This window comes from Candidatus Nanopelagicales bacterium, assembly GCA_037045355.1.
Lineage (GTDB): Bacteria > Actinomycetota > Actinomycetes > S36-B12.
On record JBAOHO010000026.1, the window covers coordinates 1 to 57,671 of the forward strand.

Annotated in this window: 45 protein-coding genes, 3 tRNA genes and 1 other RNA gene (1 of these 49 running past the window's edge); 22 read left to right on the forward strand and 27 right to left on the reverse strand. The window is 66.0% G+C overall.

What is annotated here, in order from left to right; genetic code table 11:
* The coding region (locus V9E98_12735; protein ID MEI2717831.1) for a hypothetical protein at positions 1-431 on the reverse strand (431 nt) is incomplete at its 3' end.
* A 137-nt stretch (positions 432-568) separates the two neighbouring features.
* Between V9E98_12735 and V9E98_12740 the strand changes: the two genes are divergently transcribed.
* The gene (locus V9E98_12740; protein MEI2717832.1) at positions 569-2,542 is read left to right on the forward strand and encodes an AarF/UbiB family protein; all 1,974 of its coding nucleotides are present in this window, start codon (positions 569-571) and stop codon (positions 2,540-2,542) included.
* A gap of 34 nt (positions 2,543-2,576) precedes the next feature.
* Here the strand turns inward: V9E98_12740 and V9E98_12745 are convergent, their stop codons facing one another.
* The 8 genes from V9E98_12745 to V9E98_12780 all read right to left on the reverse strand — a co-directional run bounded on the left by V9E98_12745 (position 2,577) and on the right by V9E98_12780 (position 14,886).
* Positions 2,577-3,344, reverse strand: coding sequence for a hypothetical protein (locus V9E98_12745; protein MEI2717833.1), 768 nt, complete (start codon positions 3,342-3,344; stop codon positions 2,577-2,579).
* Positions 3,344-4,144, reverse strand: coding sequence for an ABC transporter permease (locus V9E98_12750; GenBank protein ID MEI2717834.1), 801 nt, complete (start codon positions 4,142-4,144; stop codon positions 3,344-3,346). The genes V9E98_12745 and V9E98_12750 overlap by 1 nt, the downstream gene beginning before the upstream one ends.
* Positions 4,145-4,243: 99 nt before the next feature.
* Complete coding sequence (locus V9E98_12755) at positions 4,244-5,653, reverse strand: sulfatase-like hydrolase/transferase (protein MEI2717835.1); 1,410 nt, start codon at positions 5,651-5,653, stop codon at positions 4,244-4,246.
* 190 nt (positions 5,654-5,843) lie between these two features.
* Complete coding sequence (locus V9E98_12760) at positions 5,844-7,136, reverse strand: nucleotide sugar dehydrogenase (protein ID MEI2717836.1); 1,293 nt, start codon at positions 7,134-7,136, stop codon at positions 5,844-5,846.
* Positions 7,137-7,405: 269 nt separating this feature from the next.
* Complete coding sequence (gene wecB / locus V9E98_12765; protein ID MEI2717837.1) at positions 7,406-8,362, reverse strand: UDP-N-acetylglucosamine 2-epimerase (non-hydrolyzing); 957 nt, start codon at positions 8,360-8,362, stop codon at positions 7,406-7,408.
* Between the two features lie 3 nt (positions 8,363-8,365).
* Complete coding sequence (locus V9E98_12770) at positions 8,366-11,218, reverse strand: glycosyltransferase (GenBank protein ID MEI2717838.1); 2,853 nt, start codon at positions 11,216-11,218, stop codon at positions 8,366-8,368.
* Entirely contained in the window at positions 11,215-12,510 is a 1,296-nt protein-coding gene (locus V9E98_12775) for a hypothetical protein (GenBank protein ID MEI2717839.1), read from the reverse strand. Before V9E98_12775 ends, V9E98_12770 begins: the two co-directional genes overlap by 4 nt.
* A 60-nt stretch (positions 12,511-12,570) precedes the next feature.
* The gene (locus V9E98_12780; GenBank protein MEI2717840.1) at positions 12,571-14,886 is read right to left on the reverse strand and encodes a heparinase II/III family protein; all 2,316 of its coding nucleotides are present in this window, start codon (positions 14,884-14,886) and stop codon (positions 12,571-12,573) included.
* Positions 14,887-15,136: 250 nt separating this feature from the next.
* On the opposite strand from V9E98_12780, the gene V9E98_12785 reads away from it, so the two are divergent.
* Positions 15,137-16,459 carry a hypothetical protein gene (locus V9E98_12785; GenBank protein ID MEI2717841.1) on the forward strand — a complete coding sequence of 441 codons (1,323 nt, stop codon included), beginning with the start codon at positions 15,137-15,139 and terminating at the stop codon, positions 16,457-16,459.
* On the opposite strand, the gene V9E98_12790 is transcribed toward V9E98_12785, so the two are convergent.
* The 6 genes from V9E98_12790 to V9E98_12815 all read right to left on the reverse strand — a co-directional run bounded on the left by V9E98_12790 (position 16,446) and on the right by V9E98_12815 (position 21,805).
* Entirely contained in the window at positions 16,446-17,459 is a 1,014-nt protein-coding gene (locus V9E98_12790; GenBank protein ID MEI2717842.1) for a Gfo/Idh/MocA family oxidoreductase, read from the reverse strand. The two genes, V9E98_12785 and V9E98_12790, sit on opposite strands and share 14 nt — an antisense overlap.
* Positions 17,459-18,532, reverse strand: coding sequence for a DegT/DnrJ/EryC1/StrS family aminotransferase (locus V9E98_12795; GenBank protein ID MEI2717843.1), 1,074 nt, complete (start codon positions 18,530-18,532; stop codon positions 17,459-17,461). Before V9E98_12795 ends, V9E98_12790 begins: the two co-directional genes overlap by 1 nt.
* 36 nt (positions 18,533-18,568) lie before the next feature.
* On the reverse strand, positions 18,569-19,162 hold the full coding sequence (locus V9E98_12800) for an acyltransferase (protein ID MEI2717844.1): 594 nt from the start codon (positions 19,160-19,162) through the stop codon (positions 18,569-18,571).
* 45 nt (positions 19,163-19,207) lie between these two features.
* Positions 19,208-20,086, reverse strand: a complete 879-nt coding sequence (locus tag V9E98_12805) for a hypothetical protein (protein MEI2717845.1) — start codon at positions 20,084-20,086, stop codon at positions 19,208-19,210.
* Positions 20,087-20,226: 140 nt separating this feature from the next.
* The gene (locus tag V9E98_12810) at positions 20,227-20,664 is read right to left on the reverse strand and encodes a type II toxin-antitoxin system PemK/MazF family toxin (protein ID MEI2717846.1); all 438 of its coding nucleotides are present in this window, start codon (positions 20,662-20,664) and stop codon (positions 20,227-20,229) included.
* A 13-nt stretch (positions 20,665-20,677) separates the two neighbouring features.
* The gene (locus tag V9E98_12815) at positions 20,678-21,805 is read right to left on the reverse strand and encodes an ROK family protein (protein ID MEI2717847.1); all 1,128 of its coding nucleotides are present in this window, start codon (positions 21,803-21,805) and stop codon (positions 20,678-20,680) included.
* A gap of 134 nt (positions 21,806-21,939) precedes the next feature.
* Between V9E98_12815 and V9E98_12820 the strand changes: the two genes are divergently transcribed.
* The 7 genes from V9E98_12820 to V9E98_12850 all read left to right on the forward strand — a co-directional run bounded on the left by V9E98_12820 (position 21,940) and on the right by V9E98_12850 (position 30,525).
* The gene (locus V9E98_12820; GenBank protein MEI2717848.1) at positions 21,940-23,484 is read left to right on the forward strand and encodes a Re/Si-specific NAD(P)(+) transhydrogenase subunit alpha; all 1,545 of its coding nucleotides are present in this window, start codon (positions 21,940-21,942) and stop codon (positions 23,482-23,484) included.
* Entirely contained in the window at positions 23,481-24,914 is a 1,434-nt protein-coding gene (gene pntB / locus V9E98_12825; protein ID MEI2717849.1) for a Re/Si-specific NAD(P)(+) transhydrogenase subunit beta, read from the forward strand. The genes V9E98_12820 and pntB overlap by 4 nt, the downstream gene beginning before the upstream one ends.
* Before the next feature lie 116 nt (positions 24,915-25,030).
* A complete protein-coding gene (locus V9E98_12830; protein MEI2717850.1) occupies positions 25,031-25,516 on the forward strand; it encodes a tRNA adenosine deaminase-associated protein in 486 nt (161 codons plus the stop codon).
* Between the two features lie 15 nt (positions 25,517-25,531).
* On the forward strand, positions 25,532-25,987 hold the full coding sequence (locus tag V9E98_12835) for a nucleoside deaminase (protein ID MEI2717851.1): 456 nt from the start codon (positions 25,532-25,534) through the stop codon (positions 25,985-25,987).
* Between the two features lie 50 nt (positions 25,988-26,037).
* Positions 26,038-26,127, forward strand: a tRNA-Ser gene (locus tag V9E98_12840).
* A gap of 230 nt (positions 26,128-26,357) precedes the next feature.
* On the forward strand, positions 26,358-29,117 hold the full coding sequence (locus V9E98_12845; GenBank protein ID MEI2717852.1) for an HAD-IC family P-type ATPase: 2,760 nt from the start codon (positions 26,358-26,360) through the stop codon (positions 29,115-29,117).
* A gap of 115 nt (positions 29,118-29,232) precedes the next feature.
* Positions 29,233-30,525 (forward strand): serine hydrolase domain-containing protein, encoded by a 1,293-nt coding sequence (locus tag V9E98_12850; GenBank protein MEI2717853.1) that lies wholly within the window; start codon positions 29,233-29,235, stop codon positions 30,523-30,525.
* Positions 30,526-30,590: 65 nt separating this feature from the next.
* On the opposite strand, the gene V9E98_12855 is transcribed toward V9E98_12850, so the two are convergent.
* Complete coding sequence (locus V9E98_12855; protein ID MEI2717854.1) at positions 30,591-31,406, reverse strand: hypothetical protein; 816 nt, start codon at positions 31,404-31,406, stop codon at positions 30,591-30,593.
* Between the two features lie 104 nt (positions 31,407-31,510).
* Here V9E98_12855 and V9E98_12860 point away from each other — a divergent pair, with 104 nt between their 5' ends.
* Together V9E98_12860 and V9E98_12865 are read left to right on the forward strand one after the other, a co-directional pair.
* Positions 31,511-33,298, forward strand: coding sequence for a glycoside hydrolase family 15 protein (locus V9E98_12860; protein ID MEI2717855.1), 1,788 nt, complete (start codon positions 31,511-31,513; stop codon positions 33,296-33,298).
* A 119-nt stretch (positions 33,299-33,417) separates the two neighbouring features.
* Positions 33,418-34,533, forward strand: a complete 1,116-nt coding sequence (locus tag V9E98_12865; GenBank protein ID MEI2717856.1) for a hypothetical protein — start codon at positions 33,418-33,420, stop codon at positions 34,531-34,533.
* Between the two features lie 52 nt (positions 34,534-34,585).
* On the opposite strand, the gene V9E98_12870 is transcribed toward V9E98_12865, so the two are convergent.
* Positions 34,586-35,089 (reverse strand): hypothetical protein, encoded by a 504-nt coding sequence (locus V9E98_12870; GenBank protein MEI2717857.1) that lies wholly within the window; start codon positions 35,087-35,089, stop codon positions 34,586-34,588.
* 166 nt (positions 35,090-35,255) lie between these two features.
* Positions 35,256-35,341: transfer RNA gene (locus V9E98_12875), tRNA-Ser, on the reverse strand.
* A 23-nt stretch (positions 35,342-35,364) separates the two neighbouring features.
* Here V9E98_12875 and V9E98_12880 point away from each other — a divergent pair.
* Positions 35,365-36,708: a hypothetical protein gene (locus tag V9E98_12880; protein ID MEI2717858.1), complete on the forward strand. Its 1,344-nt coding sequence runs from the start codon at positions 35,365-35,367 to the stop codon at positions 36,706-36,708.
* Between the two features lie 81 nt (positions 36,709-36,789).
* Here V9E98_12880 and V9E98_12885 read toward each other — a convergent pair whose 3' ends face one another.
* From V9E98_12885 to V9E98_12895, 3 genes are read right to left on the reverse strand one after another with little or no spacing between them, the layout of a single operon-like run.
* A complete protein-coding gene (locus V9E98_12885; GenBank protein ID MEI2717859.1) occupies positions 36,790-37,347 on the reverse strand; it encodes a 2'-5' RNA ligase family protein in 558 nt (185 codons plus the stop codon).
* A 31-nt stretch (positions 37,348-37,378) separates the two neighbouring features.
* Positions 37,379-38,560: a phosphotransferase gene (locus V9E98_12890; protein ID MEI2717860.1), complete on the reverse strand. Its 1,182-nt coding sequence runs from the start codon at positions 38,558-38,560 to the stop codon at positions 37,379-37,381.
* Positions 38,561-38,617: 57 nt separating this feature from the next.
* The gene (locus tag V9E98_12895; GenBank protein MEI2717861.1) at positions 38,618-40,117 is read right to left on the reverse strand and encodes a PQQ-binding-like beta-propeller repeat protein; all 1,500 of its coding nucleotides are present in this window, start codon (positions 40,115-40,117) and stop codon (positions 38,618-38,620) included.
* A gap of 241 nt (positions 40,118-40,358) precedes the next feature.
* Between V9E98_12895 and V9E98_12900 the strand changes: the two genes are divergently transcribed.
* The 3 genes from V9E98_12900 (at position 40,359) to V9E98_12910 (ending at position 44,610) form a co-directional block, all read left to right on the forward strand.
* Entirely contained in the window at positions 40,359-41,573 is a 1,215-nt protein-coding gene (locus tag V9E98_12900; protein ID MEI2717862.1) for an acetyl-CoA C-acetyltransferase, read from the forward strand.
* Positions 41,574-41,578: 5 nt separating this feature from the next.
* The gene (locus tag V9E98_12905) at positions 41,579-43,747 is read left to right on the forward strand and encodes a 3-hydroxyacyl-CoA dehydrogenase NAD-binding domain-containing protein (GenBank protein ID MEI2717863.1); all 2,169 of its coding nucleotides are present in this window, start codon (positions 41,579-41,581) and stop codon (positions 43,745-43,747) included.
* Positions 43,748-43,923: 176 nt separating this feature from the next.
* A complete protein-coding gene (locus V9E98_12910; protein MEI2717864.1) occupies positions 43,924-44,610 on the forward strand; it encodes a TMEM175 family protein in 687 nt (228 codons plus the stop codon).
* A 33-nt stretch (positions 44,611-44,643) separates the two neighbouring features.
* Here the strand turns inward: V9E98_12910 and V9E98_12915 are convergent, their stop codons facing one another.
* Entirely contained in the window at positions 44,644-46,056 is a 1,413-nt protein-coding gene (locus V9E98_12915; protein ID MEI2717865.1) for an amino acid permease, read from the reverse strand.
* Positions 46,057-46,259: 203 nt separating this feature from the next.
* Positions 46,260-46,356, reverse strand: an RNA gene (gene ffs, locus V9E98_12920) — signal recognition particle sRNA small type.
* Between the two features lie 66 nt (positions 46,357-46,422).
* Between ffs and V9E98_12925 the strand changes: the two genes are divergently transcribed.
* The 5 genes from V9E98_12925 (at position 46,423) to V9E98_12945 (ending at position 50,457) form a co-directional block, all read left to right on the forward strand.
* Complete coding sequence (locus V9E98_12925) at positions 46,423-48,147, forward strand: DNA polymerase III subunit gamma and tau (protein ID MEI2717866.1); 1,725 nt, start codon at positions 46,423-46,425, stop codon at positions 48,145-48,147.
* A 4-nt stretch (positions 48,148-48,151) separates the two neighbouring features.
* A complete protein-coding gene (locus tag V9E98_12930; protein MEI2717867.1) occupies positions 48,152-48,346 on the forward strand; it encodes a hypothetical protein in 195 nt (64 codons plus the stop codon).
* A 1-nt stretch (position 48,347) separates the two neighbouring features.
* Positions 48,348-48,944, forward strand: a complete 597-nt coding sequence (gene recR / locus V9E98_12935) for a recombination mediator RecR (GenBank protein MEI2717868.1) — start codon at positions 48,348-48,350, stop codon at positions 48,942-48,944.
* A gap of 57 nt (positions 48,945-49,001) precedes the next feature.
* Positions 49,002-50,270 carry an aspartate kinase gene (locus V9E98_12940; GenBank protein MEI2717869.1) on the forward strand — a complete coding sequence of 423 codons (1,269 nt, stop codon included), beginning with the start codon at positions 49,002-49,004 and terminating at the stop codon, positions 50,268-50,270.
* Positions 50,271-50,380: 110 nt separating this feature from the next.
* Positions 50,381-50,457: transfer RNA gene (locus tag V9E98_12945), tRNA-Pro, on the forward strand.
* A gap of 144 nt (positions 50,458-50,601) precedes the next feature.
* Here V9E98_12945 and V9E98_12950 read toward each other — a convergent pair.
* The gene (locus V9E98_12950; protein MEI2717870.1) at positions 50,602-51,465 is read right to left on the reverse strand and encodes a glycosyl hydrolase; all 864 of its coding nucleotides are present in this window, start codon (positions 51,463-51,465) and stop codon (positions 50,602-50,604) included.
* Positions 51,466-51,721: 256 nt separating this feature from the next.
* Here V9E98_12950 and V9E98_12955 point away from each other — a divergent pair, with 256 nt between their 5' ends.
* On the forward strand, positions 51,722-53,197 hold the full coding sequence (locus V9E98_12955; protein ID MEI2717871.1) for a glycosyltransferase: 1,476 nt from the start codon (positions 51,722-51,724) through the stop codon (positions 53,195-53,197).
* Positions 53,194-54,462 carry a GGDEF domain-containing protein gene (locus tag V9E98_12960; protein ID MEI2717872.1) on the forward strand — a complete coding sequence of 423 codons (1,269 nt, stop codon included), beginning with the start codon at positions 53,194-53,196 and terminating at the stop codon, positions 54,460-54,462. Before V9E98_12955 ends, V9E98_12960 begins: the two co-directional genes overlap by 4 nt.
* Positions 54,463-54,471: 9 nt before the next feature.
* On the opposite strand, the gene V9E98_12965 is transcribed toward V9E98_12960, so the two are convergent.
* The 3 genes from V9E98_12965 to V9E98_12975 form a co-directional block, all read right to left on the reverse strand.
* The gene (locus V9E98_12965; GenBank protein ID MEI2717873.1) at positions 54,472-55,437 is read right to left on the reverse strand and encodes a metallophosphoesterase; all 966 of its coding nucleotides are present in this window, start codon (positions 55,435-55,437) and stop codon (positions 54,472-54,474) included.
* A gap of 89 nt (positions 55,438-55,526) precedes the next feature.
* Complete coding sequence (locus tag V9E98_12970) at positions 55,527-55,985, reverse strand: GatB/YqeY domain-containing protein (protein MEI2717874.1); 459 nt, start codon at positions 55,983-55,985, stop codon at positions 55,527-55,529.
* Positions 55,986-56,199: 214 nt separating this feature from the next.
* On the reverse strand, positions 56,200-57,671 hold the 3' portion of the coding sequence (locus V9E98_12975) for a transglycosylase domain-containing protein (GenBank protein MEI2717875.1). 775 nt of this gene lie beyond the right edge of the window; the window shows 1,472 of its 2,247 coding nt (coding positions 776-2,247); its start codon lies beyond the right edge, outside the window — the gene reads right to left on this strand; its stop codon occupies positions 56,200-56,202.

Sequence of the window (57,671 nt, forward strand, 5' to 3'; positions counted from 1 at the left end):
TCATGCCACCCCGGCGACAGCTTGGGTACGGGGAGATGGATCGCCGCGTAGCCGTGTCGGTCGGTCACTCCCTCGGCGGTGGCCTTGCCCAACTGGGCGCGCAACTTGACGTCGGGGAAGGCCAACGCGCCGTGCCGTCGCACGTTGGCCGTGAGCACATCCCAGTAGGGGATCCGGCTGCCTTCAGGGAGTCGGGGTGTCTCGATGACGCGGACATGGACGCTGGCGGACCCCTGCGCGACCCATCCCCGGTGCACGATCACGCGGATACCGCGCAGCGTCCCCTCCTCGAGTTTCTGGCTGCGCCGATGCGCCGCATACCGCTCCTCGAGATCGGAGACACGTTTCGCGGCCTCGGGGCTGCGCACCGCCTCGTCGAGTTTGTTCGATGCCGATCCGATGATCTTCTTGGGCAACTCCAGCGGGTCCACGCTCCCAGCATGGCGCCTGTCCTGCCCGAACGCAGGGTGGGGCCAGAAGGGTTCCTCCCGAACGGAGCAGCACTCGTGCGTGAAACCCTCGACGACGGGTGACCCGTTCCTGGAAGGATCGCCTCCGGAGGTGGGTGATGGACAACGAGCCCTTGCAGGTGACCTTCGACATGGACTTCGTCTCCACCGCGTTGTTCCTGCTGGTGATCGGCTGGGTGTCAGGACGCCTACTGGGCGTGAAACGCGGCTTCTGGCGGGCGCTCTTCGCGGGACTGATCGGGTTGCTCGCCGGATACGCCTTGGTCTACGCGCAGTTCGGCGACCTGGACAATCTCAGCGATCCGGATGACCTGGTGCGGTTGGGGGTCGGATTCGTCGGCTACGTGCTGCTGGTCACGATGCTGGCCAGCATCGTGATCGAGGCGATCCTGCGGCCCAAGCACGGCAAGAAGCGCAGTCTGCTGCGCAGTCCGCCCCGACCGTTCCGGTGGATCGGTGCGAAGTTCGCTCTCGTGCAGCGGCTGTGGCAAATCGCCATGGCCGCGCGTCGCAACGGCCTGGTGGGCCGCGAGTACGCATCCCGGGCGGCGCTCGCGACCCCGGAAGGGGCCCGAGCTCTGCGGCTGACGCTCGAAGAGTGCGGGGGGATGTTCATCAAGTTCGGCCAGATCGCCGCAGGTCGCGATGACCTGCTGCCCTCCACCGTGACGTCCGAACTCGCCGAACTGCGCACCGCCGTGAAGCCGCTGCCCCCCGACGTGGTCCACGAGGTGCTGGCCGCCGAACTCGCCGACGCCTACGAGACCGCCTTTGAGTGGTTCGACGACGAACCGTTGGCCGCTGCCTCCATCGGCGTCACCCACCGAGCCCGACTGCGTGACGGACAGGACGTCATCGTCAAGATCCAGCGCCCCCGCATCGACGAGATCGTCGACCGCGACGGACGAGTATTGCTGTGGGGCGCCCGCCAGTTGGAGCGCGGTTCGGACTCGGCTCGGGCGCTGGGAATCGTGGATTTGGCTCAGGAGCTCATCAACAGCGTCAGCCAGGAACTCAACTTCAACCGGGAAGCCGCCAACAACGCCGCGATGCGCCGGCACAGCAACGAGGAGGACGGGGTCGCCTTCCCCGAGGTCTTCCAGTTGTTGACCACGAGGCGAGTCCTGGTCATGGAGGAGGTGCGCGGTGCTCCGGTGTCGGATCAAGCCGCCGTCGACGCTGTCCCCGTTGAGCGAAGGGTCTTGGCGGATCGACTTCTCCGCTCGTTCCTGGATCAAGTTCTGCACGACGGCGTCTATCACGCCGATCCGCACCCGGGGAACATCCTCATCGACTCCAGCGGTGAGTTGTGGTTCATCGACTACGGAGCCGTCGGTCACCTGGATCCGATCACCATCGAGGCGCTGCAGCAGATGGCGATCGGTTTCACCCTGCGCGACCCCGGTGTGCTGGCGCGGGCAGTTCGTCGGATCGCCGGCGGGGCCGGGGAGTCCCTGGACATCCCGAGTCTGGAGTTCGACATGGGCCAGGTTCTGACCCAGGTCGAGGGGGAGGGCTTCGGTCCGACCGCCATCGCAGAAGTCGTCCATGTGCTGCGCCGCCACGACGTCAAGGTGCCCACGGCACTCACCGTCCTGGGTCGCTCCGCCGTCACTCTCGAGGGAACCTTGCGGGAGATCTCGTCGGGATATCGCATGGCCACCGAGGCTCAACGCCTCATCGGGGCCGAGCCGGCCCCCGGGACCGTGCAGGAGATCGCGCAGCAAGAGCTGCTGCGGGCCTTGCCGTCTCTGCGCCCTTTGCCGCAACTGACCGAGGACGTGGGACTGCAACTGCGTAGTGGTCGTCTCGGGTTGCAGATCGAGCGCTACGCGGGCAAGGACCGGATCCATATCGACCAATGGCTGGATCGGGTGATCTGGGCGACTCTGGGAATGGCGGGGCTGATCGGTTCCGCGCTGATACTGATCGCCAGCGAACTCGCTGCGGAGGAAGGGGGCGGGCTCTACCTTCGAGTCATCGGATTCGTGGGCTTGGTAGCCTCCTCAGCGATGCAGATGCGCACTATCGCTCGAGTGCTGAAGCGGCGTTCCCCGGAGGATGTGGGGTAGGTCCCCATGGTTGCAGAGCCAAGGTCGGACGCCGTCAGCGCTCCTTGCGGTCGCCGCGCCGACGCCGCTTTCGCTTCTGCTGCCACCGGCCCTGCTTGTCGTCGATGACCATGCGAGCGAACATGTCGGGATCGAACTCCGAGGACTTGTCGCCGTCCAGGACCAGTCCGCGATCGGCGACCGCCCGGACTTGGCGGACATCCTGGGAGTAGATGACCAGCCCCTTGCCGGCCGCCTTCAGCTCATTCAGGCGCTGGATACATCTGGCGCGGAACTCCTTGTCCCCGACGATCGCCGTGCGGTCGAAGGCAAGCAGATCCACCGGCGCGGTCGTGGCGACCGCGAAACCGATCTGGGCCAGGACGTGCCGTGGCTGGGACTGGCTCTGACGGTGCAGAAGCCGTGAGACTCCGGCGAACTCAACCATGTCGTCGAACTTGCGGTCTATGGCGCGGTCGGACAGTCCGCAGCAGCCGGCGATGAATCTCAGCGACTGCTCGACCGACAGGTACTTCAGCTGCTTGCGACTCGGGGCGACGGACAACAGCGAGCGACGTGGCAAGGTGACCGTTCCCTCGTCGGGGGCGAGCAGGCCCGTGACCAGTCGCAGGAACAGCGCGGGTCGGTGGTTGGCGATGTCGAGGACGAACACGGCCTCACCCGCCTCGAGGTGAAAGTTGAGGTGGCGCACCGGCCAGGTCCGTTCCTTCACTTGTTGGCCCAGGACCGTGGGTACGTTCTCACGCCTCTTGCGCTGCTTCATCTCGACCACGCGCACGCCGACATCGGTCAGGGTGAGCATCAGAAGAGCCGCCGCATCTCGGCGGTGCGCGAGCGCATCAGGATCAGACCGATGACGAAGATGATGACGGTGACCACGGCGGAGATCACGTAGTTCGTCCAACTGGTGAGGATCTCCGGCCAGAACGCGGCCCGGTAGCAGTCGAGGATTCCGTGGAAGGGATTGAGGTAGAGCCACGGGGTGAGCCACTCCGGGAAGTTGCGCTGCGACCAGATCACCGGACTCATCCAGAAGAAGAACCGATTGACCAGGCTCGTCATACGTTCGACGTCGGGGAAGTGGACTGCCAGCGCGGCTCCGATCATCGCGAATCCGAGGCACAAGACGAACTGGAAGACGAGGCCGACAGGGATCAGTAATACTCCCCAGCCGACGTTGGGCTCCCCGGTGAACAGTCGGAACACGATCACGATGATCACGACCACGGGCGAGGCCAAGATCATGTCGACCATCGAAAACAGGACCAGTCGCATGGGCCAGACAACGGCGGGGAGCTTGCTGGTCACCAGTTGGCGGCCGTAGCGACGCAAGATCTTGGGGCCGCCCCCCACCGACTTGTTCAACCACCCCAACGGGAGCAGCCCGGTGATCAGGTACAAGATGAAGGGGGTCTGGGTGATGCCCTTGGTCGACCCGAACAGGAACGCGAAGACGATCCACATGAACGTCGCCTGCAGCAGCGGCTCGCCCATGGTCCACAGCAGGCCGAGCCGGTAGCGGCCGTAGTAGCGCTTGAGGTCCTGCCGGACCATCAAGCCGACGGTCTCGCGGTGGTTGACCAGCTGTTGGACGGTACTCATCGGTTGCCGGTCCCACGGCGAACGCCTGGCCCACGGCATATGGCGGGACCCGGCATCATGGTCCGATCGTAGGTGCCCGGTAGGTGTCCGCGGTTACTTTCAGCGTCGCTTGAATTTGAACTTCCGAATCGCGGGGTAGGTGCCTTCGCACGCGGCGATGGCTGCGGCTCGCAGTCTCATCTTGGTGTCCGTGTAGGCGGGTCGGTCGGCCAGGTTCTCGACCTGCCAAGGGTCCCGCAGGTTGTCATAGAGTTCCTCGGTCCGGTCGCCGTAGTACACGTACTGCATCCGCGTCGTGCGGACGCCGCAGTAGCCAGGGTGAGGGGCACCTTGACCGCCGTCATACGGGGTGGCCTCGAGCAGCAGCTCGAGTCGTTTCTGGTCCCCGAGCGCGTTGACGCCGCTGGTCTGGACGTTGGCTCCGGTGATGGCGGCGATCGTCTCGGCGACATCGACGTTGTTGATCAATCGGTTGTCGGTTCCCACCCGATACATGTGGTCGGGGTACTTGATCATCAGCGGAACCGCGTTGATCGAACGGTGGGGGTACCGCTTGCCCAGTAGTCGTTGATCCCCCCACGCATAGCCGTTGTCGGACATGTACACGATCACTGTGTTGGACAGGTCTCGGTACGTCTGTTGAGTCTCGACGATCTGCCGAACCGCCTCGTCGATCCCCATCAAGGTGTCTGCCTGCTGGCGGACCTGCCGGTCGATGGTCGCCAAGCGGCGTTGACCGAGCCGGTGGGTCGACTGCAGCCAGCGGGGTTTTCCCGACATGTCGCGCTGGTTGAAGGACGGGTTACGGTAGCCACCGGCCTGGAGCATGCGGTCTCGAGTCGCTGTCGTCGCCCGATAGGGGCCGGCATCGAAGGGTTCGTGGGGACCGTACGGAGAGAACCAGATGAACTGGGGTGTGTCCGGGTCGGCGTTGGCCAGTTGCTGGGTGACGCCATTACGGAGTGTGTCGGTGGTGTATCCCGTTCCGGGCAGCCCGTTGACCGATCCCCAGTAGTCGGCTTTGACGAACTGGTGCAGGTTGTCCCACCCTGTGGCATCGGTCTTGTAGCCGGAGAACCCGTTCAGCAACTTGCCGTACATCGAGGTCTCGTATCCCTGCTCCTGCAGAGCCTTGGGCAGGGCGTTGTTCTCGTGGGGTCGGTAAGCCTCGTATCCGCCGCGGTCGTTGTTGAAGTTCGTCCAGACGTTGGTTTCATGCGCGTAGCGGCCTGTGAGCAGGGCCGCTCGAGAGGGACAACACAGATTGGTCGGTACCTGTGCGTTGGGGTAGTAGGTCCCGAGGGTGGAGAAGTAGTCCCACGTGAAGGGCATTCCCTGCTCGGTGCCGGCCCGCTGATCGTCGGTCAGGATGATGATGACGTCGGGCTTGGTCGCAGCGGTTGCCGTGGTCTGGGCCCGCGGCAAACCCGCCAGAGCGGCCACAGCGAGTGCCAGGGTGAGCGCGAGCAGCAGTGCCCGGGAGCGCGCGAAGGTGTTCCTACGCGGCATGACGTGATCCTTTCCAATCCAACTGTGGACAACTCACGGAGAGTAGCAGGCGGCCCAGATACCAGGGCCAGTGTGTGACGTTCCGTAGTTGTTGAACTGCGGAACGTCACGAGACTCACGGGGGTCGGCGGCAGCGGTCCGTTCCGCCAGTCCGAAGTGCGGACACAGCCGGCGATCCTCGGTCGTGAATTCAGGAGCCTCCGCCGCCGATCACCGTCATCGGCACACCGGGGAACGACATCGGATTCAGCACGCGTCGCCCGTCGACGATGGTCCGAACCGGCAACTGCTCGACCCCAAGGTCCCGGTACTCCGGGTGGTCGGCCTGAACGATCGCAGCGTCGGCCGGGTCGCCCAGGTGGTAGGGCTCGAACCCCAATGTCCGCAGCTCATCGTCGGAGAACATCGGGTCCTGCACCTTGGGGACCGCACCGGCGTCGGCCAGGGCTGCGACGGTCGCGAAGACCCCGGAGAAAGCAGTCTCCTTGACCTTGCCCCGGTAACTCGCACCCAGCACCACCACGGTTTGGTCAGTCAGATCACCATGCAGTTGGGCCAGCATCCCGACTGCGTACTGCGGCATCTCGGCATTGGCGGCGCGCGCGGCCCGGACCACGGTGGCCTCGGGATCGTTCCACAAGTACAGCCGTGGATACACCGGGATGCAGTGGCCACCCACGGCGATGCCCGGTCGGTGGATGTGGCTGAACGGCTGCGAGTTGCAGGCGTCGATCACGCGGTCGATGTCGATGGCGTGCTTGTCGGCGAAGCGGGCGAACTGGTTCGCCAAGGCGATGTTGACATCGCGGTAGGTGGTCTCGGCGAGCTTGGCGAGTTCTGCGGCTTCGGCCGATCCCAGGTCCCACACACCATTGGGGTACGGCAGGTCGTTCCTGTCGTCGAACTGCAGGACCTGGGAGTAGAAGCTGAGGCCCTCCTGGGTGCTCGTCGCGTTGATGCCCCCGACGAGCTTGGGGTACCTGCGCAGATCCGCGAACACGCGACCTGTGAACACTCTTTCCGGCGAGAAGACCAGATCGAAGTCGGCACCCGGCGTCAGGCCCGACTCCTCGGCCAGCATGGGACCGAACCGGTTGCGGGTGGTGCCCACCGGCAAGGTCGTCTCGTACGAGACCAGGGTGCCTGGCTGCAGCCCCCGGCCCACCGCTTGGGTGGCGTTGTCCATCCAGGCGAAATCGGGGACCCCGTTGTCATCCACGAACAGGGGCACCACCAGGACAACCGCATTGCTGCCACGCACCGCCTCGGTCGTGTCGGTAGTGGCGGACAGCAACCCGCTCGACACCACCTGGGCGAGGTACTCGGCGAGATGAGCCTCGCCGGGGAAGGGCACCTGACCCGCGTTGACCATTGCCACGGTGTCAGCGTCGACGTCAGCCCCGATCACGGTGTGGCCGCTCCGCGCGAACTGCACCGCCAGCGGAAGACCGATCTTGCCCAGGGCGACGACTGCGATACGCATCCGTCCAGACTAGGCGACGGGCCGAACCCGGATGAACTCGTCTTCGCCGTGGCGAGGGCGCAGCGGCCGGCGCATGCGTGCAGCGAATCGGTCCGGGCAGTTGCCGGTGACGCTGGGCAACGGTCGACCGTGCTCGCCTTGCTCAGATGTCAGGATGCAAGAGGGCTCAGATGTGAGGGTTCAAGAGGGATTGCGCGACGGCCTCGGCCGCGTGTCCCAAGCCATACAGATCCCGGACCCCGGATGCGGGCACCAGGGGTGTGGCCCAGTCAGCGAGCGTCTGACAGGTCCGGGTCGAGCCGGTTCCAGCCCGCCGACACGGTCTCCTCCCATTCGGTCTCCGCCCGCAGAGTGGTGCACGGAGTCCCCAACAGGTAGGCCTCCTTCTGCAGGCCACCGCTGTCGGTGACCACGCTGGTAGCTCCTCGCACTGCGGCCACCATGTCCGGGTAGCCGAAGGGCGCGACCGGGTGCAGCGCGCCACCGGTCAGGGCGATCCCGGAGGCCGCGCATTTGGCGACGAGTCGCGGGTGAGCAGTCAGGACGACTGGTACGGGCTGGGCCCGTAGTGCCGCGATGATGCGGGTCAGGCGCGTGGGGTCGTCGGTGTTGTCGGGTCGGTGCACTGTGGCAACCAGGTACGGACGGTCGGGGTCGATGCCGTCGGGCAAAGCCGGCGGACCTACTTGCTGGGCGACCCGCAGGCACACGTCGGCCATGACGTCGCCCACCAGTCGGCTGCGTTGTGCGAGGCCCTCGCCCGCGAGGTGATCCATGGCCAGGCGGGTCGGCGCCAGGAGCAGATCGGCGGCGTGGTCGGTCAGCACCCTGTTGTGTTCCTCGGGCATGCGGCGGTTGAACGAGCGCAACCCGGCCTCGAGGTGCGCCAGCGGCAGATGCAGTTTCACCGCGACGACGGCGGCGGCAAGGGTGGAGTTGGTGTCGCCGTACGCGAGGACCCAGTCGGGTCGTTCGGCCATCAGGAGCGGCTCGAGGCCGATCATCATCTGACCGGTCTGGACGCCGTGCTCCGCTGATCCGACCTCGAGGTTGTGATCTGGGGGCGGGATGACGAGATCGGTGAAGAACGCCTGCGACATCCGCTCGTCGTAGTGCTGTCCCGTGTGGATGATCCGATGATCGATTCCCGCGGCGGCGAACGCCTCGGACACGGGAGCGAGTTTCACGAACTGCGGGCGCGCCCCTACGACGCTGGTGACCAGCATGAGTCAGTCCGTTCCCGGGCCGCTGAGGCCCATCGCATCGATGATGGACCGCGCGGATCGGCGGCCGTCGTGGTGTCGGCGCGCGAACTCCGGTCCCGCCGCCGACAGTTGCTGCCAGGTCTCGGGATCGGCCGCGAGGTCGGTGATCGCTTGCGCGATCGTGGTCGGATCCGCCGAGACCAGGGGCACATCTTCGCCGTAGGCGACCAGCGCCTCGGGTCCCGGATCCGTGACGACCGGAATCCCGCTGGCCATGGCTTCGACGGCGGCGACCCCCATGATCCCCATTCCCAACTGGTCGACGAAGATGTCGGATTCACGCAGGAGTTCCGGCACCCGGTGATGGGGCACATTCGTCAGCCGCCGGTACCTGATCACGCCGGCGTCGGCCAACTCCTGCAGCACGGGGTCGATGTACCGCGAGCCCTTCAGCATGGACTTGGACGGCAGGTGCAGCACCACCGGGACACCGTGGGGTGGGCGCCGTTCGGGGGCAGCGAAACGGTCGACGTCGATGACCACGGGAACCCATCGGGCGGCCGGGTTCTGGCCGACGAGGTCGGGGGTGCTCACCATGACGGGACCCTCCCACGACGCCAACTGTTCGTGGATGACCCTGGCACGCGTACGCAACTCGTTGGTCACCTCGGCGAAGCCGGGGTCGGGAAACGGTGACCAACGGTGAGTCCGAGCGTGCAGGTCGGGACGGCGCAGTTCCGACCCGTGGAAGATCAGCCCGACGTTGCGCCCGGAGTCTGCCAGTGCCTGGGCTTCGCGAAATCCCCGGCGCCGGGCGGGAGGAGTGCCGGGCTCGGGTGCGGCGATGACCCGCCCTGATTCCAAGATGATGGACTGCGCGGACAGCAGTTCGCGGAACATGAGCTGGACCTGGCGCTGCAGGGTCTCGGCCGAGCGCCGCGCGATGACGACGTCGGCGGGATACTCGAAGGGGTTCTCCGGCAACCGCAGTTCCAGCGACTTGGCGTCCACCCCGCGTGCTCGCAGCGCCCGCGCCCAGGCGTACCCCTGTCCGGCGGAGTTCACGCCCCCGATCAGCACACCGGTCGGTGCCTCGATCGGGACCGGAGGCTTCGGTGTCACCCGCTCGTACAGCGCCGCCAGGACGCTCTCCTGGCTCTGCCAGGAGTTGGCACGGCGCATGTCCTCGGTGATTCGGGCGCGGTAGCGCGACGGGTCGGCCAACACGGTGCGGACTGCTCGGACCATCTCGTCGGGGGCGTTCGGGGCACACACCTCACCAATGCCGGTTCGCTTGACCTCGGCGCCGGACAGTCCGATATCGGTGGCGACGATCGGCAGCCCGGCCAGGATGTACTCGCGGAATTTGGTGGGGATCCCCAGATCCGAGTTGCCGTGGGGTCGGAAAGGGATGATCCCGATGTCGGCTGTCTTCAGATAGGCCGGCACGACGTCTGCCGGAACGTAGTCGAGGCGATGGACCCGATCTGCGATGCCCAGCTCGCGAGCTGACTCGAGAATCTCCTTGGTGGTCTTGCTGCGCCGACTGATGAGGGCCAGGTGGGTGTCCGGCAGTTGGACGAGCGCCTTGAGCGCGAGGTCCACCCCTCGCGTCTGCAGGATGGTGCCCGTATAGACCAGCAGTGGGGTCTGCGGTGGCAGACCACAGTCGCTGCGAACGTCCGACGTGGCTGTCTTGTCTGTCGCGACCGGGGAGTTGGTGACCACGGCAGGGCGGTCGGCGAGATGGAAGTGCTCGACCATTCGGTCGGCGATCGGGTCGGAGACCGTGATGACGGCATCCATGTCGCTCATGTGCTCGGACTCCAAGCGAGCCAGGGCTGCGACCTGCAGGGCATGGTCGCGTTTGATGCCCAACGTCCATTCGTGGGCGTCGAAGACGATCTTCGTCCGATGACCAGCTCTGTTGAGCACCCGCCGGGCCTCAATCGCAGTGGGGATCAGAGTCGGGTCGTGAACGTGGATGATGTCCGGGCGCAACTGCACCACGATGGGTGTGAAGGCATCTGCGTAGTCGCTGACGGCCGGAAACGCGGAACGCGCGGACTCCTCGCCTTCCTGGATTCGGCGTGCCCGGCGGCGCAGGGATCGGCTGCTGGGGGAGCCACTGAGGAACTCCTGCCGGTCCCGGTCGCTCAGCCGTTCCCGGTAGGCATCGAGGCGGCGTGCGATCCGACCGGGCGACTGTCGGTGGGGGGCACCCAAGAGGCCGGACACGGCGCTGGGCGGTGGGGTCTCGCGTTGGCGGTCGAGCCGATGCGTGGCCACGGCCGGACGCAACACGACGACGGACTCTTGGATGAGGTAGTCGCCGTGCGGCTCGTTTCTCGGGCTGCGGCCGACGAGGACCGAGTCGTACCCCACTTGGGACAGTGAGCGCGCGACTTTTTGGACCCGGGAGTCGACGTCGACGGTGTTGTTGACCAACGACACGACCAAGGGCGGTCGCACCGCTGGATCGACGAAGTAGTGGGGAGCGTCCGGCCAAGGGAGTCGGTCACGGTCGAGGAGACTCCGCACATTTGCGGTGGTGGCGGGCAGGCCTCGCTCAGACAGGGTCTGGAGGATTCGCATCGCGGTTTCCTGGCCCGCGATGACAGGCAGGGCGGGAAACCGTTCGGCCACGCACCAGGCGAAGGGTTGCGATCCCTCGTCGGCGCAGACCACAGCGGTCACGTCACCGGACTCCACGGTCGCGGTGAGATCGGCCAGCGCCTTGTCGGCCCAGATCCAACTGCGCGGCCGACCGTCGCTGGGGCGCGGCTGGGCGGGGGCGCGAGACACCTGGATAGGCCCCAGCAGTGCCAAACTCGGGTCGACGTCGATGTCTGGGTCACGAGACAGCAGGACGATCACGAGGCCGCCAACTGCATGACCTGTTCCAGCGCCGGGCCCAGGGCGGCCTCGCGACTCAGGCTCGCACCGAATTTCTGTGCCGCAGACAGGTCGGTCGAGTCGCCAGAGCGTGAGTCGGAGATGGCGGCTCGCAGAGTGTCCGCGGCCGCGTCGATCGTCATCGCGCTGGTCAGATGGAACCGGGGATAACCGGCCAGCACCCGCACCGCATCCGACTGCGGGTCGACGATGCCGGCGATGGGAAGTCCGGTGGCACCGTATTCGTACGTCTTGCCGCCGGTGACCATGACGCCCCCCTCCTTTGCCAGCAACAGCACGTCCAGATCCGCATAGGCGGAGGCGATCTCGGTTCGGCTGAGGTGGCCGTGCCAGGAGACGCCGTCGGTCGCGGCGATCTGGGCGGCGGCCGCCTGCCACGCCGGCGACCCCGTGGCGTAGCCCAAGGGACCGATGAAGAGCAGCTCGGCGGGGTGGGTCAGTTCGGCGTGGACCCGCTGCCACGCACCCAGGACCACGTCCATCGGGAAGTTCGTGGGGACCAAGCCGACGTAACCGACTCGCAGTCGGTCGCCGGGGGTTGCCCGAATGAGGCTCGGATCGACGGTACCGGGATCCCAGCCGTTCTCCACTACCTGGAATCTGTCCGCGAACTGGGGGAAGCGATCCCGGTGCCAGTCGGCGATGGGCGGGTTCACGAACCACATCTGCGATGCGCAACGGAACCACCGTTCCGCGAAGGGCCGACGCGCGGCGAACAACTTGTGCTCGCCCCCGGTGAACACGTCTGCCAGGAACGAGTCCCGGTCGTCCAACACGACTGGGATCGCGTCATCGGAACCGACGTTCACTGCGGCCTCAAGATCGCCGTAAGGCGATCCGGTGGACCAGATCAGATCCACGGGATCATCGTGGTGCAGTTGCCGCAGGGCATCGTCGATCCGCGGCAGCCAGGTGTCGTACACCTTCTCCGGGAACGCGGGGACAATGCGGTTGCGCTTCTTGGCATGATCGCTGGAGTCGCCGGCTCGTTCAGGGCCCCAGTCGTTGATCACCGGCCAGGCGTTTTCGGGATAGAAGGGTACGTACCGCATAGCGATCCGAGCGTCGATTCGCTGTTCCAGGCTGGTGTCGGCGCCGTAGTGGATGAGGAAGACCTCACGGTCCGCGGCGATCACAGTCACGCGAGCACCAACTTTGGCCAAGGCGTTGGCGACGGCCAGAGGTCGAAATGCCCCGGATCCACGGAAGGGCGGGAAGCCCCAACTCACCACGGCGATGTGGGGGCCCGTCACCCGCTCATGATGCCATGGTGCCGACCACACCCCGCTGTGCCTCGGATGTGAGTCCGGGGATCACTCGACCAGCGTCACGGCACCGTTCTTGGCCACGGTGACCTTCACCCGCAGGGGAGCGCCCGACCCGGCTTCGTTGACCGCCTGCACCACGATGGTGGCCGGCCCCTTGGGGAGTTCCGGCAGGGTGACCCCGGCCTTCTTGGCCTCCACCTCTTCGCTGCCGGCCTTGACGACATAGCCCGTGATCCTGCTACCACCGTCCGATTCCGGGGCGACCCACCGCAGCCGGTACTTCTTGCCGTACTTGGCGAGTTCCGGCGTCAGTGGTGCACCGGGAACTGTGCGCGGTGTCACCTCGACGGGCTCGGAGTAGGGCCCCAGGCCTCGCTTGGTGATGGCCGCGACCCGGACCTGGTAGTTGGTGCCGTTCTGCAGTTTCCGGGCCCCGGCACGCAACTTGGTCGCCGACTTGGTGTCGGCCACGACCGTGCGCCAACCGAACGATGGGTCGAGCAGTTGAACCCGGAAACCACGGACGGACTTCAGAGTCTTCTTCAGCGCCTTGTACTCGGCGATCTCCTTCTTGGTCGCCTTGTCATCCGGCTCCGGAGGCCATGCCCATCGGATCATGGCCTTGTTGTTACGCGGTTCGGGCGTCACGGTCAGCTCCGGCAACGCCTTGATGGCAGCGGCACTGGTGAACATCTGGAAGGTGGTGCTCAGGCTCTGGTCGGCGCTGATGCGCAGTTCCGGTGCGGCGACGACCTGCTTGAACCCGCTCGCGATGAGGCCGGCATAGGGCGCGACCAGGGACGAGGCGACCGGCGTGACGGAAGCACCGGGGGAGGTGGTGACCACGAGCACCTTGCCACCGGGCTCGTTGTAGATGATCTGATTGCCGTTGATGGAGGCTTGGGTCCACTCGGGGGCCAGGTGCCAGTACTGCGTCAATCGGCCCCGCTTGCCCCACGTCAGGCTGTCGATGACCTCGAGGGACTTGCGCGCCTCGTCGACCAGGACCTCGCGGATCTGGGGCGGCCCGTTGTCGGACGACTCCATCGTGATGGTGTCGAGGGTGCCGTCCCGCTTGACGTTCAGGGAGCGCACCTTGAGGTCGTTCTTGTACTTGCTGGCCGGCATGGCCCGGTTGTGCGCGACGTTGGATTTCAGCCAGTCGGTGAGATCCGTCGAGGCGTCGTAGTCGTACTGACCTGGGTCGACCAGGACAGGCAAGCCTTGGGACTGCCAGGTGATGGCCTGGTTGTCGTCGTGACCGTGGGCTCCGCGCCGGTCACGGTTCAGTGCCGTCCAGTAGGTCGTGTTGGTGTCGGTCCACGACCAACGACCCATCGCCACCCCGGCACCGGAATCGACGAACTGGAGCGGACGGGCCGGGTTCGGATCGGGCTGGCGGACCGCGTCATCCAACCGGGAGTTACCGATGGTGGCGATGCGACCAGTGGGGCTCACGAGGTGCGGCAGCACTTCCGCCGCCTGGTTGACCCGCTGGTCGATGGCGGCAGCCTCTGCGGCATAGCCGCGGTTACGCAGGTCGTCGGCCACCTCGCGCCAGCCGACGACGTTGACCGACTGGTAGAGAGTCGACCCCTCGTAGGACCAGCCGTTGGAGCTGAACACCTGGGCCGAGTCGTTGATCAGGCGATCGATCGCGATTTGGCGGTAGTCGGGGCGATCCAGCCGCTTGGCCAGATCGAGCAGGACGAGGTTGGCGAGCATGCCGTGGTTGTGGACCTCGCGCTGGGGTGGTCCCTTATAGCGGTTCGGGTCGACGAGCGCTTCGGCATGCATCGTCAGAAGGTCGCGGATGCGCTCGGCTCCCGTGTAGCTGGACAGACACAGCAACGCCTCCGCCCGCCGGAAGGTGGTCCCTTCGTCCCAGCCGATCGAGTTCGACAGGTCGGTCAACTCCGGGGTGGCGCTGCCGGGGTCGGGGAAGTTGCGGGCGGCTCGGATCGCGGGCACGGCCATCTGTTCGGCCAGGTCGTTGCGACCTTGCTCCTGGAAGTCGACGGCAGCCACCGCCAGCCAGAGCAAGGAGCGGTACCACATGACGCGGGAGACGTCGACGAACGGCGAAGTGCCGATCTCGAAGGTGTTCAGGTCGATCGGCTGAGTCTCGTCCAGCAGGGTCAGGGTGCCGGGCGGATCGAACCGGGAACTTCCGCGGTACAACTCCAGCCGGCTGAGCGGGCGGGCACACCACTCCGACTGAGGCACGGGACTCGTCACAGCCGAGACGGCCACGGTGGGCTGGGCTGGGGCTGCCTGAGCTACTGGGGGTGCGGTCAGGAGGGCCAGTCCAGCGCCAAGCGCGACGACGCTGCCGAGGACACGTCTGCTGGGGGAGTTCACCGGTTCGTACCGCCTGTGTCTTGTGGTGGGTGGCTGGAGCGAGGTTCGGAGTTGGTGGGTGTTCTTTGTTCCAGTGTTCGTCATTCCAGCGTAGGTGTGTCGGAGTACTGCTGTGCTCACTGTTGACCGTTACTGGGGGTAGGTCGATCCCCACCCCGCCCGGTTGTTATGGATTCGTAACCAAAATCAGGCGCAACTCAACTTCACGGAGAGTTAGTTGTTCTCCGCGAACCTGGTCCATCATAGGGACGTGGTTCGCAGTCGTCTCATCCAGTGGCCCCTGGCGGTCGTCGTCCTGATCGGGGGCCTCGCCGCTTCGCCGGCAGTTGCCGCCGATTCCGGTTCCAGCACTGCCGGGCAGGTGCAGGCGCCCGTCGTTGCCGGCAAGAAGCCGAAGGTGCCGGCCTTCCGCGTGACCCCGCCGCCTCGTCGTGTCGGGGTCTTGGACTCCGGGGTGTTCGGTATCCACTCCTATCAGGGCAAGCCGGGACTCACGGCCGGCAGCTACCGGCACAACTGCTATCCGCTGTGGCGGAAGATGAATCCCGAGAAGGGCGTCTACGACTGGTCGGTCGCCGATGAATACATCGACAAGGCAGCCGGCGAGATGGGCTTCTCCGACGTCATGTTCAGTTTCTGCGGGACCCCGGCATGGGCGGCATCAGGGCCGGTGAAGAACCCATCCCGCGAGTACTGGGGCGAGAGTTCCACCGCAGCGCCGAAGGACATGGAGGACTGGCGGACCTTCCTGCGTGAGTTCATCTCCCGCTATTCGAGCCGAATCTCCGCGTACGAGGCGTGGAACGAGGCCACTGCGCAGTATCTGTGGCAGGGGACCCCCGACGAGATGGCCCAGATGACGAAGATCCTCTACGACGTCGTCCAGGAACTCGATCCGTCGGCTCGAGTCATCTCGGCCAACTCCCAGATGGGCGAGCAGCCGGCCTGGTTCGCGTACTTCTTCCCCCGCTACATGAAGGGTCTCGCCGCGCGCGGCTGGCCGGTCGACGTGGTCGCGATCCACAGCTACGCGGGGCACCCGGACAAGATCCCCGCCGAAGAGGGGGTCGTCAAACGAGCCCAGACGCTCGACATTCTCGTCGCGGCCGTCAAGCGAGCCAAGATCCCGAGTCGGATCGAGTTGTGGGACACCGAGACGAACTACCTGGGCAAGGCCCAGCCGCGCCTCCAACAGGCCATGGTCATGCGCACCTACCTGGACTCCTGGGCTCATGGACTCAAACGCACCTATTGGTACATGTGGGTTCGCGAGCCGTACCCATGGCTCGGAATCCAGATGATGGACGGCGCCCCCGGTGTCGTGTCCTACAACTCGCTGGTGCAGTGGACCCGCGGCACCCGGTTCGTCGGATGCGGACAGGACCGTGCGCTGACGATCTGCGAGTTCCAACGCGGGGCAGCGAAGTTCCAGATCGCCTACGCGACCCAGTACCGCGGTCGACAGAAGCTCGCGGTGTCGGGCCCCACCACGGTGTGCGAGCCCACCGGCGCGCCCTGTCGCCAGGTGAGCAAGTCGGTCACCGTCACCTACATGCCCGTCAAGATCGGCTGAGTTCCCCCGGCACCAGCTGCTGGGTCTCGCCCGTGGCGGCTGCCGCGAGGACGGCCTCGGCGACCGCCAGGGTGCGGGCACCCTCGGCGAGACTGACAGTCGTCTCTCGGAGTCCGAGTACGGCATCGCGGAACGCCTCGTGCTCGGTTCGCAAGGGTTCCGGTTTCGGGAACGAGTAGCGGATCACGTCGCCTTCGGTGACACCGCGGAAGCCGGCGATCTGGGCCCACTGAGTCGTGGGAACGAGACCATTGGCGTAGAAAGTCAGATCGGCCGAAATCGTGTCGGCGACGAACGCCCCGCGCTCGCCGGTGATCGTGGTGACCCGTTCCTTCAACGGTGACAGCCAGTTCACCAGGTGATTGGTCACAGTGCCGTCGGCCAGTTGGCCGGTGATCGCGACCAGGTCCTCGTGCGGTCGTCCGGAACGGTGTGCGGTGCGGGCGGACACGTTCGCGAACGGTTGCTGGGTGACCCACGCCGTGAGGTCGATGTCGTGGGTGCCCAGGTCCTTGACGACCCCGACGTCGGCGATGCGGGCGGGGAACGGGCCCGTGCGGCGAGTGCTCACCTGGAACACCTCGCCGAGGTCGCCCGACTCGAGTCGGGCCCGCGCCTGCTGGAGTGCCGGGTTGTAGCGCTCGATGTGGCCGACGCCACCGACGACGCCGGCGTCCCCGAACGCGGCCACGATCTCAGCGGCCTCTGCGCTGGTGGCGGCCAGCGGTTTCTCGATCAGCGCCGCGACCCCGCGCGCCGCCAACTGCAGGGCGATGCCGTGGTGAAAGGCCGTCGGGACAGCGATGACGCAGTAGTCGAGGTCGGCGGCCAGCAGTTCATCCACATCACCGCGAACTTCGAGATCGGCTGATACGTCGTGGGGATCACCCACCGGGTCCGCGACTGCCACCAGTTCGACGCCATCGAGGCTTCGCAACACACGGGCGTGGTGGCGGCCCATCATGCCGAGACCGATCAGTCCGGCGCGCAAGTCGGCCATCAGGAGACCTCGGCTGCCACAGCGTTGACAGCGGTAATGACGGCTTCCAGTTCGTCTGGCGTGAGCGAGGGGTGGACAGGCAGTGAGATGACCTCCGCTGCTGCCGAGGCCGTCTGGGGCAGGTCAAGATCCAGGGCGAACGTCGGGAGGCGATGAACCGGGACCGGGTAGTAAACGCCCGACCCGACACCCCTCTCGGCCAGGGCGGCGACGAACCGGTCGCGGTCGCCGGACACCCGGATCGTGTACTGGTGATAGACGTGGTCTGCTCCCGCAGCGACGTGCGGAGTGCGCACCCCGGTGAGCCCGGTGTCCAGTGCCTTGGCATTTGCCTGACGCTGGCGAGTCCACTCGGGCAGTTTGTCGAGTTGCACCCGACCGATGGCCGCGTGGATGTCGGTCATGCGGTTGTTCAGCCCCGCCACCTCGTTGTGGTAGCGCCGTTCCATGCCCTGATTGCGCAGGAGTCTGACCATGCGGGCAAGTTCAGGATCGCCGGTGACAACCATCCCGCCTTCACCCGACGTCATGTTCTTCGTCGGGTAGAAGGAGAAAGCGGCCGCGTCGCCCCAAGCCCCGACCGGGCGACCCTCCAACGTGGCGGCGTGGGCTTGGGCAGCATCTTCGAGGACAAGCAGTTCGTGGTCCGCGGCGATATCCATGATCTGGGCCATCGCCGCCGGATGTCCGTAGAGGTGCACAGGCATGATCGCCCGGGTACGGGCGGTGATCGCGGGTGCGATGAGTTCGGGATCCATGCAGAACGTGTCGGGGTCGATATCGATGAAGACCGGCGTTGCCCCGGTCACCGCAACCGCGTTGGCGGTGGCCGCGAAGGTGAAGCTCGGCACGATGACCTCGTCACCCGGGCCGATCTCCATCGCCAACAAAGCCAGGTGCAGGGCCGAGGTCCCGGAGTTCACCGCGACACATTCACGACCTTGCACCAGCGCGGAGAACTCCTCCTCGAAGGCGGCGACCTGAGGGCCCTGCGCGATCATCCCGGACCGCAGAACGGCGTCGACCGCGGCGCGTTCGTCATCACCGATGATGGGGTGGGCGGCAGGGATCATGGCGGGTCTCCACTCGCTGGGATGTCAGGTGGGGTGTCAGGCCTTCTCGGTCAGGCTTTCCCCACTCTGCACGTATTCAACCCCAGTCACCGGGCAGCGCCACACCCCGTCCCCCACCTCGTCCAGAGGTCGTCCCGCGGGACCGGCCCAGCCCACCCGCTTGGCCGGCACCCCTGCGACGATGCCGAAGTCCGGCACATCGCGGATCACGACGGAGCCGGCCGCGACCAGCGCCCACCGGCCGATCCGCACGGGAGCCACACACACCGCGCGCGCTCCGATGGCCGCGCCGTCGCCGATGGTGACCCCGACCGCCTCCCATTCGCTGGCCGACTTGAGGCTTCCGTCGGGGTTGACCGCCCGGGGGTACTGATCATTGGTCAGCACGGCCGCGGGTCCGATGAAGACACCCGCGCCCAGCACCGCCGGTTCGTAGACCAAGGCGTAGTTCTGAATCTTGCAGTTGTCACCGAGTTGGACCCCAGTGCCGACGTAGGCGCCCCGGCCGACGATGCAGTTCACGCCCAACCGCGCGCCCTCGCGCACCTGCGCCAGGTGCCACACCCGGGTCCCCTCTCCCAGCAGCGCCTCGGGCGAGACATCAGCGGACGGTTCCACAACTGCGTTCATGCCTTGCAGGGTACGTGTCGCGGTTCGACCCACTCGCGTCCCTGACTATGTCCCGAGGGCCTGGCCCCGAGTCACGTCCACGGAGGTCTCGACCGCGAAGCCCGCCTCTGTGGGCGTGTAGACGACCGTGACCATGCCCAACTCGGCCAGGTCGGACACGTGGGTGCCGCCGCACGGGATCGCCGCGGGGCCCTCGGGGAGTTGGGCGGTCCACGTGCGCCGTGCCGTCAGTCGAAGGTCACCGCCGGTGTCGATGCGACACCGTCCACCGGCGCTGGTCCACTGCGCCAGCAGTGAGTTGGCGGCGTCGGCAAGCGCCGGCAGATCGGCCAGCAGATCGGCGCTGCCCAGGCCCCTCTTGCGCACGCTCTTGCCGAGTTTGTACTCGTCGTAGGCGCTATCCGGCCCGATGCGGGACACCGTGATGGCGATGGAATCCAGGTCGGGGAATCCGCGGTCGTCGCGCCGCCCCACGTCCTTGGTCCAGTACGGGGCGGTCACCTGATTCAGGGCCAGGGCAGCCAGGTGGCAGGCACTGTGGCCCCGGGACAACCGTCCGCGCCGATCGGCATCGACTTCAAGATCGACCGAATCTGCGACGGAGAGTGCGGTTGCCCGATCGGCTGGGAGCACGTGGGCCACGAGCCAGCGCCAGTCGTCGTCACCGCGACGAACGGGGATCGCGCTGCCAAAGAGAACCTGGCCGTCCGGAGACAGCGCGGCCACTACGCAGTCCACCACCGGAATGCCCGCCAACGTCCCGGCGTCGGCGGGCTGGTCGGGCCATGTGTGATCCACCGGGTGGAACGGGGTTGTGTCCACGACGACACCTATGCTCGAGCCGTCCGGCAGCGGAACCAAGGCCTGGATCACTCCCGTGCCGACGACCTCGCCAGCCGGGAACGTCACCTCGGTGTCCTTCATACGTAATTCCATCCTGTTCCCACTCTGTGCCTTCTCGTGTGCCCCGTGCGTAGGTACCGTCCGGGCAAGAATCCTCCGCGATCCGGAGTCGCTCTCGGTGCAACCGCCTGAACGGTCCGAGCGTGGCGCACGCGTCGCTCTCAGTCCACGTTCTCGCCCTGCTGTTCTCGCCGTGCTTTGTCCAGAACTGCGAGGAATCGGTCGGAGTGCAGTACGGCGCCCTCCCGCCGCACGCTACCGTCCGCGATCCCTAGCGGCCGATCGGTGCGCACCCACGACTCGCGGCGCTCGTGGTCCCATGCGCCGGCTCCGAGTGACACCCAGCCCCGTTCCCCTGCTCGGTCGCGGGTCGACAGCATCAGCGCCACGAAGTGTCCCGGGGTATCGCCGTGCCCGATCACCAGCAGCGGTCGGTCCTTGCCCACGTTCGTGTCCTCTTCGTAGGGGACCCAGGCCCACACGATCTCGCCAGGATCGGGGTCGCCGTCGGCCTGGGGCGCGTAGTCGATCCGGATCGGACCTGCATAGGGGTAGGCCCCGCCCTGGGCGGGTCGAGGAACGGCTCCGTCGGTGCTCACCGGGTCCCTCCTCTCAGCTTCGGGTTCGCCGTGCCAGTGGCTGCGGGCCGACTGCGGGTGACGGTCTTCTTGGGGCGAGCTTCTTGGGGCGAGGCGCCGACGGCTTCGCGGGTGCGCCGGTCGCACCCTGCTTCGTGGTCGCCTTCTTCGGGGGCTTCGGGGCTTCGCGGGGCTTCGGGGGCTTCGGGGGCTTCTGGGGTTTCTGGGGCTTCTGGGGCTTCTGGGGTGTCGACCCCGTCGTGGATTTCGACCGTGGCGTGGATTTCGATCGCGGCGCGGGTTTCGATCGCCCGGGGGGTTTCGATGCGGCGCGACGCTTGCGGGTGCCGGGAACCGCCACCGGTTCGGCATTCGGCCGGCCGGAGGCGCTCATCGGCTGCCGTAGTTGCCCCACCTGCAGGTCCCAGGCCTTGACCCCTCCGACGATGCCTGCCGAGTTCGGCACGACCAGGATCGCGCCGCCCACGATCAGCAGGTCCCGCTGTTCGATCTTGGAACTGTTTCCGCCGCCCAGGTAGAGGCGGTCCCACTCGAACATGGGGCGCAATCCGATGAGGACTTCCCGGACACGGCGTGACCAGGCCAGGTTGCCCATCACCTTCCGGGTGGCATCTCCGATGTAGGTGTCGTAGATCCGGCCCCGGCGTACCGGCGCCCGCGACACTTCCAGGTGGGGAAGCAGATGGCCGTCGTCGAATATCGCGCACCCCAGTCCGGTGCCCAACGTCATCACGACTTCGAATCCGAACCCGGTCACGGCGCCGGCCCCGGCGACTTCCGCATCGTTCAGCACGATCGTGGGCAGCTCCAGCCGGTCCGCCACGGCCTCCTGCGCGTCGAAGTTGCGCCAAGCGTCCACGAGGTCGGGGTCCACTCGGGTGTGTGGTCCTCGAACCGTCACGAAATGTGGTGTGGACACGACCCGCCCGTGCCTGATCATCCCGGGGATCCCCACCGTCACCCGGTCCGCTCGCGGCAGATGCTCCGCCAGGTCGGCGATGATGCCGATCAGGCGGTGCGGTGGTAGCGGGTAGGGGGTGCGAACCCGAACCGGATCGGCGGTCATCTGGCCCAGCGGGTCCAGCACCGACCCCTTGATGCCAGTTCCCCCGACGTCGACGGTGAGTGTGAGAGTCGCCACAGGATCATCGTGCCGCTCACCGGCTCGCGACACCCGCCAGGCACGATTCAAGCGCCCGGGCGCCTCACCCGGGCACGTCCCACAGACCGCCACGAGATACATTCGGGGGAGCCCCCGGCCGAGGAGTTGAGTCCGTGCGAATCGGAGTTCCGCAAGAGTCCAAGCACGGTGAGCGCAGGGTCGCTGCCACTCCCAAGACCGTCGCACAGATGCGCTCGTTGGGCTATGACGTTGTCATCCAATCAGGGGCTGGTTCGGCCGCGGCTTTCGCTGATTCCGCGTACGCGTCAGCCGGTGCCGAGATCGTCGGAGCAGACGTCTGGGACAGCGACATCATCCTCAAGATCAACCCGCCGGACGCCGATGAGGTTTCCCGACTGCATACCGGGCAGTCACTCATGTGCATCCTGGCCCCCGCATTGGACCCGGACTTGGTGGCGGCGCTCGCGGCGCGCGGTGTCACGGCGCTCGCGATGGATGCGGTACCGCGGATCTCCCGAGCGCAGGCGCTCGACGTCCTGTCCTCCATGGCCAACATCGCGGGCTACCGCGCGGTCATCGAGGCGGCCAACGAGTTCGGCTCCCTCTTCACCGGCCAGGTCACCGCTGCCGGCAAGGTTCCTCCGGCCAAAGTGCTGGTCGTCGGCGCGGGTGTCGCCGGCTTGGCTGCCGTCGGCACGGCCGGAAGTCTGGGAGCCATCGTCCGGGCTTTCGACGCTCGTCCCGAGGTGGCCGAACAGGTCGAATCCATGGGGGCGGAGTTCCTGCGCATCGAGATCGAGGACACCGGGCCATCGGCCACCGGCTACGCGAAGGAGATGGGCGAGGACTTCAATCGCAAGGCCGCCGAGCTCTACGCGGAGCAGGCCGAGGACGTCGACATCATCATCACGACAGCCCTCATCCCGGGAAAGCCCGCCCCGCGGCTCATCACCGAGGACATGGTGGCCGCGATGAAACCCGGCAGCGTCATCGTCGACATGGCTGCTGCGAACGGGGGCAACGTCGCCGGCTCCGTCGCCGACGAGCGCGTCGTCACCGACAACGGTGTGACGATTCTGGGTTACACCGACCTCCCCGGTCGTCTGCCGACCCAAGCGTCGCAACTGTTCGGCACCAACCTGGTCAACCTGTTGAAACTCATGACCCCCGCGAAGGACGGCGAACTCGTCCTCGACCTCGATGACGTTGTCCAGCGCGGAATGACAGTGGTCGATCGCGGCGAGGTCATGTGGCCACCTCCCCCCGTGCAGGTGTCGGCTGCCCCGGCGCCCTCCGCTGCTGCGCCGCCGCCCGAGCCGCCGCCGGTCAAAGCGCCGATGAGCGACGGCAAGAAGCTCAGCCTGATCGGGGTGGCCGCAGCGCTGTTCCTCCTGCTGTCGTCGGTGTCGCCGGAACCGTTCCTCGGACACTTCATGGTCTTCGCTCTGGCGGTGGTGATCGGCTTCTACGTGATCGGCAACGTCCATCACGCACTGCACACGCCGCTGATGTCCGTCACGAACGCGATCAGCGGCATCATCCTGGTCGGCGCGCTCCTGCAAGTGGGGCACGGAGACGTGTGGGTCACTGCGCTCGCCTTCATCGCGATCCTGGTCGCCAGCATCAACGTCTTCGGCGGGTTCACCGTCACCGCGCGAATGTTGCGGATGTTCAAGCGTGAGGATGCGCCCCGATGATCTCCTTGACCCTGGTGCAGGGCGCCTACATCGTCGCCGCGTTGCTCTTCATCCTCGCGCTGGCGGGTCTGTCCCGCCACGAGAGCGCCCGGATGGGAAACCGCTACGGCATCTTCGGTATGGCCATCGCGCTGATCATCACGATCGTCGCCGCGGTGGGTGGGGTCAACGGCGTCGGTGAGACCAACGACCGCGGAGGCAGCGGCTACGTCGGCTTGGCGCTGATCGTGGCCGCCATGGTCGTCGGCGGCGCCATCGGGATCTGGCGGGCGCGCAAGGTCGAGATGACGGGGATGCCCGAACTCATCGCCATGCTGCACAGTTTCGTAGGTCTCGCCGCCGTACTGGTGGGCTGGAACTCGTCCTACGAACTCAACGTTCCGTACCCGGGGATTCACGACGCAGAAGTGTTCGTGGGCGTCTTCATCGGCGCCGTCACCCTGACCGGATCCATCGTGGCGTACCTGAAGTTGTCGGGCCGGATCAAGTCCGCACCCATGATGCTTCCAGCGCACAACGCTGTGAACCTCGGCATCGTCGTCGTATCCCTCGTAATGACGGTCGCCTACGTCATGATTCCCCGCGAGGACGAAGTGCTGCGCCAGTCCCTGCTGGGTGCCATGACGCTGCTCGCCCTGTTCCTCGGTTGGCATCTGGTGGCATCCATCGGCGGCGGCGACATGCCCGTCGTCGTGTCGATGCTGAACAGCTACTCCGGATGGGCGGCTGCTGCGGCCGGCTTCCTGCTCAACAACGATCTGCTGATCATCACCGGTGCGCTCGTCGGCTCGTCCGGTGCGTACCTGTCGTACATCATGTGTCAGGCCATGAACCGATCCTTCATCTCGGTGATCTCGGGTGGGTTCGGGGTCGAGGCCGGGACTGTCTCTTCGGATACCGACTACGGGGAGCACCGCGAGATCACGGCTGAGGGTGCCGCCGAGATGCTGGCCGATGCCCGCTCCGTGATCATCACGCCCGGCTACGGAATGGCGGTCGCCCAAGCCCAGTACCCGGTGGCGGAACTGACCAGAAAACTGCGCGAGGCCGGCGTCGACGTGCGTTTCGGTATCCACCCGGTGGCGGGGCGCCTTCCCGGACACATGAACGTCCTTCTGGCGGAGGCGAAGGTCCCTTACGACATCGTGTTGGAGATGGACGAGATCAACGACGACTTCCCCGAGACGGATGTCGTGCTGGTGATCGGTGCCAACGACACGGTCAACCCCGCTGCGATCGATGAGCCGGGCAGCCCAATCGCGGGTATGCCCGTGCTCACCGTCTGGGAAGCGAAGGACGTCATCGTCTTCAAGCGGTCGATGGCCACCGGTTACGCGGGGGTGCAGAACCCGCTGTTCTTCAAGGAGAACACCCAGATGCTGTTCGGTGACGCCAGGGATCGGGTCGAGGACATCATCGCTGCGCTCTGATCGCTCCACGGTCTGTCCGACCGTGACAGAGGTGACCAGGGCAACACGATGGTTCACGTTCCACCCCTTTCTTCGCCGCGCGGGCGGTGACACCATCGACGCGAAGGGAGACCGGCATGGATTCGCTCGGAGTGGACTTCGCCTTCGTCGCTTGGCGCGAGGAAGGCGTCTGGCAGATCGTCCAGGCGCCACAGCCTGCCGCTGACTCCCTGACCGCCCTCGCGGAGTACGCACGGCAACGTCAAGGCGAATCCGGATCTATCGCTTTCGTGTCCGTCGCGGACGAGTTCTTCGTGTGTCTGCGGGTCCAAGGAGCGAAAGTCCGCGTGCTGCTGTCCGACGTGACCACAGCTCTGGACTGGACCATTGCTGATGAGGCCGCCGAAATGCTGGGGGTGGACGTCGATGATCTTGAGGACGTCGAGGACATCGAACCCGCCGGGGACCTCACGCTGTTGACCGACCTCGGCTTCACTGTTGAAGACCTCGACCTGTTGTGCGCGGACCCGGAGCTGTATCCCGACGAACAGATCGGAACCATCGCGGCACGAATCGGATTCGCCCCCGAACTCACGGCACTCCTCGACGCCACCCCTGCATGACGGCCGGGATCGCTGGTGCGCGTCGTCGAACGGGATCGTCAACTCATGGAGTTAGCCCTCGACTCGGCTCGGGTGTCTGACCACGACGACATCCCGGTAGGTGCAGTCGTCGTGTGCGGTGATGAGGTCTTGGCGACGGCGTCCAACCAGCGCAGCGGCGGGACCGACCCCACTGCTCACGCGGAGGTCGTGGCCCTGCGCAACGCGGGGCTGCGGCGCGGGTCGTGGCGGCTTGACGACTGTGAACTGTTCGTCACCCTCGAGCCCTGCCCCATGTGCGCGGGTGCAGCAGTGGCGGCGCGATTGCGGCGCATCGTGTTCGGTGCGTGGAATGACCAGTACGGTGCCTGCGGGTCGGTGTTCGATATTCCGCGTGACCGTCGTCTGCCCCATCGCTCGGAAGTGGTCGGTGGCGTCCTGGCGGATGAGGCCGGAACTCTCGTACGAAGGTTCCTGGCTCAGCGTCGGTGACAGCCGGACGGGTTCCGGTCGGTCGACCGGGAGCGGGTATCCTCACTCTCGGTGGCGTGTCCGAGCGGCCAAAGGAGCACGCCTCGAAAGCGTGTGTGGGGGCAACTCCACCGTGGGTTCGAATCCCACCGCCACCGCCACAGAAGTGACCAGGCATTTCCTGATCCGCCCGCGCCGACGGATTCCCGGTCCCGCGATGCGGCTGCGCCGACCCGGGCGGATCGACCAACCTGCCGGGCGAGTTGAGAGCCGGTGGAGCGCAGGGCCACGATGGTGATGTGGACCTGCGACGCGGCTCGGTACCTCGGTGCCCTGGCGTCGCCGCCCGGGCAGGGAGCTTGGACGCACCACGATTTCAGGGGCGGTTGTCATGACCACAGCATCTCCAGCGTCCGCTCGGACCTCGAACACCCCGGCCTGGTACGCGCTATCGGCGGACGAGACCGCCCAGCGGCTGGGTGTCGACCCCGCAACGGGGCTGACCGCTGCCGAGGCCGCGAGCCGTCTGGCCAAGGACGGCCCCAATGAGTTGTCGGCGGAGAAACCGACGCCTGGCTGGAAACGATTCATCGGGGAATACGCCAGCTACATGCAGATCATTCTGCTCGGTGCGGGTCTGGTGTCGTTCGTCATCGGTGAGTTCAGCACGGGAGCAGTTCTGCTGATCCTCACGCTGCTCAATGCCGTGATCGGGCTGAAGCAGAAGGGCAAGGCGGAGAGCGCCATGAATGCGCTGAAGTCGATGCTCAAAGCGTCAGCGAGGGTACGCCGAGACGGCAGCGAGGCCACGATCCCCGCCGATCAGGTCGTACCCGGCGATGTCGTCCTGATCGCCGCCGGTGATCAGGTCGCGGCGGACGGGCGGATCGTGTCCGCCAGTTCCCTGCAGATCGATGAGTCCTCTTTGACGGGAGAGAGCGTTCCGGCGTCCAAGAGCGCTCAGACTCTCAGCGGGAGCGATCTGGGGCCGGGCGACCAGTCGAACATCGCCTTCATGAACACGCCCGTCACCCACGGCAGTGGCGTCATCATCGTGACCCAGACCGGCGCCACCAGCGAGGTGGGCAAGATCTCCAAGATGCTGACCGAGACGAAGGTTCAGCAGACGCCGCTGGATCGGCAGATCAACACGATGACGCTGTGGATCGCTGCGGCCGCCGGGGTCACCATGCTCGTCATGTTCGCGACCGGACTGGCTCGCGGCGAGTCCTGGAACGTCCTGTTCATCAGTGCCGTTGCCCTGGCAATCGCCTCCATTCCCGAGGCGCTGCCGACGGTGGTGGACGTCATCTTGTCGACCGGAGCGGTGGCGCTCGCCAAAGCCCACGCGATCGTCAAGGACCTCGGATCGGTGGAGACCCTGGGCTCCACGTCAGCGATCAACTCCGACAAGACCGGGACGTTGACGATGAACCAGATGACGGTGGTGGAGGTGCTCGATCCGACCGATCGCTACACCGTCTCGGGCGCCGGATACAGCCTGGAGGGGCAGGTCCACCATGCTGCCGGTAACGACGCCTCCATCGACGACGCGATCCTTCCCTTCCTCCTGGCGAACGACGCCGAACTGCAGGACGGGAAAGTCGTCGGCGATCCCACCGAGGGCGCGCTGCTCGTCCTGGCACACAAGGCAGGGCTGAGTATCGATGCCACCCGCGAAGCGCACCCGAGGCTGGCCACTCTCCCCTTCGACCCCACCTACAAGCTGATGGCGGCCTTCAGCACGGTCACCGACCAGACGGGCAAGCCGCAGGTTCGGGCCTACGTGAAGGGGGCTGCCCCCGCAGTCCTCGGACGCTCGACCACGGCGTTGTCCGGCGGCCAGGTCGTGCCGTTGGACGACACACTCAAGGCAGCCAGCGATGCGCAACAGCAACGTCTCGGTGGTGAGGGTCTGCGCGTCATGGCCGCGGCCTACACCGACATCGAACCGGAGATGTTCTCGCCGGACGGTGACCTTCTGGCCCACCTCACCGACCTGACCGTCACCTCCATGGTGGGGATGGTCGATCCGCCGCGACCGGACTCCAAGGAGTCGGTCCAGCGAGCTCAGCAGGCCCATATCCAGGTGCGGATGGTCACGGGGGACGATGTCGTGACCGGGGCGGCCATCGCCAAGCAACTCGGCATCCCGGGAGAAGCGATCCTGGGAGCTGACTTCGCGGCCCTGAGCGAGCCCGAGCGCCTGGACCGGATCGACGGGATCGGTGTCGTGGGCCGCGTGGCGCCAGAACACAAGGTGCTGATCGTGGAGACCTTGAAGAAGAAGGGCGACGTGGTCGCGATGACGGGCGACGGTGTCAATGACGCGCCCGCGATCAAAGCGGCGGACATCGGTATCGCGATGGGCACCGGTACCCAGGTGGCCAAGAACGCGGGCCGCATGATCCTGACCGACGATGCGTACTCGACGATCGTGCTCGCCGTGGAGCAGGGCCGGAAGCTGTACGACAATCTGGACAAGTTCATCCGCTTCGTCCTGATCACGCTCGTGGTGTTCGTGATGACGTTCCTGGGTGCCAGCATCTTGAACATCGCAGCCGGCCAGCCGTTCACGCCGGTCCAGATCCTGTGGATCAACTTCGTCATCGACGCTGTTCTGGGAACCGCGTTGGGCTTTGACAAGGAGACCCCGGGATTGATGAAACTGCGCCCCCGCTCGCGGGATGAAGGGATCCTCACCCGATCGGTGCTCACAACGGTGGGGTTGGTGGGACTGTTCATGGCCGCGAGCCTGCTGCTCCTGATCAACTACGGGGCGACCCATCTCGGAAGCGTCATGCTCGGTTCGACGCTCGCGCTGACCGCCTTCACCATGTTCCGAGTCGTCGGGTCGTATCAGAGCCGCAGCGAGACCCAGTCATGTCTGAGTGTGTCGACTTTCGACAACGGCGCCTTGAACGCGGTCGTGCTAGGTGAGTTGGCGCTGGCGTGGTTGGTCACCGAGTGGGATGTGTTGCGTAGCCTGCTGGGCACCCAGGAACTCAGCGGTTCCCAATGGCTGCTTGCAGTCGCGCCGGCCGTGGTCCTTTTCGGGCTGTGGGAGGTCGGGAAGTGGATCGCGCGGCGGAGTCGGGGGCGGACCGACGATCAACAGGAGCCTGGCGCCGTCCCGTTGGCCCCGATCTGATCCCATGGCTGTGGCCGGCTGTTGGATACGCAGTCGCGGCCAGGAGGCTGGACCGGAGGCTCCGTTCAGGCGGTAGGCTCGCACCCTTCAGGCAGCACTAGTGAGGCGAGGCGCCATGCGACGAACCATCGGGACGATCACGTCGGCCATCGCTGCGCTGGCCCTGCTGGCTGCCTGCAGCTCCTCGGGCGGCACAGGTGGACAGTCGCCCAGCCCGTCGGACTCTGCGACGCCGTCGTTCGCGGCTGACCTGAACCAGCAGTTGACCGAAGTCATGAAAGCCAACGCGATCCCCGGCGCCGAGGTTCTCGTGCGTACCCGAGATCAAGGTGACTTCCGCACCATCCTCGGTACGTCTGAACTCGGCAAGGACGTGCCGATGACCGGAGGAGATTCTTTCCGGGTCGGCAGCAACACCAAGACGATGACATCGACGGTGATCCTGCAGTTGGCTCAGGAGGGCAAACTCTCCCTCACTGATCCCATCTCGAAGTTCGTCGACGGTGTGCCCAAGGGCGACAAGATCACCCTCACGATGTTGTCGGAGATGCGCAGCGGTCTGTTCAGCTACACCTTCGACAAGAAGTTCAACGAGACGATCGACAAGGAGCCGCAGAAGGCGTGGCAGCCCGAGGAGTTGTTGGAGATCGCGTTCTCGCACAAGTCGACCGCTGCGCCTGGTACCGAGTACGACTACTGCAACACGAACATCGTCCTGTTGGGCCTGGTCATCGAGAAGGTCACCGGCATGTCAGCCCGGGATGCCTTCGCCGAACGGATCTTCACGCCGTTGGGGCTCAGCAAGACGTTCCTGCCCGAGGCGACCGACTCCAGCCTGCCCGACCCGCATCCGCAGGGGTATCAGTTCGGCACGAACGTGGAGACGATCGACAGTTACGCGGTCCCGAAGGATCAGGTGCCCGCAGCGCTGGACGGCACCCTGAAGCCACTGAACTACACCGACAGCAACCCCTCGTGGGCGTGGACAGCCGGTGGCGCGATCTCGACCATGGATGAACTTGCCACCTACGTCGAGGCGATGGTCGACGGCAAACTGCTCGATGCCGAATACCAGAAGATCCGACTCGACAGTATCCAGCCGCTTCAGCCCGGCGCGCCCGTGGGATACGGCCTGGGCATCGCGCAGTTCACCACCAACCTCTATGGACACGATGGCCAGTTGCCGGGGTACTCGACCTTCATGGCCCGCGACGCTGAGCGAGGCATCACGATCGTGCTCGGTACGAACCTGTCGGCCTCACCGGTCTCGGGGACGAACGCTGCCGTGGTCCTGGCCGAGGTGGTGATCGCCAATCTGTACGGTGCGTCCGCAGTTCCCGGGGGTGACCCCGCCGGGGGTGCCGGTGCAGAGAGCGGAAGCCCGTCCGCGAGCCCGGCGTCCAGCTGATCGGGATGGGCACGGGGGTCAGTGCCGACCATCCAGTCGGCCGCGCATGGTGACGCTGGTAGTGGTCAGTTGATGGGTCCCGGACCCTTGGTCAGGTTCGTCACCGAGCGGCTGAACTCGATCTTGCCGTCGCCGCTACCGCTGGTACCTCCGGAGGTGTCGACACCGCTGAGGTAGACGCCCTTTCCGCCTCCGTTGAGGTTGCCGTTCACGACCCACGAGTTGACCCAATAGGGGTTCCATCCGCCCAACGGCTGGCTGATCGGGAAGGTCAGGCAGTTCTCCATGAGGATCGATTCCCAGTCGTTGTAGTAGCCGGTGGTCGTCATGGTCTTGCTGAGGTTCTTTCCGACCTGCGGGATCTCGACGCCCCAACCGTTCTTCAACCGGATCTTCCCTGTCGGGGTGCGCCGCTCGTCGGCGGGGAAGATCCCGAAGTCGCTCTTGCCGCTCCAGGTGGCCTTTGATTCGCGCAACTCCGTGTCGCAGCCCGCGTGCCAGGAACGGTCCTCGGTGTAGTGACGGGCCTCGTAGGTAACGCTGACCGGTCCCTTGCCGCTGGCGTAATTGGCCCCCTCGCGGAAGGTCGCCTCGGCGTTCTTGATCGTCACCGTCAATTTCTCGGATTCTTCGCCGCCGTTGAACTCGCCGCTTCGGCTGTAGGTGAGGGTCGCGTTGATCGTGGCGGTCAGCGGATCCTTCTTCTTGCCCTTGTCCTTCTTGCCCTTGGCCATCTCGCTCGACCCGGCGTCGGCCGCGGTGGCGGCGGTGGTGGTGGCTACCACCGCGGGGCAACTCAGCGTGACCGCGACGCCGATGGTGAGAAGGGAACGGAGCATGAGTCGGGACATGGCGACCTCCACAGCCAGCGTGGTCGTCACCCTACCCCCGCCATTACCGCCCCGGTAGATTCCGGCGGTCGCCGACCCCGATCGGTGCCGCAGCCCACCGGGAAACCGAACGGAGCCGCTGTCAGACTCGGCCCATGGCGATGCGAATCGAGGACTACGCGTTCATCAGTGACAACCAGACGGGTGCACTCGTGTCGAAGCAGGGGGCGATCGAGTGGCTGTGCTTGCCGAGGATCGACTCAGGTGCGTGTTTCGCCGCGATCCTGGGGACCGAGGAGAACGGACACTGGACGATGGCGCCGCAGGCGTCCGATGCGCGGGTCAAGCGTCGCTACCGCCCCGGGACCTTGATCCTGGAGACGGAGTTCCACACCAACGGCGGAGTCGTCCGACTGATCGACTTCATGCCGCACCGCGACGAACACCCGACGATCGTCCGTCTGGTCGAAGGTGTCAGCGGCAGCGTGGCGATGGCCATGAACATGAGGATCCGGTTCGACTACGGCTGGGTGGTGCCCTGGGTCCGCCACATCGATGGCGGCCTGACTGCGATCGCCGGGCCCGAGGGACTGGCGATCCGTTCCCCGATCGGGCTCGAAGGTCAGGGCATGCATACCGAAGCCCACTTCACCGTCGGGGAGGGCGACCGGATTCCGTTCGTGATGACGTGGTTCGATCCCACGCAATCCCCCCCGGAACCCGAGGACGCCGAGGAGTTGCTGGAAACGTGTGAGAAGACCTGGGTGCAGTGGAGTGACAGGTGCGCACTCTCCGGCGAACTCGCCCCGGACATCAAACCCTCGCTAACGATCCTCAAGGGCCTGATCTATCGGCCGACAGGGGGGATCGTTGCCGCAGCCACCACATCGTTGCCCGAGCAGATCGGGGGAGAGCGCAACTGGGACTACCGTTTCTGCTGGTTGCGGGACGCCTCAATGACGATGACCGCGCTGGTGGAGGCGGGGTACATCGACGAGGCGCGCGACTGGCGCAACTGGCTCCTGCGCGCGATCGCCGGTGATCCGGAGCAGCAGCAGATCATGTACGCCGTCGACGGCACCCGACGACTGCCGGAGATCCAGCTTCCGTGGCTGTCCGGCTATGAGGGTTCCTCCCCCGTGCGGTTGGGCAACGGGGCGGCGTCGCAGTTCCAACTCGATGTCCCGGGTGAAGTCCTGGACGCATTGATGGTGGCTCGCCGCGCCGGACTCCCGCCGGACCCGCACACGTGGTCGATGGCCGAGGTGATCATGAACCACGTCGACGGCATCTGGCAGCAACCGGACGAGGGCATCTGGGAGGTGCGCGGGGGGGCACAGAACTTCGTGTACTCGAAGGTCATGGCGTGGGTGGCCGCCGATAGGGCTGCCTGGCACTACGAGGCGTTCGGGCAGCGTGATGACGGCAAACGCTGGCGGGACCTCGCCGACAAGATCCACGCCGACGTCATGGCCAACGGCTTCGACGCGGATCGCAACACATTCGTGCAGGCCTATGGCTCCAAAGCCCTGGATGCCAGCCTGCTGCAGATACCACTGGTCGGATTCCTGCCTGCCGATGACCCTAGGGTCGTCGGCACCGTCGCCGCGATCGAACGCGAACTGGTCACCGACGGTTTCGTGGCTCGGTACCTCACCGATGACGCGGCCTCCGACGGCCTCAGTGGCAAGGAGGGCTCGTTCCTGATCTGTTCCTTCTGGTTCATCCAGGCGTTGGCGATGCAGGGCCAGCGCGACCGGGCTTTGGAGCTGTTGCACCAGATGCTGGATCTGCGCAACGACGTCGGCCTGCTGAGCGAGGAGTACGACAGCGTGAACAAGCGGATGCTCGGCAACTTCCCGCAGGCCTTCTCGCACATCGGTTTGGTCAATGCCGCGCTGGCGTGCCAGGCTGGTGCGAGCACTTCGGTGCCGCCGACCTGACGGGGAGCCTGCGAGGCGGACTTTCTGACCTATTCGCCGGACGATCCCCGACTGCATGCAGCATGATCGGGAAGTGTCGGCAACTTCCCGGCGCAGCAACCGACTCGGAGAGTGTGAGGATGTTCGACCGGATCCCCAAGGGTTTCGCGTTGCCGGCTGCCGCCTTGGCGGGCGGCGTTCTCTTTGCCTCCGTCCCCCTCACTCCCGCCATGGGACTGATCGGCGTGCCCGAAGTCTCCCCAGACACCGCCCAGGCCGATGCCGTCGTCGCCGAGCCAGGTCCGGACTACCGCAGCCCGGTCACCGTCATGACAGCCGCGCAGCAGGAGCGTGCTGTCCTCGCTGCCCAGCAGGCCCGGCAGCAAGCGCTCGAGATGCAGGCTGCGCAAGAGCAGGCCGCTCTTCTCGCCCAGGGTGGGACCACCACGGGCACGACCCCCTTCGCCACCGGGGGACTGCCAGTCGGCACCGGTGGAGTTGCGACCACCACGGTCACGGCCAAGACCAGGGAGATTCAGAAGCTGGTCCGCAAGTACTTCCCGTCCGATCAGCTCGGCAACGCGATGGCGATCTCCGCTTGCGAATCTGTTCATCGTGATGTCGAGGGCACCGAGAACTCCGATGGCACCACCGACTGGGGTGTGTTCCAGCTGAACGACGGCGGGACTCTGCAAGGCGCACTGGATGCGATCGGAGTCTCCTATAGCTCGACCACCGAAGCGCAGAAGCTGGCCCTGGAGACCGACATCAACGTCAAGGCAGCCGCCAGCCTGTATCGCGAGCAAGGTTGGGCCCCCTGGGTGTGTGCGTACAAGTTGGGCATCGTCGCCAGCCTGTACTCCAACACTCCCGGCCCGATGGACGGCAAGTTCGACCAGTGGGGTAAGCCGACGGTGAGTATCCCCGTGGCGCCGACGACTCCGAGCACCCCCACCACACCTGTGCCGGTCCCCGATCCCACGGACGAACCGGAACCGACTCCCGACCCGAAGCCGAAGCCGAAGCCCAAGCCGAAACCGAAACCCAAGCCGACGAATACGCCGGATCCGAAGCCCGAGCCGACGCGTACGCCGAGTCCGAACCCACCGTCGGACAAGCCGTCGACTCCTGCCCCGGCTCCGACGACCAACCAGCCCGAGCCTCCTCCGGCACCGGAACCCGAGGCCCCGTCCGCACCGTCGGACCAGCAGTCGCCGGCCCAGCCGGACGCGGGTTCCTCGTCATCACCCAACTGATTCGCAGCCTGAGAACTGATCCGACCTCACGGCCGCACGCTGTCCTGCCGGATCAGTGCCTGCTGTCGGGGCCGCTGCGGCGAACGTTGCGAACTGCCTCCACCGCTGCATCCAGATCCGACAGCCACTCGGCCTCGTGCTGGCGGACGAGTCGGACACACCACGCGAGCGCTTCGGACCGGGACCTGGCCGCGCCGGACTCCACCAAGAGATCGAGCACCTGCCGATCCGGTTGCGTCAGCCGCGTCATCACCGGGACAGCCAACCGCGTGAACAGTTCCGTACGGTCCCCGCACGTGACGCCCCAGGCGACTTTTCGCTTGCCGTCCGCCTGGAGTTCGCGCGCGATCTCCATCCGTTGCTCCCGAGTGTCCTCGCGGAAACGCTGAATGCGTCCGGCAGCGGCGGCTGACCCGTCGGCGTCCGGTGCCGCGATGGTGCCGATGATCATGATCTCTTCGCGGTCCATCGTGACGGTGAAACCGTCGAACCAATCGTCGGGCAGACGCCCTGTGAGCCAGTGGGTAACCTTCTCTTGCCTATCCTGTGTATTCATGTAATGAGGATTACAGCATTTCGCCAGGTAGGCCAGCGAGATCGCCGTGGGCGAACGTGGCCCGATGAGAATTTTTCAGAATGACATCGGGGCGGTGGTGCCAGGCCGCCGAGCGATGGCGGAAACGGGGTCAGGCGGCGTTGGTGCGGCAGACACTCCCGGCGAGCGGAGGATGCGGGATTCGAACCCGCGAGGGGCGTGACCCCAACCCGCTTTCCAAGCGAGCGCCATAGGCCTCTAGGCGAATCCTCCGCAGACGAGGGTACGCGACGCCCATGCCAGCCGGGCAGCCGGGAGGATTGAGGGTCGGTGCCCCCGGAAACGCACTACGCTTCCGGCGTGACAGCACGAGGTGCTCCCGGCGCCGACCCCCGAGGTGCTCCCGACGCCGACCCCCCGGCGCCACGGTCGCCGAGCCCGACGCGGGGTCTCGGCGTGGTTCCCGCGCGTCACGCGCCGATGACCCGATCACCGGTACCGAGGCGTGGTTCATTCGGCGCGGACTACCGCAGTTCGTCGACTCCTACGACACCCGCCGAGACGTCTGGACCCGGGCACAGCCCTACCTCACCGCCATCTTGGTGTTGGAGCTGATCCCCTACGCGATGGTCGCGTTCCTCCCCGGAGGCAGCCTCACCCCGCTGCTGGGTGCCCTGGTGGTCGCAGTGGTCCTGGGCTGTTACGCGTTGTGGTCCAAGTGGCGGCGCGGCTTCTGGTTCGCGCCTCCCAATCGGGTGGGCTGGCCATTCCTCATCTTCTTCGTGCTGGCACCAACGGGTGGCGCGATTGCCCTGGTCGCGTTTCCCGCAGCGGATTTCGGTCCGATCACTTGGGTCGATGTGGCGGTCTCGGTGGCGATTCAGGTCGTCATCCTCGCCGCGGCCTACCTGATCACACGCTTCGCTGTCTTCCCGATGCTGTGGTGGGCGATCCGGCAGACCTTTGTCCATCTCGGGGATCTCTACACAGTCGCGACGAAGGCGCTCCCGCTGCTTCTGATCGTCATGCTGGTGCTCTTCGTCAACTCGGAGATGTGGCAGATGGCGGGCACCTTGAGTGCCGGTCTGCTCTGGAGCAGCGTCGGGATATTGCTCGTCCTCGGTGTTCTGGTGACTTTCGACCGGACCCGTACCCAGATCCGCGATCTGGACTACAGTTCCTCGCCTGACCAGGTCCGATCGTCGTGTGTGGGAACGCCCCTCGAACCGCTTGCCCGTGAGCTTGAGTTGCCCCCTGAGTCAACACCACTCAGGCTGCGGGAACGGGGCAACTTGATCGCCGCGGCGATGGTCACTCAACTGATTCAGGCGGCGGTCCTGGGGTTTGCCGTCTGGCTCTTCTTCCTGATCTTCGGCACTGTGACCATCTCCTTGTCTCTCCAGGAGACCTGGCTCGCCGGGCTGGTTCCCACCGACCTCTTCATCAGTGTCGGGGAAGATCGCGGTGTCACCCGAGCGCTGTTCCGGGTGGCCACATTCATCGCGGGCTTCGCCGCCTTCTACACGACCATCTATGCCGCGACCGACGACACTTATCGGCGCAGCTTCGCGACTGATGCAGGTGCAGAGCTGCAGCAGGCGATCGACGTGCATCGCGTCTACGCGGTGGTCAACAGGTAACCCCTCCGGACTGGCCCGCACTGGCGGATCTGGAACACCGCATGGTGACCAGATGACCGGCTGCCTGATCGAGTCGGGGCGTCACATCAACGTGATCGACCGGAATTGGTCGGGTCGGCGAGAAGGAGTGCGCCGACCTCGGACCGGGTGTCGACCACCATGTGACTGAAGATGCGCTTCGACCGTGAGTTGCTGCTGTTCCGGCAGTTCCCGCAGGCGTCGGCGCACGTGGGAGAGCGGCACCTCACGGCTGAAGGTGCCGACGGTCAGGTGAGGGATGTACGCCCCCTCGCGGACCTCGGGGGTATTCGTCACAGCCAGTTGCTGCCGGACCCGGGCGATGCCCGGCCCCGACACCTGTAGGTAGGCGGCGGAACGGAACGTTGCGGGACCACCCACCCGGATGTCGATCATGTGGAGGTCCGGCATCACGGGCTCCGCGTCGAAGCCGGAGGTCCAGACCGTGACGTGAGGCTGATCGGGCGCGCTGGGCTGGATCCAGTCGGCGAGTTTGTCCGCAAACAGTTGCCGGCGTCGGACCACGTCCTGGTCCGTGATCAGGGCCACGACCACATGGAACCACCGTGGGCCGGACCGCCAAGCTCGCAGCACGCGGGGGTCGGGGATCAGCGTCGTCACACCAGTCGTCATGGAAGCCGCCAGTCGGCCGTCATCGCAGCCATGGGGCGGTGATCGCCGTCAGGTGATCGATCGTGCGGTTGACCCGTTGCATGTAGGGCAAGTCGAATGCGCACTCGAACAGCAGTTGCATGCCCATACGGTTGATGGCCTCGCTGTTCAGGTCGGCGGCCAACCCCGCCAGGTACTCCTCGGTCGTCATTTCAAGGCCATGCTTCGCGAGAGCGTCGCGATGTCGCTCAGCGTGCCCGAGTACCTGGTCCAGAGACGCCGAGTCGGTCAAAGTGAAGGTGAGCAGTTCGGCGACGTCTCGCTGAGGGGTGTCGCGACGTGCGATCTCCCAGTCGAGGGCGATGGTCGTACCGTCGGAGCGGAAGCCCACATTCCTCGGGTTGTAGTCGTTGTGCACGAGTACTTGGCGGCAGCGGTCCTTGGCGGGGTGCCAGCGCGGCAATGTGTCGATGAGCGCTCGTCGATGAGCGACGGAGTCTGCCGGTAAGAGTTGGGGGAAGCGTCGTGACGCGTCGTCCAGCAGTGCGGACCAAAGGGCACTATCTGCGGACATCGTGGTCGTAGTGGGCCGCTGCGGCAGCCATGCCAACCGGGAGGCGACTTCTGCCGTCTCGGCGTGCACGGCGGCGATGGCGACAAGCGCGATGTCGATCTGGTCGCCGGTCCAATCGGCAGTGGTGGTCCCTCCTGCGGTCAGTCCGGTAAGCGGGCTTTCGTCAGCCAGGACGATCGCCCGTTCCCCGCCGGCGCTGATGGTCCCGAAGTAGGCGGGCAGCAGGCGCCGCAGATGTGGGAGTTCGGCCGAGAGGTCGTAGATCGCGGCTTCTCGCACACCGGTCGCGACGGTTTCCGCCGTGGAGTGAAAGGTTGCGTAGGGCTGGTCGAGGGACACGTCGTGGTGTTGCACGATCCAGGGGATCAGGGTCTCACCGATGCCGTGAACGGGGTTCACTTTGATGATGAGATCCCGCGCTGATGGGCGCTGGTCCGCCGAGCCCCTCCCGCGGGATCCGGCCCACACCCGCACCCGGGTGACGCCGTGGATGTCCTCGTCACCGCTGGCTCCGTACTTCACGGTGAGCCACGGCTGATCCGAGGTGTCCCCTGGGGGGTCCCGCTCGATGGTGACGTCAGCGAGATCCGCGGCCAGCAGTTCGGCCGCGATGGGCGCCAACCCGGCAACCAGATCGGTGTACTTCACACTCCACGATCCCATGGGATCGTGGACGCACGCCCATGTGACGTTGGGCGCAGGAGGTCAGTCGCTCCGCAGCGCATGCATCTGGCCGGACCTTGTTCCAAAGTAGATGCTCCCGTCCCAGACGGCGGGAGTCGACTCGATACAGCCGGACAGTTTCTTCGACCAGATCTGCTGCGGTCGGCGCTCGGTGTCGGACACGTCGTAGGCGTTCATTGCCCCCTGGCAGTCCCCCACGAGCAGGACGTCATCGACCACGACCGGGGACTGCCACGTGGGTCCGGGCAGAGCGAACCGCCAGCGAACGTCTCCTGTCTTTCGGTCGATGCCGAGCACATCGCCGCCGTTGGTGTCGAAGATGACGATGTCCTTGTACAGCGCGGGAGTGCCCCACACCCCGGCTGGATTGCCGTTCTGGTCGTCGACGGACCATACGAGAGGGTTGTTCTTCTTGCGGGGGTCGAGTTTCATCATCTGCCCCACCTGACGGCTGCGGGCATTGAACTTCTCGAACTCGGAGCCGACGTAGAGGTACCCCTCTTCGTCGATCACGATGGTGGCGTCGGTGTCGTCACCGGTCCAGAAGCGGAACACGCGCTTGGGGTCCTTGCCCTTGTCCAGCCCTTTGATGTCCCAGCCTTGGACCAGTCCCGCGCTGTTGGCGAAGTAGACGGTGTCTTTGTAGATGGACACGGAGTTCTCGATGGAGACCTGGCTGCTGCCGAAGTCCCCGAGGAGTTGATCGTCCCAGCCTGGGGCGTTGAACACGAGTTTCGGGTTGACCTTGACGTTGCCTTGCTTGTCGTAGCGGCGGTTCAGCTTGACGATGTGGAACTGGCTGTTCTCGCCGCCCTCGAACAGGTAGTCGTCGATCACGAGCGGGGAGCCGTCCCAGTCGTCGTTCCACAGCACCGGCGAAACGGCATCGGCGTTCAGCCGCCACAGCTCCTCGGGCTGGGAGCCTTGGAAGGAGATGACGCGCAGATTGTTGTCCCGGCTGCCGGTGTACACCAGGGGGAACCCGTCGGGGTCGATGGTGACCGAACCCTTGATGATGTCGCCGGTCTTGAACGTCGGGAGCAACTGCTTGCCGTTCTCGGCATTCAGGAAGTGGACGCCGTAGTCGTAGGCGCCGAACACCAACCAGGTCTTGCCCTCGTACTCGAAAACTGAAGGTTGGCCGGTCCACCCGGTGCCGCACCATTGCTGGGGGCCCTTGCCGTCATCGGAGATTCCACACATGCCCCCATTACGTGGGTAGGACCAGGCCTCGTCCGGTGTCGTGCGGGGCATCTGTCCGGCGCCGTAGAACGTGCGGGTCGGGTTTCCCCGGAAGGTGATGAGTCCTTGGACCTTGCCGGGGGGGTACGGCTGACCGACGTCGGCCGGATCCGACCAGTACGGCGATTCCGGCGGCACCGACTCGCTGGACTGGGGAGTGGACGTCGCGGTGGAGTCTGCGCTGCCTGCGGGACCGGTCGGGGTGGAGCTGCTCGAGCAGGCCGGCACCAAGCCGATGGTCACGGCTGCGAGGACGGCGATCACGGACCCGGTTCTCATCACCTAGGCAGGGTAAGCGCTGCGCCAGTCGGTCCCGACCAATGACCCCGCGCCACGCGGTCCGCGGTGAACCGGCGCCGCCGCGGATCCGGTATTCGGCGTCCCGCGCCCGGGTCCGGAAGAACGTCCGGCCACCCCTTGTTACTCGCCAGTAACGAACCGTCCTACACTCGGTTCAGACCGTGGTCACCCGACCCGGATCGATCCGCGGGAGCAACCCGCAGCAGACGAGGAGCGAATCTTGTCGAGCGAAGCATTCATCTATGAGGCCATCCGCACCCCGCGTGGTCGCGGCAAGGCGAACGGCTCCCTGCACGGGGTCAAGCCGGTGTCCTTGGTCACCGGTCTGCTCCACGAACTGCAGGCGCGTCACCCCGGCATGGATCCGGCCCTGATCGACGACGTGATCCTCGGATGTGTCACCCCGGTCGGCGACCAGGGGGCCGATATCGCCAAGACCTCCGCCCTGGCCGCGGGTTTGCCCGACACGGTGGCCGGCACCCAGATCAACAGGTTCTGCGCCTCGGCCCTCGAGGCCGCGAACATGGCTGCTCAGAAGGTCCGTGCCGGCTGGGACCAACTCGTCGTGGCCGGTGGCGTCGAGTCGATGAGTCGGATTCCCATGGGTTCCGACGGCGGTGCGTGGGCGATGGATCCCGAGACCGCGTACGACACCTACTTCGTGCCTCAGGGCATCAGCGCCGACCTGATCGCCACGACCGAGGGGTTCACCCGCGACGACGTCGACGCGTATGCGGTGCTGTCTCAGGAACGTGCCGCGGCTGCGTGGAGCGCGGGCAACTTCACCAAGTCCGTTGTGCCGGTCAAGGACATCAACGGTGTCACGATCCTGGATCACGACGAGCACATGCGACCCGGCACCACGATGGACGATCTCGCCAAACTCAAGCCGTCCTTCGCCGGGATCGGTGACATGGGCGGCTTCGATGCCGTCGCGCTGCAGAAGTACCACTGGGTCGAGAAGATCGACCATGTCCACACCCCGGGCAACTCCTCGGGCATCGTCGATGGGGCCGCGTTGCTCCTGATCGGTAGTGAACAAGCAGGTCGTGAATCCGGCATGACCCCGCGGGGTCGAGTAGTCGCCACAGCGGTCAGCGGCGCCGACCCGACGATCATGCTCACGGGTCCCACTCCGGCGACCGAGAAGGCCCTGCGCCTGGCCGGCCTGACTCCCGCTGACATCGACGTGTGGGAACTCAACGAGGCTTTCGCGGCCGTTGTGTTGAAGTGGGCCAAGGACTTCGACCTTCCGATCGAGAACGTGAACGTGAACGGTGGCGCCATCGCGATGGGTCATCCACTGGGTGCCACGGGCGCCATGATCTTCGGCATCGTGCTCGACGAACTCGAGCGCAGCGGTGGTCGTTACGGGCTGATCACTTTGTGCATCGGCGGCGGCATGGGCCTCGCGACCATCATCGAGCGGGTGTGAGAGGAATGAGCAACAACATGATCACGTGGGAGAAGGACGCCGACGGAATCGTCACCCTCACCATGGATGACCCCGACCAGGGCGCCAACACGATGAACAAGACGTTCCAGGACAGCCTCGCGGAGACCACCCAGCGTCTGGTCGCGGAACGCGACAGCATCACCGGGGTCATCCTGACCAGCGGCAAGAAGACCTTTTTCGCAGGCGGTGACCTCGGTCTGCTCAGCAAGGCGACCAAGGACGACGCCCCTGAGCTCGAGGCTCAGTCACTGGCCATGAAGCAGAACCTGCGCACTATCGAGACGCTCGGCATCCCCGTTGTCGCAGCCATCAACGGCGCTGCGCTCGGTGGGGGCCTCGAGATCGCACTGGCTTGTCACCGACGCATCGCTCTCGACGTCAAGGGCAGCGAGATCGGGTTGCCCGAAGTGTCACTCGGTTTGCTGCCGGGGGGCGGCGGGATCGCTCGCACCGTGCGCATGTTCGGGTTGCAGAAGGCGCTGATGGAGGTGCTCCTGCAGGGGCAGCGCCGCAAACCGGCCGCTGCTCTCGAGGTCGGTCTCGTCGACGAACTGGCTGCTGATCCGGACGCGATGCTGGCGGCGGCCAAGGCCTGGATCAAGGCCAATCCCGAGTCCACCCAGTCGTGGGATGTGAAGGGTTACAAGATCCCGGGGGGCACGCCCAGCAACCCGAAGTTCGCCGCGATGTTGCCTGCCTTCCCCGCGAACCTGCGCAAGCAGATCAAGGGCGCCCCGATGCCGGCCCCGCATCACATCATGTCCGCAGCAGTCGAGGGTTCTCAGGTCGATTTCGACACCGCGGACCGGATCGAGACCAGGTACTTCGTGGATCTCGCCACCGGTCAGGTGTCGAAGAACATGACGAAGGCGTTCTTCTTCGACCTGCAGAACATCATGAAGGGCGGAGCGCGCCCGGAGGGGTACGCGCCCTACCGCGCCAAGAAGCTGGTGGTGCTGGGCGCCGGGATGATGGGCGCGGGGATCGCCTACGTGTCCGCGCGGTCCGGCATGGAGGTCGTGCTCAAGGATGTCTCGCAGGAAGCTGCCGACAAGGGCAAGGATTACAGCCGCGCCTTGCTGGACAAGGCGGTCAGCCGGGGCAAGATGAGCCGCGAGGCCGCGGATGATGTCCTCGGTCGGATCACCGCGACGGACAACCCGGCGGATGCCAAGGGTGCTGATCTGCTGATCGAAGCAGTGTTCGAGGACCCGACCCTCAAGCACAAGGTCTACGCCGAAATCGAGCCCTACATGGCCGAAGGATCGCTGTTGGCCTCGAACACGTCGACCCTGCCGATCACGGGTTTGGCGGAAGGGATCTCGCGCCCGGCCGACTTCATCGGCATGCACTTCTTCTCGCCCGTCGACAAGATGCCGCTGCTGGAGATCGTGGTGGGCGAACAGACCTCCGACGAGGCCATCGCCAAGGCCATCGACGTTGCCCTGCAGATCAAGAAGACGCCGATCGTCGTCAATGACAGCCGGGGGTTCTTCACCAGCCGGGTGATCGGCACCTTCATGGGTGAAGCCGCCGCCATGCTGGGCGAGGGCATACCCGCCCCATCGATCGAGCAGGCCGCGCTGCAGGCCGGCTACCCCACGGGACCGCTGGCGCTCTTCGATGAGGTGGCGCTCACGTTGGCCCGCCGCATCCGCGAAGCCTCCCGGGAGGCAGCCGCAGCCGAAGGCTGGGACTTCCCCGATCATCCTTCGTACCCGGTCATCGACAAGATGGTGGTCGAGTTCGAGCGGGGCGGACGGGCCGCCGGAGCCGGCTTCTACGACTACGACAATGGCAAGCGCGTCGCCTTGTGGTCCGGCCTCGCCGAGACCTGGGGTTCGGACGTCGACCCACGTTCGATCGACCTCGTCGAACTGCAGGAACGCATGCTGTTCGTCGAGGCCATCGACTCGGTGCGCTGCCTCGACGAAGGAGTCCTGAGGTCCGTCCCGGAGGCCAACATCGGGTCGATCTTCGGCATCGGATTCCCACCCTGGACCGGCGGTGTGCTGCAGTACATCAACGGCTACCAGGGGGGCCTTCCCGGTTTCATCGAGAGGGCGAACGAACTGGCCGCGGAGTTCGGGGACCGCTTCACGCCACCGCAATCCTTGATCGAGAAGGCCTCGGCGGGCGAGACGTACCAGTGACCTGACCACGAATGCCCGCCGGATGATGGCCGCCGGGCATTCGAGTGCTCCCCGGCCATCACGGTCGCTCCGCGGGTCATCACGGTCGCTCCGCGGGTCATCACGGTCGCTCCGCGGGTCAAGACGGGGTGGTGTTGCGCTGGTGCAACTCGGTCGCGGACCACTACCGTGCGGACATGACCGAGCAGGTGTCGGCGTGGACCCGGAACTTCTACCCACGCGAAGGCGACGGGGTGGCGTTCGACCGCGTCGTCTTCTTCAGCGACGCGGTCTTCGCGATCGCACTGACCCTGGCGGCGGTGGAGATCGGCATTCCGGAGATCGAAGGGGACCCCGCGTCAATCGAGGTGATGTGGGAAGCGATCGTGGCCAAGGCGCCGGGAGTGCTGGGGTTCGTCGTGGCCTTTCTGGTGGTGGCGTTCTACTGGCGGGCGAACCACCGATTCACCATGACCCTCCGGGGTATGGACGGCGCGTACGTCCGGGCGATCATCCTCTACCTCGGCCTTATCGCGTTGCTCCCGCTGCCGGCCGCGATGCTCGGTGAGTATGCGGAGAACTCGCTGGCCGTCGCGGTCTTCGCCATCTACGCCAGCGCGGTCAGCGGCATGGAGGTAGTGCTGTTCTGGGTCGCTGATCGCGGGAATCTGTTCGTCGTCCCGATGACATCGGCCTACCGGCGCGCGGCTGTCCTCGGGGCACTGTCACCGTTGGCGGTTTTCCTCAGTTCCATCCCGTTGGCGTTCGTGAACCCCACTGTGGCCATGATCTGGTGGCTGGTCGGATCGGTAGGCCTCGGGTTCCTGTTCGGGCGCAAGTCGCCGCCGCCACCGGACGTGGTTCACTCACCGAACACCGATTGAACGGGGCATCCGGACCCGATTGGGTCATCCGGGCTAACTCACACCCTCCGCGGGAGCCTCGCTTGAGTCGCCCTCGACCACGCCACCGGTCCTCTTGCGCTTGACGTACAGGCCCAACAGCACGACGTAGCCCGCCAGGATCAGCAAGTAGGCGTAGAAGGTCGCCTGTTGGCCGGATCCGAAGACGAACCAGAAGGAGAACAGCAGGGCCACGATCGCGATCGTCATCTCCTTGGCGAAGGCGGCGGGGTTGACCAGCTTGCCCTCAGTCAGAAGGTAGTAGAGCTGCGCGACTGCCGAGAAGAAGTAGGGAACGGCGGCGGTGACACCGGTGAGCAGTACCAGCGTGGTCAGTACTTCGCTGCCGGTGGCGCTGGCAAAGGAGAACAGCGTGAATGCACTGGCCAAGAGCGTTGACAGGATGATCCCCCAGAAGGGCACGCCCGCCTTGTTGACCTTGGCGAACAGATGCGGGAACAGTCCTTCGTTCGCCGCCGCCTGCGGCATCTCGGCGCAGATCATCGTCCAGCCATTCAGGGCCCCGATGCCGGAGATCACGACGAAGGCGGACATCAACTTACCCGCCCAGATGGCGCCACCGAAGATGTCCGACAACGCGACCGAGAACGACGCGGTGCCCTCGGTGCTGGAGAGCACATCGTTGGGAACGATGCCGAACACGGCGATCAAACACATCACATAGGCGGCGCCACACGCCAGCGTGCCGGCGACGGTCGCGATCGGGACGTTCTTGGCGGGATCCTTGATCTTCGCTGCGGCGACAGACGCCAACTCCACACCCAGGTAGGAGAACAGCACGATCGCGGCGCACGAGGAGATGGCCGACAGAATGTTGTCGCCGGACGGATTGAATGACGGGAAGTTGCCGCGCATGAATCCGATGACGAGCCCGACTGTCGCGATGAAGATGATGGGAATGAACTTGAGGATGGTCGTGATCAGTTGGAACGAGCCCATGTTCTTCACGCCGGCGAGGTTCACGAATGCAGGCACCCATAGGCCGATCATCGAGATGATCATCGCCAGGGCAGTATTGGCGGTGTCCAGATTGAAGAGGTTCTGGACGTAGAAGGTCCACACCACCACGATGCCCGCGTTTCCCGCCCAGGCCGTGATCCAGTAAGGCCAGGCACTGGTGAAACCGGCGAAGTCGCCGAAGTAGAAGCGGGAGTAGGCATAAGGCCCCCCGGCAGCCGGAATACGTTTCACGAGCGAGCCGAACATCAATGCCAGAGCGACCGCCCCGATGGTGACGATGACGAGGGTCAGGACCGCGAGCATTCCGTACGAGGCCACGAGCCCGGGGAGGCCGAACAGACCCGTGCCGATGATGCCGCCCATGATCAGGGCGGTTGCCTGAGGCAGGCCCAGGGTTCCCCGGCTGGAGTCCTGTTGCGGTGCCTTTTCGGGGCTGACGGCTGTCATCTGGTATCCCTTCCCGCGATCGGAGTTCCCGGGTGGGCGAGGACGTGAAGGGGGCCACGACCAGGTGCCGAGGACTCTGTTTCGACGGTAGCGATGTTCGCTGCGATGTCGCGCGGTGCGGGGGAGTTCGGGCCCTTGGTCCCGGAGGAAAGGCTCCGACGAGAAGGGTTCCCACGAGAGGGCACCGCGAGGAAAGGTGCCCCATGAGGGACCCCTCGCGCACCCGCAAGAGCTCACTTATCCTTGCTGCCTTCCGGCCCTGGGGAGGTTCGGTGAGGTAACGCCGCACGAGGGGTCGGCGAGCAGTCTACGTGATGAGCGGGTGGCCGCTCCCGCCCAGTCGGGGGTGGCACGTAGCCTGTGGCCATGAGCCTGGCCCTGTACCGCACCTACCGCCCCAGTCGGCTCAGCGAGGTCATCGGCCAAGAACACGTCACCGAGCCGCTGCGCCGTGCTCTCGAGGGCAACCGCGTGCATCATGCCTTCCTGTTCAGCGGCCCCCGGGGCTGCGGCAAGACATCGACTGCGCGAATCCTGGCGCGCTCGTTGCTGTGCGAACAGGGGCCCACCGCGGACCCCTGCGAGGAATGCCGGTTCTGCCAGGCCTTGGCCCCCAACGGTGGCGGTCTGGTCGATGTGATCGAGCTCGATGCCGCCAGCCACGGCGGAGTCGACGACACCCGGGAACTTCGCGAGCGTGCTGCCTTCGTTCCGGCGGAGGCTCGCTTCAAGATCTACATCATCGACGAGGCTCACATGGTGAGCAAGGACGGCTTCAATGCCCTGCTGAAACTCATCGAGGAACCTCCCGAGCATGTGAAGTTCGTGTTCGCGACCACCGAGGTCGACAAGGTCCTTCCCACCATTCGGTCGCGGACCTTCAACTACACGTTCCGACTCGTACCGGTGCGCCAGTTGCAGCAGAACCTGGCCGCGATCTGCGATGCCGAAGGGGTGGCGTTCGAGCCGGCCGCTCTCACGCTGATCGCGCGCGCCAGTGGCGGCAGTGTCCGGGACGCGCAGAGCATCATGGGCCAGTTGATCGCCGGTGCGGGACCTGACGGCCTCACTCAGTCCCAGGTGGCGGATCAGCTGGGAGTCACCGACGACGCGCTCCTCGATGCCATCATCGATGCGGTGGCCGATCACGATGGCTCTGCGCTGTTCGATGTCGTCGAGCGCACCGTCGAATCGGGTCATGACGTGCGCCGGTTCGTGACCGACTTGCTGCACCGACTGCGCGACCTGTTGGTAATCCAGCACGCGGGTGAGTCGGCGACCGCCGACGTCCTCGACGTCTCCGAGGACCGCCGCGACGTGCTGGTGGCGCAGGCCTCCCGATTCGGCCCTACCGAACTGACCCGTTACGCGGATGTGGTCAATGCCGGCCTGACCCAGATCAAGGGCAGCACCTCGCCCCGATTGCAGTTGGAGATCATCGCCGCCCGGCTCCTGGTCCCCAGTTCCGACTCCGACCCTGAGGCGACCTTGGCCCGCCTCGAACTGGTCGAACGGCGGCTCGCGGTACTGGCCTCGGCGCCCGCCACTGCACCGGTACCGAGCATGCCCGAGCCGGCCGTGACGTCCAAGGCCGGTGACGCGGGATCCGCGAAATCCGATCCTCCCTCGGCGAAACCGTCCCCGCCCGCGAAGTCGTCCCACCCCGACAAATCGTCCCCCCCGACAAGGCCTCGGGCCGCAGCGGCCACGCCTGGTGCGCCCGACAGGGCCAAGCCGCCACGGCCACCGAAACTGCCGAGCTTGGATACGCAGCACCCCGACTCCCACCAAGTCGGCGCCGCCCCCCAAGCCGGCCGTTGCCCGCCAGTCCGCATCGGTCGATCCCGAGCCCGAGGCGATCGGCGCCGCTGCCCAGCCCGACTCCTCACGGGCACCAGACGCAGAAAGCGCCAACGACCTCGGTTCCATCACGGCGGTGTGGCCAGACCTCATGGCGAAGGTCGGCGAGCGCAGTCGAGTTGCGGCTGCGAACTGGGATGGCGCCGAACCGCTGTCCCTGGCCGCCGGAGTCCTGACCATCCGGGTTCCCAGCGAAGGCCAGGCCAAGTCCATCAAGCAGAGCAAGCGTGACCTCATGCTGCGCACCATGCTGATCGAGTCGTTCGGTATCGATGTTGAAGTGGCTGCTACCGCTGCCACGGGACTCGATGCCGCCCCCGATGAGCCCTCCCATGACGACCCCGACGTCGGGGCGGACGACATGAGTGGAGTCGATCTGGCCATGCGCGAGCTGGGTGCCACCAAGATCGGTGAGATCGAGGGGGCCTGACATGTACGAAGGCGCCATGGGTGACCTCATCGAACAACTGGGCCGCCTCCCCGGCATCGGGCCGAAGAGCGCGCAGCGAATCGCCTTCCACGTCCTCGACAGCGATCCCGAGGATGTCGCTCGGCTCGCCGACGCGCTCCGGGAGGCCAAGGCTCGGGTCAAGTTCTGCTCGGAATGCGGTCGGGCCACCGAGGTCGACCCGTGCAGTATCTGCGCCGACGCCCGCCGCGACCGCAGCATCATCTGCGTCGTCGAGGAGAGCCGAGACGTCATCGCCATCGAGCGGACCCGCGAGTTCCGTGGCGTCTACCACGTGCTGGGCGGCGCGATCAGCCCCATCGACGGCATCGGGCCGAATGACCTGCGCATCGCGGAACTGCTGCGTCGCCTGTCGGATTCCCAGATCACCGAGGTCATCATCGCCACCGATCCGAACCTGGAAGGTGAGGCCACCGCGAGTTACCTCGCACGGCTACTGGCCGACTTGGGGGTCAGTGTCTCCCGGCTGGCCAGTGGGCTTCCTGTCGGAGGCGACCTGGAGTTCGCCGACGAAGTCACCCTCGGCCGGGCATTCGCCGGACGTCGACCCGTCGGCTGAGATGACGGTCCCTGGTCGGCGCGCGGCTACGATGGTCCGCGACCGAGGGAGTGACACGTGGCGCTGATCGTGCAGAAGTACGGCGGATCGTCGGTGTCGGACGCCGAGTCGATCCAACGGGTGGCCCGCCGCATCACCGAGACCCGCCGCGCCGGACACGGTGTTGTGGTCGTCGTCTCCGCCATGGGTGACACCACGGATGACCTCATGGATCTCGCCCATCAGGTGTCCCCCGACCCCCCAGGCCGCGAACTCGACATGCTGTTGACCGCCGGGGAACGCATCTCCATGGCATTGCTGGCCATGGCGATCCACGACAACGGATTCGAGGCCCGGTCATACACCGGCTCCCAGGCAGGCCTCATCACCGACTCCGTCCACGGCAAGGCGCGCATCATCGATGTCACCCCGGGCCGGATCCAGGCCGCCCTCGACGACGGTGCGGTCCCCATCGTCGCCGGCTTCCAGGGCGTGAGCTACGACAGCAAGGACGTGACCACCCTGGGGCGAGGTGGCTCGGACACCACTGCGGTGGCCCTCGCGGCTGCGCTGTCCGCCCAGGTGTGTGAGATCTACACCGATGTCGATGGCGTCTTCTCGGCCGACCCTCGGGTGGTCACACGGGCGGGCAAGCTGAATCGGGCGTCATACGAGGAGATGCTCGAGTTGGCGGCCGCCGGGGCGAAGGTCCTGCATCTGCGCTGTGTGGAATACGCCCGTCGTTCCGACATCCCGATCCATGTCAGATCGACGTTCAGTGCGACGGAGGGGACCTGGGTCGTCGCAGATCCCACGAGTGGAGGAACCATGGAGCAGCCGATCATCGCCGGTGTCGCCGCCGACCTCAACGACGCGAAAGTCACCGTCATCGGAGTGCCCGACCGACCGGGCGAGGCCGCAGCCATTTTCGGAGCGTTGGCGGGCGTGTCCGTCAATGTCGACATGATCGTCCAGAACGTCAGCGCCGAAGCGACCGGCCGGACCGATGTCACCTTCACCTGCCCCAAGGGTGACATCGCCCGAGCGTTGCAGGCGCTCCTGGATCATCAGGACGAGATCGGCTTCGAGCGGCTCACCAGCGACGAAGGCATCGCCAAAGTATCGCTGGTGGGTGCCGGGATGCGCTCACATCCTGGCGTCTCGGCGACCTTCTTCGACGCTCTCGCCAAGGCGGATGTCAACGTCGAGATGATCTCCACCTCCGAGATCCGCATCTCAGTCGTGACGCGCACCGATTCAGCGGATGCGGCCCTCCGCGCAGTTCACACGGCATTCGGACTCGACGCTGAAGGCGAGGCCGTCGTCTACGCCGGCACCGGACGCTGAGGCCGGACGACGGGCGGTAGGCCGGACAACGGCGCCCGCGTGGACCGCGTTGCGGCAGGGGCGTCCAGCGCCGTCCCATCGCTGGGCTAGAATCCAAGGGCCGTGTTCGCCGGGGTGTGGCGCAGCTTGGTAGCGCGCTTCGTTCGGGACGAAGAGGCCGTGGGTTCAAATCCCGCCACCCCGACCACAGTGATGTCTCAGAACATGCGTCAGGCCCGTCCCACATCCCGTGGGTTCGGGCCTGACGCATGTCGTGGGCTGTGACAGTGTCGTTGGATGCCGCCGAGCAGGGTTCGCCAGCGGGGGATGTCCGTGGGTTTCGAGTTCGCCGCTATGGCTGCGCGGTCACCCAGCCGGAGCCACCGGCGATCTCCCGGACCGCTGTGATCGTGGCCTCGGACTCGGTCAATCGCCAGTCCGTCTCCTTGTCGAACTCGAACCACACCACGGCACTCGCCCCGTCATTGTGAGCAGCCGTCAGTGTGTCCCGGATCCACTGCGCCTTGCCCGGCCCCGGAGCGCAGCCGACTTCGGCGATCATCCAGGGCTTGTCGGGGGCCAACGCCCGGATGGTGTCGACCGTGGGCGCGAAAATGTCCTCGTAGGTCTGCCAGCCCGGGGACCGGGTGGATCCCCAGTTGTGACCGTCCAGCCCGACCCAGTCCACATGTTTGCTCCCGGGGTAGACCTCCTGCATCGCGGTGCTCTCGCCGGCGCTGACGTAGGGGTTCCATACCCACTCCACATTGGTGGCTCCTTGGGCGAGGAAGATTCGGCGGGTGTGGCGCCATGCGGCGGAGTACTGGTCGACGGTGTTGCCGTTGACCCCCGGAGACCACGGCCGCCAGTCACCGTTCATCTCGGGAGCGAACCGGAGCAGCAGTCGCCCTCCCCAAGCGGCGGCAGCGCGCGCCCAGCGCCGGATGAGTCGGTCATGGCGACCACTGATCAGGTCACGCAACTGCCAGCGCGGCTGCACGGCGGTATTGCGATGGGAATCCCACGGCTCCCACGCGACCATCGGAATCGCCCCACGGCGGGCGATGTGCTCGACCATCTCCAAAGGGAACAGAGGGTTGTTGACGAAGTCAGCGAAGATCCCGACGACTCCCGCACGGAGCCCGAGGGATCGTTCTGTGGAGTCGAGTGCCGCGGAATCCCAGATGTTCCATCCCAGCGTCGTGGCGGGCGTCATCGGTCCGGTGGTCTCTCTCGGGGGTTTCGAGTGGGCGGGAGGGACGGCAAGGGCGCACAGAACGCACAGCGCGGCGACCGCGCTCAGTATCACTCGTATCCGCCTCATGACACCCTGATCGGCTCACTCCGCCACCGAGTTGAGTGACGTGACCGATCAGGACCCGTCCAACAGGGCTGAGCACGGCATCGGCCACGACTCGAACGATGCTCAGCGGCATAATGGGGGTGGCTGATCTCCGGTGAGGGGTGCGCGCATGAGCCAGGACCCGCCGCCTCACCAGTTCGTTCATGTGCCACCGGTCCCGAGGAGGACCGGCGATCCCAACCGCGCCCGCGGACGACTGGTCGTGGCGGTCGTCATCGCAACGGTGGTGACCGTGACGGCCTTCGCGACAGCCGTTGGCCTGTACTACGCGGCGTTCCGGGTGCCTGAGGATCCTGTGGTCGCCGAAGGCGTCCCGCTTCAGCCGTTGGTGTCGACGGAGACTCCTCCGTTGCAGCTGGTTCTGATTGCGCTCCTGTTCATGATCGTCATCGCTGGGTTCGCGGTCGCTTTCGAATCGATCGCTGCGCTGATGACCGTGAATCCCCGTCGGCAACTCCTCGAGCGGTATCGCCCGACTCTGCGTCCGGGTGGATCAGGACAGGTGCGCATCACTGTCCTGGTGCCCGCCCACAACGAAGAGGCCTCGCTGCCCGCGACCCTGGCCGCTCTGGGTCGCCAGACACGGCCACCCGATCGGGTGATCGTCGTAGCCGACAACTGCACAGATCGCACCGTCGACGTTGCCCACGAAATGGGCCACGAGACGTATGAGACGGTGGACAACTCGCATCGCAAGGGCGGCGCGCTGAACCAGGCGCTCGGTCATCTGCTCCCCACGACCGGTGACAACGATGTCGTCATGATCATGGACGCGGACACCAGTCTGGGGGAGCAGTACCTCGAGACTGCCGCTGCACATTTCGAGTCCGACCCCGAGTTGATCGCCGTCGGTGGTGTGTTCTACGGCGAGCCCGGCGGGGGCCTCGTCGGCCAGTTCCAGCGCAACGAATACACGCGCTACTCGTTGCAGATCCGGGCTCGGCACGGGCGGGTCTTCGTCCTCACCGGGACGGCTTCGGTGTTCCGGGCGGGCGCACTGCTGGATGTGGCGGCAGCGCGAGGCGTCTTCATACCGGGAGAGCCAGGCAACGTCTACGACACCGCAGCGATGACCGAGGACAACGAACTGACCCTGGCGCTGAAGTCGCTGGGTGCGCCCATGACCTCTCCGCCGGAGTGCAAGGTCGTCACCGAGATCATGCCGACCTGGCGCAACCTCTGGGTGCAGCGGCAGCGCTGGCAGAGAGGCGCGCTGGAGAACCTCAGCGCTTATGGGCTGACCAGGGCCACAGCCCGCTACTGGGGCCAGCAGTTCGGCATCGCCTACGGCACCGTCGCGCTGAACCTGGCGATCCTGCTGATGCTGGTCACAGTGCTCGCACTGGATGAGTGGGTGTGGTTCCCGTTCTGGGGCACGATCGGTCTGATCTTCGTCATCGAGCGCGTCATCACGGTGTGGCGCGGTGGGTGGAAGGCGCGAGTCCTGGCGGCGTTGCTGTTGCCTGAACTCGCCTACGACGTGTTCCTGCAGATCGTCTTCGTCAGTTGCCTGGTCGACATCACGTTCGGCCGCACTCCCAAGTGGGGCCATGTCCAACGCCAGACTGCCGGAGCGTCCCCGTGACGCCGCTGCCCGACGGACTGCTCTTCCCCGAGAGTGTGCTGTCCTCCGGCTGGTTCACCTTGCTCGCGACAGTGGTGGCCCTGAACACGATCATCTACGTGGGACTGACCCTCGCCAAGGTCATCCCCTGGCCCCGGCAGTTCCATCCCCGTCGCGTGCGTTCGGCGCTCGATCGAGTGGGAGTCCACGTCAATGAGGAGTCTGCGATGAAGGACATTCCGACCCCGTATGTGATCGACGCCGACAGCCCCTACGAGCGACTCAGGCAGCAGTTCGCTCGCCGCGAGATCCCGCAGGCGTTCGCCTTCACCGGGGGGGTGGCGATCGTGTTCGCGGTCATGTCGCTGATTGTCGTCGACCGCTCCTCGGAGGCCATCTTCGTCGGGGAGCTCGCTACCGGGGTGCTCTTCCTCTTCGGTTCCGTCGCCCTGGGCTATCGCCGGTTCCGAGGGCGCACCCTGATGTGGATCTGGGCCGCGTCCAGCACCGTACTCGTTCTTCTATTGGCGGTCGAGGGCTACGTTCTCGACTCCCCGCTGCCCTTGTCGTACTCGTTCATCGTGATCGCATCCTTCATGCCGGTCACGCTGGCCTGGCGCCCTGCCCTGGCGGCGGTCGTCGTCATGATCATCGGGATCGGTGTCGCGGGCGCGGTGATCGCCGGTCCGGATGACGTTCGGATCGTGATCACGGCCATGCTGGCTGCGCTGGTGGGTGCGATGGTGCTCCGGCTGCGGCTGGTGTCGATCGACGCCTTGGCCGATGAGGAGGCGCGATCCGAGGCGCTCGCCACGACCGACCCCCTCACGGGCGCATTGACCAGGCGAGGTCTGCTGACCCTCGTGCCAGGCCTGGCGAGCACTGGTCAACGCAACCAGCAGGAGGTGTGTGTGATCTATGTGGACGTCAACGGACTCCAGCGCGCCAACGATGACTATGGACTGGGGTATGGCGACGATGTGCTGCGTGCGGTCAGCACGGTGCTGAGGGGCCAGGTGCGCACCGGGGACCTCGTGGCCCGCTGGAGTGGTGATGAGTTCCTGGTCACGGGGCTGGGTGATCGACCCGATCCCGTCAGCTTGGCCGAACGGCTCAACGAGGCGCTTCGACTCACGGGTGTGGCGCTCGGGAAATGGCCCATCACCGTTCGGGTCGGGACGGCGGCGGGTCAGCCGGCAGACACGACATTCGAGGCGCTGTTGGCCGAAGCTGCTGCGATCAGCGCACCTGCTGGGGGACAGGAAGCCATTCCCGAGCCATCCTGAATGCCGTCATCAACCACCGGGCAGGTCTCGGGCCACGAGAGTCAGAACGGTCGCCTCCGGGGCGCAGGCGAAGCGCACGGGGGCATACGGTGAGGTCCCGAGCCCGGCGGAGACGTGCAGCCAAGGGTGTCCGGTCAAGGACTCCGGTGACGGGCCGAGCCACGTTCGCGGGCTGTCCGCCTCGATGCGGGGGACCCGGGCCACCATGGGCCGGTAGTGATGCAGCCCCCGGGCCATGCTTCGGGGTAGATCGCAGTTGGTGACGAGTGCCCGCCCGCCGGGAAGACACAACTGGCCACCGTGGGTGTGGCCCGCGATGATCAGCTGGGCGTCATCGCCGGCGAGCGCATTGAGGATGCGCAGGTATGGGGCATGAACCACAGCCAGGTTCAGATCGGCGCGGCCGAAAGGCCCCGCGACTTCTTCGTACCGGTCCCGCATGATGTGGGGGTCGTCGATTCCCCGGACCGCGACCGTCAGCCCGGCGATGTCGATCGTTCGATTGACGTTGGTCAGTTCCAGCCAGCCCAGTGATCTCAGGCCAGCCACCAGATCCCCCCACGGCAGGGGCGGACGACCGACGGCCAGTCCCGATGGGCCTCTCAGGTACTTCGCGGGATTGATGCTCGTCGGCGCGTAGTAGTCGTTGCTGCCCAGCACGAACATGCCGGGGAATCGGCCCAGCGGAGCCAAGGTCTCGAGTGCCACCGGCACCGCGTATCGGTCCGCCAAGAAATCGCCGGTGACCACGACGGCGTCTGGCTCGAGGCGAGCAAGGTCGCGCACCCACCGCTGCTTGTCGGCCTGTCGCGGCACCAGGTGCAAGTCGGACAGATGCAAGACGCGCACGGGAGCCGCGCCGGTCGGGAGAACCGGTACGACCACTTGGCGCAACTTGAACCGATGAGTCTCTGCGACTGCCCACGCGAGGCCAACAGCACCGGCGGTTGCGGCTGCGGTGATCAGGCGACGCATTCGGACATCGTCCCACGATGCTCGGGGAGGTCGCCCCCGCGTACCTCGCTATGCCATGGTGCGACTGCTCCCGCGGATCGAGATCCGGCTCAGGTGCCCAGCGACTGCTTGACCATCGCCGCGAGTTCGGCGCCGTCGAAGCGGCCGCTGGTGGCGGGCTTCAGTTCTTTCATCACGGCGCCCATCGCGCGGCCGCCGACGAGACCCGAGTCGGTAGCGGCTGCAACAGCGGCGGTCACGAGGTCCTGCACCTGAGCCGGGGTGAGGGGCTCGGGTAGGTACCTGGCCAACACATCGGCCTCAGCGAGTTCCTTGGTGGCCAGTTCCGGACGTCCGGCGTCGTCGTACGCAAGGGCCGCCTCCTTGCGGCGCTTGACCTCGCCACTCAGAACCGCGGTGACTTCGTCATCGCTCAGCACCCGGGCGGACTTGCCCGCCACCTCCGCCTTGGTGATCGCGGCCAGGGCCATTCGGATGGTCCCCACCGACTCCTGGTCCCCCGCCTTGATAGCGGCGGTCAGGTCCGTACGCAACTGTTCCTTGAGCATGGCGCCATTCTGCCTTCTACGGCGAGGCGTCCCGCCTCTGCGGTGAGGCGTCCCCCTTCTGCGGTGAGGCGTCCCCCTTTCGCGGTGAGGCGTCCGCCTTTCGCGGTGAGGGGTCCGCCCTCAGCCGATGACGGTTCGCCGTCGGGGGGGCACCGATCCACTCCGTGAGCGGTGGCCGTTTCTCAGCCTGGCCAGATCGGCGAGGCGCCCGGGGTCAGCCGAAGTTGAAGTCGGGCAACTTGTCGAACAAGTCGTCGGCGATATCGCCGAAACCCTCGTTCACGTCGGTGGGTGGCGGCGCAGGAACGGGTTCTGGGTTGCCGCCCTGGCGCTGCCCTTGGTTGTTCTTGTCCTGCCCGGCGTCGGACTCGATGTCGATATCGATCCAGCCACTCCGCGGGCCACCACCGAAGTCCTTGATCGGCAGATCGTCGTGTGCCCCGGCCATGGCCTGGCGCCAGATCGGAGCCGGGAGAGTGGCGCCGAACACCTCGCCGTAGTAGCTGCCGTTGACGACCACGTTCCGCATGGGGTAGCGGTAGCCTCCGCGCGGGTCACCGACCCACACGGCGGCCGCGATCTGCGGGGTGTAGCCCACGAACCACACGGCCGAGGACGAGTCGGTGGTGCCGGTCTTGCCGCGGATGGGCCGACCGAAGTTGGCGTTGGGTGCGGTGCCGCCGCCGCTCACCGGCCCGGAGAGCAACTGCGTCACCATGTCGGCCACAGCGCTGCTGAGAACGCGCCGACACTGTGGTTCGAAGTCGTAGATGCTCTTGCCCGCGAGGGTACGGATCTGGGCAACCGGGTTGGGCTTGCACCACACACCGTCGTTGGCGAATCCGGCGAAGGCCGCGGCCATGTCCAGCGGGACGACCTCGTTGGCGCCCAAGACGAATGAGGGCACGCGGTTCAGTGGCTCGCCGTCGCCCTTGCGCACGCCCATGGATTCAGCGATCTCGGCCTGGCGGCAGAGGCTGACCATCTGCTCCAAGCCGACGAAGAACGTGTTGATCGAGCCTGCTGTGCCGGAGAACATGTTCTCGACGCCACCACCGCCGCGCACTGTGTAGGGCGGGAACCCGTAGCCCTCGCAGTCCTGGAATCCGTAGAAGGTCTTGACGGGTGGGGCGGAGATCGAGACGTACGGCGAGATGCCCTTCTCGAGAGCAGCGGCCAGTGTGAACGGCTTGAACGTCGAACCCGACTGCATGCCGATGGTGCCACCGTCGGCCTTGCGCACGTTGTAGTTGTAGGCGGTACGACCCAGGCCCTTCGTTCCCCACACGGTGTTCTGAGCCATGGCGAGCACCCGGCCCGTGCCGGGTTGGACCATGGAGATCGCCGTCGCCTTCTGGCTGGGATCGCCGACGGGAATGTAGTCCTCGGTGGCGTTCTGCGAGGAGCGCTGGTCGCCGGGGTCCAAGGTGGTCGTGATCTTCAGTCCACCGGTCTTCAGCAGGTCGACGCGGTCTTTGCGGGTCGGTCCGAACACCGCGTCATTGCGGATGTAGTTCAGGACGTAGTCGCAGAAGTACGGGGAATCGGAGGTAGGGCAGCCGTTCTTGAACACCCGCGGCTTCACGTACTTCTTGACCGGCACCTTGCTGGCCTGTTCGAACTGCGCTTGGGTGATGTAGCCGAGGTCGCGCATGCGGCCCAGGACGAGGTTGCGCCGCGCCTGCG

Coding starts and splice junctions, on each gene's coding strand:
- V9E98_12755 (MEI2717835.1), bottom strand. CDS start 5,653: ATGCCGCGTAGGAACACCTTCGCGCGCTCCCGGGCACTGCTGCTCGCG.
- V9E98_12800 (MEI2717844.1), bottom strand. CDS start 19,162: ATGAACGCAGTTGTGGAACCGTCCGCTGATGTCTCGCCCGAGGCGCTG.
- V9E98_12925 (MEI2717866.1), top strand. CDS start 46,423: ATGAGCCTGGCCCTGTACCGCACCTACCGCCCCAGTCGGCTCAGCGAG.
- pntB (MEI2717849.1), top strand. CDS start 23,481: ATGATCTCCTTGACCCTGGTGCAGGGCGCCTACATCGTCGCCGCGTTG.
- recR (MEI2717868.1), top strand. CDS start 48,348: ATGTACGAAGGCGCCATGGGTGACCTCATCGAACAACTGGGCCGCCTC.
- V9E98_12905 (MEI2717863.1), top strand. CDS start 41,579: ATGAGCAACAACATGATCACGTGGGAGAAGGACGCCGACGGAATCGTC.
- V9E98_12895 (MEI2717861.1), bottom strand. CDS start 40,117: ATGAGAACCGGGTCCGTGATCGCCGTCCTCGCAGCCGTGACCATCGGC.
- V9E98_12795 (MEI2717843.1), bottom strand. CDS start 18,532: ATGATCCCTGCCGCCCACCCCATCATCGGTGATGACGAACGCGCCGCG.
- V9E98_12860 (MEI2717855.1), top strand. CDS start 31,511: ATGGCGATGCGAATCGAGGACTACGCGTTCATCAGTGACAACCAGACG.
- V9E98_12950 (MEI2717870.1), bottom strand. CDS start 51,465: ATGACGCCCGCCACGACGCTGGGATGGAACATCTGGGATTCCGCGGCA.
- V9E98_12850 (MEI2717853.1), top strand. CDS start 29,233: ATGCGACGAACCATCGGGACGATCACGTCGGCCATCGCTGCGCTGGCC.
- V9E98_12845 (MEI2717852.1), top strand. CDS start 26,358: ATGACCACAGCATCTCCAGCGTCCGCTCGGACCTCGAACACCCCGGCC.
- V9E98_12880 (MEI2717858.1), top strand. CDS start 35,365: ATGCCAGCCGGGCAGCCGGGAGGATTGAGGGTCGGTGCCCCCGGAAAC.
- V9E98_12760 (MEI2717836.1), bottom strand. CDS start 7,136: ATGCGTATCGCAGTCGTCGCCCTGGGCAAGATCGGTCTTCCGCTGGCG.
- V9E98_12870 (MEI2717857.1), bottom strand. CDS start 35,089: ATGAATACACAGGATAGGCAAGAGAAGGTTACCCACTGGCTCACAGGG.
- V9E98_12970 (MEI2717874.1), bottom strand. CDS start 55,985: ATGCTCAAGGAACAGTTGCGTACGGACCTGACCGCCGCTATCAAGGCG.
- V9E98_12740 (MEI2717832.1), top strand. CDS start 569: ATGGACAACGAGCCCTTGCAGGTGACCTTCGACATGGACTTCGTCTCC.
- V9E98_12910 (MEI2717864.1), top strand. CDS start 43,924: ATGACCGAGCAGGTGTCGGCGTGGACCCGGAACTTCTACCCACGCGAA.
- V9E98_12930 (MEI2717867.1), top strand. CDS start 48,152: ATGCTGCGCACCATGCTGATCGAGTCGTTCGGTATCGATGTTGAAGTG.
- V9E98_12915 (MEI2717865.1), bottom strand. CDS start 46,056: ATGACAGCCGTCAGCCCCGAAAAGGCACCGCAACAGGACTCCAGCCGG.
- V9E98_12790 (MEI2717842.1), bottom strand. CDS start 17,459: ATGGCCGACTTGCGCGCCGGACTGATCGGTCTCGGCATGATGGGCCGC.
- wecB (MEI2717837.1), bottom strand. CDS start 8,362: ATGCTGGTCACCAGCGTCGTAGGGGCGCGCCCGCAGTTCGTGAAACTC.
- V9E98_12750 (MEI2717834.1), bottom strand. CDS start 4,144: ATGAGTACCGTCCAACAGCTGGTCAACCACCGCGAGACCGTCGGCTTG.
- V9E98_12830 (MEI2717850.1), top strand. CDS start 25,031: ATGGATTCGCTCGGAGTGGACTTCGCCTTCGTCGCTTGGCGCGAGGAA.
- V9E98_12955 (MEI2717871.1), top strand. CDS start 51,722: ATGAGCCAGGACCCGCCGCCTCACCAGTTCGTTCATGTGCCACCGGTC.
- V9E98_12805 (MEI2717845.1), bottom strand. CDS start 20,086: ATGAAGGACACCGAGGTGACGTTCCCGGCTGGCGAGGTCGTCGGCACG.
- V9E98_12965 (MEI2717873.1), bottom strand. CDS start 55,437: ATGCGTCGCCTGATCACCGCAGCCGCAACCGCCGGTGCTGTTGGCCTC.
- V9E98_12865 (MEI2717856.1), top strand. CDS start 33,418: ATGTTCGACCGGATCCCCAAGGGTTTCGCGTTGCCGGCTGCCGCCTTG.
- V9E98_12745 (MEI2717833.1), bottom strand. CDS start 3,344: ATGCTCACCCTGACCGATGTCGGCGTGCGCGTGGTCGAGATGAAGCAG.